This is a genomic window from Vibrio lentus, assembly GCF_030409755.1.
Lineage (GTDB): Bacteria > Pseudomonadota > Gammaproteobacteria > Enterobacterales > Vibrionaceae > Vibrio > Vibrio lentus.
Genome location: NZ_JAUFQE010000003.1, coordinates 57672 through 115342, shown reverse-complemented (window position 1 = coordinate 115342; position 57671 = coordinate 57672). Strand labels below are relative to the sequence as shown.

Below are 57671 nucleotides of genomic sequence, written 5' to 3'. Positions count from 1 at the left end.
TCTTGCGGTTAAACGAGTCTCTCAGAATAAAGGCAGTAAAACGTCTGGAATAGACGGTGTTATCTGGAACACAGATGCACGCCGTATGAAAGCAGTCAATCAACTGAGTCGCAAGGCTTACTCTGCAAAACCACTCAAACGTATCTACATTCCCAAAAAGAACGGTAAGCTCAGGCCATTAGGCATTCCATGCAATTGATAGAGCGCAACAAGCTCTATACCTTCTTGCATTAGAGCCTGTGTCCGAAACGTTTGCCGACCTCAATAGCTATGGGTTTAGGCCAAATCGCAGCACGGCTGACGCGGTCAGTCAGTGCTTCAAATGTTTGGCTCTAAAGCGATCAGCGAAATGGGTTCTTGAGGGAGATATTAAAGCTTGCTTCGACAAAATCGGGCATGAATGGCTTATGAACAATATCACGGTAGATAAACGTATGTTAGAGCAATGGTTAAAGTCTGGCTATGTGGATAAGGGACTGTTCTACGATACCGATGAGGGTACACCTCAAGGTGGAATAATCTCTCCAACTTTGATGCTAATAACTCTCGCGGGAATAGAGCAACAAATAAAATCTACAGCCCTGAAAAAGGGTGCTAGGGCCAACTTTATCGGTTACGCGGATGATTTCGTGGTCACCTGCTCTTCAAAGGAGGTGCTAGTGAATGATATCAAACCGTTGATTGCTGACTTTCTGGCAGAAAGAGGGTTAACCCTCTCCGAAGAGAAAACGAAGATCACTCATATTGATGATGGCTTTGACTTTCTGGGCTTCAATCATAGGAAGTACAAAGGGAAATTGCTCATTAAACCGAGTAAATCCAACACGTTGTTATTCTTGAGAAATCTAAGAGAACTCATTAAAAAGCACGCAACCATCCCTGTTAATGACCTTATCAAATTGATAAATCCGAAACTCAGAGGATGGGCGAGTTACTATCGCCACTGTGTTGCCAAACAAGTATTCGGGTATGTCGGCCACAAAGTATTCCAAGCGCTATGGCACTGGGCAGTTAGACGTCATCCAACTAAGTCCAAAGACTGGATTGTTCACAAGTATTTTCTTAATCGTAAAGGCCAGTGGCAATTTCACGGTTGGCAGAAAATCATGAACATGGACTGTCACTTCAATCTGTTCCAAATAGCGAAAGTGCCCATCGAGCGACACGTAAAAATCAGGAGTGCAGCGACCCCTTTTGATCCTCAATACCAAGAATACTTGGCGAAGAGAAAACCCAAAAGGCTAGCCCGCAACTCTTGGAAAGAACCTGTCCCGACTGCGTTATAAGTTGCTGGGTATCAATGATGCCTTAGTGGAGGCTTGAGCCGTATGCAGTGAAAGTTGCACGTACGGTTCTTAGAGGGGCGGCACTTGGTAACAAGTGTCGTCTACTCGACAAAAACCTCTCAGGTTGAATTTTTACCCGTGGCATTTTCTAACTAGAAAGTGCCCCGTTATTAGTTTCGGCAACATGCTAGCGTTTTTAGACAACTTGAATTTCCCAAAATACAATTCATGTGATGTCTAAAAACTATAAAGTGTTAATTATGGGTAGTATTATGTGCAAGGGCAAAGTTGTAACGTCCAGTCAGACTAGTGCAATTCCGTACGCTCTTCACCAATCAGACTGACACTTCACTAAGCTTCATTTTACTTGGATAAACCTATATATAGGTGCTTAATCTATCACGGCCGCCTTAGAGGTTCATGAGGCTTTCAATGGACTCCTCAATCGAATCAAAATGATAGGAGTGAACCTCATAACCATCACTAGCTTCGATTCTAACTTTTGAAATACCATTGTTAATTTCAGCCTCAAGAAGGCTGAGAGAATGCTCGACTGACTGACAAATAAAGATATTTTGATTGGTGAAAGTGATGCGGCATGATTGTAAAACCATAGTGTTTCCTTTTCTAGCCTAGGCGACAGAATCTCTGTGTTCTGATTGCCAATTGATGACGTTATTAGAAGAATCCCTTCTATTTTTAACAGTAGACTAGATTGTAAAAAAATATAGTTTATTGGCTCCTCAAAACCACCGCCTAGGGCGGTGGTGATTGTTCCTCTAGGCTATAGCCTGAAGAAGTGCCCATGTTAGAAGTAACCTCTTATTCACCACAAGTAAGAGGAAACAACCACATGGGCGATTACAGAAGTTCATCACATGTCTATTGGCGTTGCAAATACCATATAGTTTGGACTCCAAAGTATAGATATAAGATTTTGAAAGATAAGGTTGGAAAGGAGCTTTATCGTTCAATTTATATTTTGTGCAATATGAAAGACTGCGAGGTTTTAGAGTTAAATGTTCAACCAGATCATGTTCATCTTGTTGTCATTATTCCTCCCAAGTTGTCGATCTCGAGTTTGTTAGGAGTTTTAAAGGGCCGGACAGCAATTAGACTTTTCAATAAATTTCCACATATACGTAAGAAACTATGGGGAAATCACTTTTGGGCTAGAGGGTATTTTGTAGATACGGTCGGTGTGAATGAAGAAGTCATTCGACGATATGTCCGACACCAAGATAAACAGGACATAGAGTATGAACAACAACTGCAGTTATTGAAGAACTGATAGCGTGGACGCCCCCTTCTAGGGGGTTATAAAGCAAAACCGCCTTCTAAGAAGGCGGATATTTTTTTTTCTAGTGGACATCGAAAGTGTGACTTTGAAAAGGTAAGACTCTGTTATCACGAGATTTAACACTCTGTTAAGCGAAGCATTATTCTATACCTTGGCGTTAAGCTAGGAGGTGCTCTAAGGTTCAAGGAATACTCATTAGGCTTTTCTAGGACTCTGAAAAGTCAGTGCCCAAAGATTGATAGACCAGTGACTACTACTTCTTAGTTTTAAACACTTGCAGTGAGAGTGAGGTACGGAACCGTGATGGCAGAAAGAACGCGTTGAGTGATAATAGTCCTATGCTCCTTTTGTAACTGAGATAAGTAACATCTTCACTTAACTTGCACTAGCCTTATTGTTGCTTCAGCAGCTTAAGGTGTAGCCTTACATGAGAAGTAGTTCAGCTTTTTAGTTGAGTTTTTACAACGAGTTGCGACACTTCAAAGGTTATTTGGTCTACGACCTCTTTTACAAACATGGTTCTGTCATTCCCTGATAATTCTAGGGCGGCTCCAAGGTTGGGGATATTCCAGCGAAGCTTGTTGGGTATGTGTGAATAAACCACGTTTACGCATTCAACAAACAAATTACACTGCTCAATACTTATTTGGTCACATAGCGTAATCACGTAATCGAAGTTTTCTTTTGTCTTTTTGTATTCAAAAACAGTTTTGCTTTCGGTCTGTATAGGTACACAAAGTAAGTTAGACAATTCGTCTAAGATAGCTTGGGGTGTTCCTCCAGTCTCAAACCCTGAGCAAGTTGCTTGTACCATCCCATTAGATTGCTGCTCTACAATTGCTTTAGCGATAGCCGCTCTTACGCCTTTTTTAACGCAAACAAACAGAATGTTGATAGGAGTTGTACTCATACTAAAAATAATCCTTACAAATTAATATCGTCTATTAAACATAGATATTTTGAGGAGCTTTTCAACATGGTGATGACTTTAGACACAAAAGAAGCTAAGAGCTTAGCTCATAACTGAAGTGGTACGGTGAATTGGGCCTGTGATTTAGAGATTGCTCAGACCTCAGATAATGCGCCAATCGCTAAATTAGAAACCACGATCACTCATTCCTATACGAGTCTATGAAAAAGCACAAGTGATCTGCTCCATCAATACAGAACACTAAATTGAGTGATTTCCCATATCTGTAGTTATCCATGAATTGCTAATTTAGAAAAGTCACTGACACGGAATTGTCCGTGCGACCTGAAGTCGTATGAAGTGCTGTTCACCGCAACAAGTGTGAACCATCTGTATCACCAGATGACCCTAGGGTTCTGAATAAAGCAGCGAACCCGACAATGTAACGAAGTTCAGCCTTTGCTGAGCGGGAATGAATTCGTGAGAGGACGTTCCTCCTGATAACCACAATCGGGTGAGTGCTAGGGTGTTGGTATGATGAACGTAAGTGAATCCATTTAAGATGCGTTATACGTGGATCAGCGGAAGTGGTTAATACGCTGTGGCCAAAAGGCATGAGAGTAGGAAAGAGATTGGACAGTGCTCTTTCGTGATCAAGACGCTCTCCGCATTATAGTGGGCATCTAACCCGACGTTGCGCGACATACGGAACAGGGTAAGCCTGTACTTCTCCCTTTGGGAAAGCGGTCTGCAAAGACAGCCGATAGTGGTGCAGGTAAAGGAGGCTAGAAAAAGCGAAAGCCGTGTTGTAATGATGCGGATACAGGTTGTTATCTGGCGCGAAAGCGAGCTGACTTCTAGCTGGTCTCCCGTTGCAAGATAATTTGAAGAACTTTATTCAAGGAGAAATGCAAATGGTAGCTTCAAAAGAAGTTAGTGCCTCTCCTAACGGCACTCGATGGCAATCCATTAACTGGAAAGCCGTCGAACAACACGTATTAAAGCTTCAAATACGCATTGCAAAAGCAACTCGAGAAGGTAAACGCAGTAAGGCGAAAGCATTGCAGTGGATACTAACTCACTCGAAAGCGGCAAAACTTCTTGCGGTTAAACGAGTGTCACAAAATAAAGGCAGCAAAACGCCAGGAATCGATGCATCATCTGGAATACGGATGCTCGTCGTGTGGCAGCGGTTAATCAATTGAGTCGGAAAGGCTACAAAGCTAAACCACTCAGACGTATCTATATCCCCAAGAAAAACGGCAAACTCAGACCTTTAGGTATTCCGTGCATGATAGATCGAGCGCAACAAGCGCTTTATCTACTTGCCTTGGAGCCTATCTCTGAGACCATTGCTGACCTAAATAGCTATGGTTTTCGACCTAATAGAAGCACAGCCGATGCAATCGAACAATGCTTCAAATGCTTGGGTCTTAAACGTTCAGCACAATGGGTTCTTGAGGGGGACATTAAGGCTTGTTTCGATAAAATTGGTCATCAGTGGCTAATCGATAACATTCAAACGGATAAACGAATGTTGAAGCAATGGCTTGAGTGCGGTTTTATCGATAAAGGACTGTTTTACAAGACAGCAGAGGGGACGCCTCAAGGCGGTATAATTTCCCCAACGCTTATGCTGTTGACGTTAGCAGGTTTAGAAAATCTGGTTAAGTCGGTAGCACGTAAAACTGGCGATAGAGTCAACTTCATTGGATACGCTGATGATTTTGTAATAACTGGGACTTCAAAGGAAGTTTTGGTGAACAACATCAAACCGCAGCTAATTAGCTTTCTAGAAGAAAGAGGTTTAACACTTTCTGAAGAGAAAACACACGTAACTCATATAAATGATGGTTTTGATTTTTTGGGATTTAATCTCAGAAAGTACAAAGGCAAACTGCTTATTAAACCAAGTAAGAGCAACGTACTGTCATTTTTGGGTAACTTACGTGAACTCATCAAAAAGCACGCAACAATTCCAGTGAACGATCTGATTAAAATACTGAATCCAAAACTGAGAGGTTGGGCGAATTATTATCGTCATTGCGTGGCAAAGCGAACTTTCGACTATGTAAGTCATCAACTTTTCTGGTTGTTATGGCGTTGGGCGGTAAGGCGTCATCCAACGAAAAACAAAGATTGGGTGCGTAGAAAATATTACTTGAACCGACGAGGTGAATGGCAATTCCATGGTTGGCAAAAGATCGCGAATATGGATTGTCATTTTAATCTAGTTCAGATAGCCAAAACGCCAATTAAAAGGCATGTAAAAATTATGAGCAAGGCAACGCCTTATGATCCTTTTTACGAACCTTTCCTTAAAGAACGAAAGGCAAAGAAATTGGGACGAAACTCATGGTTCGAACCTGCTTTAGCTGCATTGTGATTGCTGGGTAACGTAATACGCCTTAGCGGAGGCTTGAGCTGTATGCAGTGAAAGTTGCACGTACAGTTCTTAGAGGGGCGGCACTTGGTAACAAGTGTCGTCTACTCGACAGAAACTTCACAGGCTGAATTTTCACCCGTTGTGACTGATGTATCGAGACTGATGTATCGTTATACTTTTCTATGAGGTGTTGAATTGCTTGTATTTGGTAAGCCCTGCTAACAAGCCTCTCAGCCGGGATCGTCAGCACCTTACTGCGTGCTTCGATTCACTTGTTTGTTAAGTTGATACTTCAAATATTCAGGTAGAGAGTAAACGCTCCCGAAGGAGCGATTGTAATCATACTAGGTTGAGTCTGTGGTTGGACTCTATTTCATCAAGGAACGATGGTTCGACACCTACGTCTCTTGCTATTTCTCGCCATGTTGTCACGGTGGCATGAACCTCACTTAAAATAGCTTCTGCCTCACCTTGTAGTGATGGAGGTACGACTCCTAGTAAGTCTTGTTTGGTAAAATTGTCTCGCTTACCGTTGATCGACATTTGATGGCTCTCTACCCAAGGCGAGCCGGGTTTGTAGCTATATGCTAGATCGAATGCTGGCGCGAGTTCCCACTTGTTCGTACTATTGATAACGAATCCCCAGTTTTTTGTGTGGTCATCGTGGTTGCGGGCAATCACGTTAAAGGCCATGCGTCTAAACACTTCAAGTGCTGATAGTCGATCAAGTCTCAGTGAGCGCAATAGGGTGAAGAGTTCTTCATAACTGTAACCGCCAGGTTGTTTGAAATCTGCGTGATCCATAGCGCATAAAGATTGATAATGCACTTTTTCGTTTCCAACGCGGTCAAATCGTTTTGTCATGAAGTGAGCACGCCCGTTTTCTTTTAATAATTCACAATGTGAGATATCGATTCCGGCTTTTTTGGCCATTAAGTAATAGGCATATTCCATTAAGCCGAAGCCCTTAGGATCACCAAATACCTCACTAGTGGATGAGCGTTCGACAACGCCATCAAACTTTAATAGGAAGTGTTCGAAGCCTTTGGGAGCATTTACCTGACCTGAGCGTATTTGCGTGCGATCTGAGTTGACTGCGATAACAGCTTTAGCTCTAGCACCGCCAGCTGAGGTGCCGACTTGAAGGATGCCAGTTAAGGCTTGCTCCGCTTCCTGCTCATTGATGATGGTTTCATCTAGGTTGTTTCTTTCGTCAAGGACGAGTTGCGCCATTGCCACAAGTGAGTCGAGTTTAATTGATTCATCTTGTTTTTTATTCGTGTCAGCTAATGCGGGTGTGTACTCAAGAGCTCCCATACCTCGTGAACCGGTATAGAGCAGTCTTTCCAATGCACTGAAAGATTGTGGGTCTCGGCCCTGGCGTGCAAGCCAGGCATTGATTACGGCATTACCAAAGTCATCGGGTAGAGTATCTGCGAAGGCTGCAGGTAGGCCTTTATAGGTTGGATAATTCAGAGTGGGAAAACTAAACGTGCCAGCCTCAAGAGGGAGTCTTTGTGAAATGGCAAACCCAGTTTTTAGCCACTCATCGAAGTATTCAAAGCTAACGATTCCGGTCGTAGTATCTTCAGCTAGAGCGCCGACATCTTTACCGAATATACTGACTTTTGCTGTGTCGTATTTCTTGCCTACCAATCTAAGTCCTCCTCTTTAGGTTGTTGTGGCGTTGAGGCCAGCTTTACCCTTTGGCGTACTTTCCCTTTCATTTTGAGAAGTTGTACTGGGCTAATTCCAGGGTCTGGTAGGAAAGATTCAATGCCTTCCAATGAATCTAACACTCTGAGTACCTTGATGACGTTTATTAGGGTTGATCTACCCTCTATCATATTTTGGTATGTTGACCGGCTGATTCCGGCCTTTTTAGCTAACTGTGCTTGAGTAAGTGACGAACGGTGATCGAGCCTTCGTCTTTCGATTCGACGGCCAAGTTCACTGATCAGTGCTTCATCTGACATTGCGTATATATTCGACTTCATCATAATGACCTAAAATTCAATCGTTAAGTAAGTTTAATATATATTATGACTTAAAAAGCAATCATTACAAAGCAATGATAACAAAAAATATCAGAGCATGTAATGCCTTTAAAAACGGTCATAGTGAACATTTATAACACGTAGTGACCGTAAAAAAAGGCATTAAGAGTGCGCTTTGTGTTTATTATGCAAGAAAAAGCCCCGCATGCGAGGCTATTAATCTTAATCCATTAGGGTGCCGTTTGGTGATTCGTCGTAATAGAGAACTCTGAGTAGCTTGTGCTTCTATCTGACTTAACTTGTTTTCCCGCCCGATAGTTGTGTCCCAACCTTCACATAAGTCGCTTTGTAACGCAGTTATGTCCAGAGGCTTCATCGATCTGAAGTTTTACTCGTGGCACTTTTCTCAAAAAGTGCCAGCTAGCTCAGATCTGCCCCAAACTGCGTTGGAGTAGAAGCTCTACTATTATTGATAACCTGTCTTTTCTCATATCTAATCTAATGCCATCACAGCTAGTTGATCGACCTGAATGTAAAGCAAGGTATGCTCTTGTGAAACAGCTAATGGGTGCATAAAGCCTTGTTTTTTAATCTGCTATAATGGTAGCAAATAATGCCAAAAAAACCTTAATTTGTCACTATAGTAGCAATGGAGACCCGTCACAGTGATGGAATTTTTTTGTCATTCGTGTTAATGAAGTAATGATTGTCATTACTCTATATTTGCTACAATAATAGCAATTAGACTATGATTGGCGTTATAATTGATACCATAATAGCAACTTACGAGGCATGTATGTTATCTCTTTATACCGCTTATGATTTGCAGATGGAACTCAAAGAGTTTATCAAGTCTGCTCGGAAAAAAGATAAACTCAGTGTTCAGAAGATGGCCGATCTCTCTGGCGTACCTTACGCGACGATCCGAAAGTTTGAGTCATCTGGCAACATCTCATTGCGTCAGTTCCTCATGCTTTATGAGACAGTCGGTGACTTGAAAAAAGTGAAAGAGCTAACAAAGTCGTCTGAGCCTGAATTTAAATCAATAGAGGATGTGCTTCGATATGCTTAAATCAGCCCTAACCGTAAAACGAACGCTTAGCACAGGTGAAAAGGTATTTGTCGGCAAGCTAGTTGAAAATAGTAAGCAAAGCTTCTTTCAATTTGATGAGGCTTATTTAGGCGCTCACTCAACCTCTCTGGCTCCGTTCAATTTAAAGGCTGATACAAGCCTACAAGTTGCGCCTAGAGGGCCGCATTACGGCATTCATGGGGTATTTGGAGATAGTCTCCCTGATGGTTGGGGCCTTTATCTCATGGATCGTGTATTTAGACAGAACGATCATAACCCAAAGGAAGTTACCGCCCTAGAGCGTTTGGCTTATCTGGGTGACAGATGCATGGGGGCGTTGAGCTATGAGCCTGAATTAGATTTACTTGATGAGTCCAAGGAGTCGATTGATATCATTACCCTTGGCCGAGCTGCGATTGAAGAGTTTGAAGGCACCGAGTCTGCTTTGCTTGAGCACTTGATGAATACTGGTGGTTCGGGTGGTGCTAGGCCAAAAATGAACGTGACACGTTTATTGAATGGGCAATATTCAACATTAGATGACGCACTAGGAACAAAGCTTATCGTAAAACTGACATCTGAAAAGTTTGACTTGAAGCACTCTGAATCATTAGTCGAATATTGCTACATGCAGATGGCCCGTAATGTCGGCATTGAGGTTCCTGACTTTGATTTAATTGATGCAGGTAATGGACGATTTTGGCTAGAGCAGGAACGATTTGATTGCACCGAGCAAGGCGGTCGAATCCATATGATTTCTGCGTGTGGGTTGTTAGATGCACCGTTTCGAGAGCCTTCTTTGGACTATGTGGATTTAGTTAAAGCTACGCGCATCATGTGTAGTGTCACTGAGTCTCAGAAGCTCATTAAGCGCTGCATGTTTAATTACCTAACTGTTAACCAAGATGATCACAGTAAGAACTTCAGTTTCCTTGCCAGTGACGCCGATAACTGGACGCTATCGCCTTTCTACGACATTGTTTACAACCCTAACCCTTACAAAGAGCATATGACGGCATTTGGTGGTAATGGCCGAACGCCAAAGAACGCACTAGACCAGTTAGCTGCTCAGTCGGGGTTGTCATCAAAGAAAGCGATTATGGTTATGGCTGAGGAAATATTTGAAACAACACGCTCGTTTAGTCTTGAGGCCAAACACCTGGGCTTGTCCCCTAATCTAATCAAGGAGATTGATAAGGATATGGTAGAAAAATTTAAGGCGCTGTAAGTGTAGGATGAATCAAATTCGCCATGACTTTGTAGATGATTTGATGGTTTTACAGTGGCTGAGGTTATTCGAGTTAATCTGTAATATAAAGTTCGTAACAAGGTTTTGTCCAGAGACGTATATGGAATCCACGTATTTACAAAGTGATTTAACAGTAAAAGTTAAGATGCGTACGTATATTCGGCTTTTTATTGAAGGAGCTACCTTCTAGCCTTTGATGTTTGCGCACCTACAGTCCTCATCGTGTTATCAGCTTCTAAAGCGTCACGCCTCTGTCAGGTTTTCAGTAGGTTGGTCTTACCCTTTATGCATCATCATTTTGTAAAATATTAAAATACATTCATGGTTAATTGTTAAGCAAAACAGGTTTATATTCAGTTCCATATCGAAGCATTGCCCATGCAATCCTAACTACCTTGTTAGCCAACGCAATACAGGCTTTCTTGAAGCCAATACGATCAATGATGCTCCTCAACCAAGCATCCTTCTGAGTTTTTGGTTGCTCAGGCAGTCGCCCAACATAAGACATTGCGCCAAGATAAAGAAGGGAACGCAGCTCTTTGACACCACCGCACTTATCGATCCCAATCATGAAGACTTTCCCCCCAGAGCTATGCTGTTTGGGTGTAAGACCAACAAACGCAGAAGCTTGTCTTCCGTTCTTAAACTGCTTATCATCGCCAATAGTTGTATAGAGCATTGCGGCAGTCGTTTCACCAACGCCTTCAATTGCCATTAATCGCTGGCATGGTTCTATCTGACGGGTTAAGGCATTCTTCTCTTTTTCGAACGCTATTAGTTTTGCTTTGAACTGTTTATATTGTTCCCACAGCATAGATAGAACAGAAACAACATTTGCAGGTATCGATGTTTCTCCATCCAGTACAGTTTGAACAGAGACCTTTAATCCTTTTTCACCTATAGGAGTTGCTACTCCGTAGCCTAATATAGTGCCCCGAATGTGTTGAGCTAGAGAAACCAGACTACGAGATAGAAAGCGGCGACTACTCTCTAAAGATTGCATAGATTGTTGCTCTAGTGACTTTGGACGGCTGTATTTAATCCCGATTTGGATTGCAGCATTTGCGATGGCAAGAGCGTCATTATGATCAGTTTTATGACCCTCTAGGTATCCTTTTACTTTTTTGGGGTTAATGATCCGTGCTTCATGTCCAAACTTTTCAGCTAATTGCCCTCAGTAATGGCAACCGCAACAACCTTCCATAGCGACAATAGAAGGCTTGGCTTTGGCAAGGAACTCTTTCATTTTCTGTCGACTTAAAGGTTTGTTGGAAAGCAACTCTCCATGAACACTGATATGACCGGCTTGAAGAACATTTTTAGCTAAGTCGATAGCGATAACATTATTGGTCAACATATTAGAATCCTCGTTTTTGTCTCACTCTGCTAAGTTTAGATTGGCAAAGGAGGGAGTGGATTCCATACATCATGTTACGCCGCCATGCTTTGGGACAAGAACGCCTTAGTGCTATGACTCTAAAACGCGTGTGCCTCAAAATCCGTCAGAGTTAAACCCATACATATCCTGTTCCAGTTTTTCACCAGATTATTTAGTCGTGAAGATCTCGATACGATTGAAATTAATGTGAGGCGGATGATATAAATGTAATCTTTAAATGCAGGAATTAATAAATTTAGATATGGTACAAATGGATAACTTTCCCACCGTAGGACTTAAAACCTCGTTACCCATAAGCATATTGGCACTTGCCTTATATTACCTATGGGGCGACATGAGTTTTAATGATCTTCGAGGCCTTTTTTGGGTGGTGGCGTTTGTGATGATGCTTACTTTAAAGAAGAGTGAAAATAGCCTCTTTTCAGTAACTCCACAAGTTTCCTCTTTTACTCATCATGTCTTCCCAATTACTGTGCTAGCGATTGGCGTGGCTTGTATCACGTTATTCTATATGGAATTTATCCGGCAATATGTCACGGGACAAGAAGTCGACTATATCGTAGGATTTCTCGTTAGTGGTGAACTGGAAGTAAGCGAGAAACTAAATTATCTTTTCGAAACCGTTATATTAGCTCCGTTATCAGAGGAGTTTTTCTTCAGGTTTATCTTGCTAAGTAGCATATGCTTATTTTTGAGAAACAAGTTTGTAGGCGTAATTTTATCGTCACTCTTATTCGCCTACGGCCATGAAGACCCTGTCGTTGCTTTTTCTCTAGGTATCACTGCATCAATAGTTCTACTGAAATACATGAGTATATATAGCGCTATAATTCTTCATACGATTTATAATTTGTGGATATATACAGTGGAAGTTTTTATCATACCCGCATTTTTCTTTAATGATTGGGATTTTGCACCAAGTGGGAACATCGGAACAATCGTTTCTATAATGGCATTAGCTGTATCTTTTTTGGTACTATTGATTATTAAACGCAAGGAAAAATCAATACAATAAGGTTTTAGCAACCGCTTCATCACTATAAGGACTGAGGCAATAATCAATGAAATCACCACACTTATCGACACCTCGATAGTAAAGTTGCTGACACACTTTTGTCTACTTTTGAGTTGGCCACGATGGCTAACTCAAAATTGCTCCCAAAACGTGCTAGAGCAATAAATCAGCACAAATCATGGCGCTGAGTTTTGACGTACATTTCCTCATGACTGACGGTTAAAGGACGGCGCACGAAAACTCCCTGAACTGAGCGTTGCGCAACGAACCCTGTTGTTTCTCACAATTGAATATCTATTCCACACAGAAATTAAAGACAGTTACCATGTATCTACCGATGTTTGCAAAAGATAGGTTCTCAATTAATTCACTTGACGAATATCCGAAGGCTTAAATATTATGGTGCTGAGTTAACACGCTGATATATATCAAATTGTCAATAAAAGATTGTTCGTAAACATCGGAGGTTCTATGCCTAGATACCAGTTCTTTACTTATCCACATAATCAAATAACAGACTTTACGTATTTAGAGGTGGATTCAAAAGATTACACCATTGATAAGCAAGCGTTGGTCGATCAGCAGTTTGAACTAGATGGAGCCCCAGTTGTTGCTGATAGTGCACAAGAGGCTGTAGAAAAGTATAACCGTAATTTTTCCCAAGTTAGTCAGGAACAAGCTAAAGCAAGTGTTTCTTACATTCTTATCAAGGGGCTGGTAGCTCTGTGGAAGTGGATTCGTCAAAGGAAATCATAGAGGTTATTTCTAATAACCGTGAACGCGTTCTAACTGTTGCCTTCATATGCAGTTAGGTCGTTACAGCATGGTCATTGTCCAGTCCCGCGCAAATCGACCACCGCTGATAACGGTGGTGCTCTTTGAGGTTTTGGGATACGAAAAGTTATTCCAGGATAGCTAAAATAGAAAACTCACTGACTCATTTTTGTCCGTGCGACCTGAAGTCGTATGAAGCGTTGTTCACCGCTTAACGAGTGAACCGTCTGTATCACCAGATGAACCTACGAGCCTGAATAAAGCAGCGGCTCGGACAATGTAACGAAACTTGGCCGTTGGGCTGAGTGGGAAAAGAATCGTGAGAGGACGTTCCTCCTGAAAACCACAATTCAGGTAAGTGCTAGGGAGTCAGTATGATGAACGTATGTGAATCCATTCAAGGTGCGTTATATGATGAAGCAGCGGAAGTGGTTAATACGCTGTGGCCAAAAGGCAATGAGAGTTGGAAAGAGGTTGGACAGTACTTTTTCGTGGTCGCCGCACTCTCCGCACTATAGTGGGCATCTAACCTGACATTGCGCGACATACGGAACAGGGTAAGCCTGTATCACTCCCTTTGGGAAAGCCTTTGTGGCCGATAGTGATGCAGGTATAGGAGGTCGGAAAAAGCGAAAGCTACATTGTAATGATGCAGATACAGACTTATGTCTGATCACGAAAGTGAGCCCACTTCCGACTGGTCTCCCATTGCGAGAGAATTTGAAGAACTTTATTCAAGGAGAAAAGCAAATGATGGTCTCGAAAGAGATTAGTGCATCTTCTGACGGCGCTCAATGGCAGTCCATCGACTGGAAATCCGTTGAAGCGCACGTATTAAAGCTTCAAATGCGTATCGCAAAAGCAACTAGAGAAAAGAAATACGGTAAGGTGAAGTCTTTACAGTGGCTCTTGACTCATTCTCGTTCAGCCAAGCTTCTTGCGGTTAAACGAGTCTCTCAGAATAAAGGCAGTAAAACGTCTGGAATAGACGGTGTTATCTGGAACACAGATGCACGCCGTATGAAAGCAGTCAATCAACTGAGTCGCAAGGCTTACTCTGCAAAACCACTCAAACGTATCTACATTCCCAAAAAGAACGGTAAGCTCAGGCCATTAGGCATTCCATGCATGATTGATAGAGCGCAACAAGCTCTATACCTTCTTGCATTAGAGCCTGTGTCCGAAACGTTTGCCGACCTCAATAGCTATGGGTTTAGGCCAAATCGCAGCACGGCTGACGCGGTCAGTCAGTGCTTCAAATGTTTGGCTCTAAAGCGATCAGCGAAATGGGTTCTTGAGGGAGATATTAAAGCTTGCTTCGACAAAATCGGGCATGAATGGCTTATGAACAATATCACGGTAGATAAACGTATGTTAGAGCAATGGTTAAAGTCTGGCTATGTGGATAAGGGACTGTTCTACGATACCGATGAGGGTACACCTCAAGGTGGAATAATCTCTCCAACTTTGATGCTAATAACTCTCGCGGGAATAGAGCAACAAATAAAATCTACAGCCCTGAAAAAGGGTGCTAGGGCCAACTTTATCGGTTACGCGGATGATTTCGTGGTCACCTGCTCTTCAAAGGAGGTGCTAGTGAATGATATCAAACCGTTGATTGCTGACTTTCTGGCAGAAAGAGGGTTAACCCTCTCCGAAGAGAAAACGAAGATCACTCATATTGATGATGGCTTTGACTTTCTGGGCTTCAATCATAGGAAGTACAAAGGGAAATTGCTCATTAAACCGAGTAAATCCAACACGTTGTTATTCTTGAGAAATCTAAGAGAACTCATTAAAAAGCACGCAACCATCCCTGTTAATGACCTTATCAAATTGATAAATCCGAAACTCAGAGGATGGGCGAGTTACTATCGCCACTGTGTTGCCAAACAAGTATTCGGGTATGTCGGCCACAAAGTATTCCAAGCGCTATGGCACTGGGCAGTTAGACGTCATCCAACTAAGTCCAAAGACTGGATTGTTCACAAGTATTTTCTTAATCGTAAAGGCCAGTGGCAATTTCACGGTTGGCAGAAAATCATGAACATGGACTGTCACTTCAATCTGTTCCAAATAGCGAAAGTGCCCATCGAGCGACACGTAAAAATCAGGAGTGCAGCGACCCCTTTTGATCCTCAATACCAAGAATACTTGGCGAAGAGAAAACCCAAAAGGCTAGCCCGCAACTCTTGGAAAGAACCTGTCCCGACTGCGTTATAAGTTGCTGGGTATCAATGATGCCTTAGTGGAGGCTTGAGCCGTATGCAGTGAAAGTTGCACGTACGGTTCTTAGAGGGGCGGCACTTGGTAACAAGTGTCGTCTACTCGACAAAAACCTCTCAGGTTGAATTTTTACCCGTGGCATTTTCTAACTAGAAAGTGCCCCAAAGTTTGCCAGATTGATTTGGTACCGATAAATTCTGCCCCTGACTTATCAGCACTACCTTTACGAATGGAAGACAAAACACGGTGGAAGCTTTCTCCCAAAATTGTTCAGAGTCAACCCCTCTTCCTGGTTAGTGGTTTATGCATTTTTATACAAATATCAAAATCCTAGCTTAGTTAGACTACTATTAAATTGGGTTGCGGCCAGTGATAGCTAGTAAAACCGCTGCACCTAAAAGGGCTATGCCCCCAAGCCTATTCATACATGATGGGCGGCCCTGTATAAAATAGAGAAACTTCTTAGCAGTAACTGCATACAGCATAACCCATGAAAAATCTAATACAGCCATTGTAGGACACATTACCATCATCTGTGGTAACAAAGGTTTAGTAGTATCAATAAACTGAGGAAAAAATGCGGTAAAGAACACTATGGCTTTGGGATTGCCTGCGGCAACGAAGAAACCACTCAAATAAAGTTTATGAGCAGCAATAGACTCTGGTGAGGAGTTTGGGGCTGATAACTCTAGCTTAATGCTATCAAAGAACATTTTTACTCCCATATACAATAATGTTACTACTCCAAACCACTTGATAGTGTTGAAAGCTGCTTCAGAGCTAGAAACTGCAACACCCAAGCCAATCGCAACAACAATCATCTGTATGAAGTTGGCAGATATGTCACCAAGCGCAGTGAAAATCGTTTTCCTTGCACCATATTTAATCGAGTGAAGTACACCCAACAAAATACTAGGCCCCGGTGTCATTGTTAAAGTGAGTGAAGCCGCAATGAAAACTAGCCATGTTTCAATGGTCATTTGATTTCTCCTTATGACATGTTAACTAAGTTGTTGAGTAATCCCCTTAACCTAAGTTTCCTTAGGAGGAGACAGTCTGATAGCATACTAAGGAATATCAAAATAACCTGAGGTTATGTTAACGTGATTGATAAATTGGATAGCATTCCAACCTTGGTACCCAAGCTTCTCTTGCAACTGCTGGAAATGGGTAGTATCACCGATGCAGCTTCGATATTAGGAGTCAGTCAACCTGCTGCAAGCAAAGCTCTTCGACGTGCAGAGCAACAAATTGGTATTGAATTGCTTAGAAGAGACAGTCGCCCTCTTCTTTTGACAACGGAAGGGAAGCTAATTGCAGAGTATGCTAGGCATCAACAACAGCAGGAAGAAATGTTATTACAGCACCTTAGACTAAAAAAATATCCGCCTTCTTAGAAGGCGGTTTTGCTTTATAACCCCCTAGAAGGGGGCGTCCACGCTATCAGTTCTTCAATAACTGCAGTTGTTGTTCATACTCTATGTCCTGTTTATCTTGGTGTCGGACATATCGTCGAATGACTTCTTCATTCACACCGACCGTATCTACAAAATACCCTCTAGCCCAAAAGTGATTTCCCCATAGTTTCTTACGTATATGTGGAAATTTATTGAAAAGTCTAATTGCTGTCCGGCCCTTTAAAACTCCTAACAAACTCGAGATCGACAACTTGGGAGGAATAATGACAACAAGATGAACATGATCTGGTTGAACATTTAACTCTAAAACCTCGCAGTCTTTCATATTGCACAAAATATAAATTGAACGATAAAGCTCCTTTCCAACCTTATCTTTCAAAATCTTATATCTATACTTTGGAGTCCAAACTATATGGTATTTGCAACGCCAATAGACATGTGATGAACTTCTGTAATCGCCCATGTGGTTGTTTCCTCTTACTTGTGGTGAATAAGAGGTTACTTCTAACATGGGCACTTCTTCAGGCTATAGCCTAGAGGAACAATCACCACCGCCCTAGGCGGTGGTTTTGAGGAGCCAATAAAAAAGGATGGTGCTGGCCTTATAAGAATTGCATCATTTGGAGCTTCTGCATCTACACATATTTTGCCCAAATTCATACATACAATTGGCCAGAAACAGCCTCTAATCAGAGTTGAGGTTTATGAATACACTGACGACGAAGCCTTATCAGCCTTAAGAGAGGGGCGAGTAGACTTTGCTGTTATTGTGGACAAAGAACATCCAGACCTAGACATTATTCCGGTGACTACTGACCGCTTGGTAGCTTTGGTTCATGAAGATGATCCTCTGTCTAAAAAGTCAGCACTATCAGTCGAGTGTATTCTGAACAGGGATTTTATCTTAACAAAAGGGGGGAGCGAAGCATTGATAAAAGAGTGGTTTTCCAGTTCAAATGTCCACTTAAAGGTAAAACACACAGCGGTTCAATTGACCTCAATACTCGCCTTAGTTCGAGCAGGCTTGGGGGTCTCTATTGTTGCTGAGTTAGCCGTTCCAGAATCTCACCCTAATGTCAGTGCAATACCGCTCATGCCAGAACATCCTCGTCGAATTTGTATAGCTAAAAGAAGCGGTAGCTTCTCTTCGAATGCTGCAAGATGTGCGTGGAAGCATTTTAGTTCATCACACATATAGGTTTTACTAACAAATGTATTTACATGCATAATTCGATTCATATAAATGCATTACGTTGGATAAATAGTTTTCAGAAAAACAAATTGAACATGGAAGAAATTGTCCATTTTCGTGCATGAGCGGCATCATCTGGAGTGGTGCCGCTCTGCTGTTTGGGAGACGGAAAGCTCTCTGATGGGTAGATTTCGTCCGAAGCGGCTAAGAAGGTTCTGTCCAAAGATTAGTTTCAGTTATATCTGTCATGTTAATGCATACGGCAATCGTTTACGCCTCGTTATTCATTCGTAACTTGCCATCTTTCTTGTTGTGCCTGTGAAGTTGTCTGATACTTCGATACGTTTCATTGCGATATTCATGGTGGGTTCGATTTTTTTAAGACGTGCTATATCACTGGCTATTCGTTTGCAGCCTAAAAACAAGATGCCATCGAGTGGTGTTATGACATCTCCAGCCTTGAGGCAACCAACGAGGGAGGTGGCAGAGAGTGGTGTTTTTGTCCCAGCAACGTAGCGGGTTGCCACAAACTCATTCGTATAGTGGATTTCTCTTGGTAACATTTGTTCGCTTTTAGCGTAAATCATTCCGCTTTGTTTACCATTAATAACTCGATGCTCTTTATACACTCGTGTTTCCTCGCCTATGGTGGCCATAGCTTGTGGTGCGCGGGTGATGAATAAGCGAAAAGGTAGATCTTCACTTGTGATGTAATCGACAAGGTTAAACGCTAATCTTGTTCTCGCGATCTCTCCGAGTGGTTTGTCACGACAGATTTGTAGAACCTGATCCCATTGGCTGGTCAGTCGAGTGCTTTCTTTATCGCTTCTAACTTTAACCTTTTGAATATCGTAGTGAATTATCTTTTCCATGGTTGATTTGGCCTTCCGTTTTGCTTGCTTCGTTAAATTCCAACCTAACATTATGTTTTTATAACAAATTATAAGCAGTTATCCACAAAGTTTGGACGTGACCTGTCTAAAACCTTCGTAGGTTGAGTTTATGCTCCTGGTACTAAATAGCTTGAAATCACCTAAAAATGCCGATAATTGTTTTCAAATTGAAGTAAAAAGCGCCAGTTATAAAACTTATCGCGACACTAATAGGCGGGTATATTCGTTGACTTCTAAAAGAGCCCAATGATGGTTACTTTGCAATTGGAGTATATTACCGCCATTGATTTCTTGAGAGGTAATGGGGGTTGGTTAATCTCTGCACCCTCGTCAGGGTACCAATAGGCTGATACATACTTATAAGCTCTCATCCGATCCAAATTCACGAGTTGTGATCTGAGCTAACTTTTTGGTGAAATTACCTCTGTTAATCCCTAAAACCCTAGCAGCCTTAGACTGATTACCGCGCGTATGAGTTATCAACTCAGTAAACAATATTTCAAACACAGCAGGAGTCACCCAAGACATATCAGGGCTAACTGATTGTTTATCAAACCATGTCGGTTCCAGTTCTGCTCGGATAAGTTTTTTTAAATGGTCTTTGTTGATTGGAGTTAGTTGGTCATTCATAAAAGTTGAAGGTCATAAGGAACTTTATCATTCTAACAAATTTACCATGAAATCGCCTTGAAATCGCCTTGAAATCAGCCGGCGAGGGAAATTACGAATACGATGGATCACTGCCCAGCGCAATAAGCAACGAGGACATTTTTAATCATAGGCTCAAAGCCATTCGTTTCCAAAAACACTCGACCAATCACTGTCCGGTGATGCCCATCCTCAACATAAAGCTCACCATCTCTATTACACAGAGAGCAATTTCGCTTTTCTTCTGAAAAATAGTAATCAGGATTGCTTTGAAGGTTTCGAGCACAACACTGACCACGTTCGAGACCGTGACGATTATCAGCGCAAGGAAATAAAACCACCCAAGTTTTGCCAACATCTCGGGGCTCTAGACTCCCCACCCCGTCGGAGAGGTGAACATCCGTGACATGCGTAAATTTTTTCATATCAGAGCCCTACACAGCAATACCATTAGCCAACAACCGTTCAATTGTTGGCCAGCTTATCTGCATACGCAGGTAATTATCTAAAAAGTACTCCATTTCACTCTCAAGGAACCACGATGCCTAGACCTAAACGCGCGTCCGGCAACCACTTTACCCGTGGCGGACAAATTACTTTTCACTCCATTCGGATGTTCTTTCAAGTCAACAATACCTTAGTCTACGCCGCCATTTGGTCGGTGATAGCGCTCACTGGCGTTCTTACCTGGCTACGCGCGCCCGATAACGCCTTTTGGTCTGTGTTCTACTATTGGCGCAATCATATCTATGCCAGCCTTGGACACGATCTTAACAGCGAAGTCACGACTTTCTGGAGCGGGAAACGCTACATTGGCACGCTCGCTTCCCAACTGGACAACACCCAACTCATCAATCTCTACGATAACGTGATACGCCAAATACAAATCAACTTTTTGATTGGCATCGGTATTGCTTTCACCATCTTAATGCTCGCCATGACTTTCTTTAAACGACAAGGCGAAAAACAAAGTGAAGATTTTCACGTCCGAGGCTTTCAATACGCAGAGCCCAAAGTGCTCACTAACGATTTAAAAAAACGGGCAAAGAAACTCAAAAAACAGGGCGTAGGAAACGGACGGATTTCTGATTTCAAAGTGGATGGGCAGGCCTTATTTAAACATGAGTTTGAAGTTCAACATATGCTCATCGACGGCACCACAGGGGCAGGTAAATCCGTCATACTTCGTAAACTATTACGCTGGATACGTAAACGTGGAGATAAAGCCATTATTTATGATAAAGGCTGCACCTTTACCAGTAAGTTCTTTGACCCTACCCAAGACACCTTACTCAATCCCTTCGATGAACGCTGCGCCAATTGGGATGTGTGGTGTGATGCGAAAGAAGCCCCTGACTTTGAAAATATAGCCAGCGCACTTATCCCGCAACATGGCGAAGGCGATCCGTTCTGGGTGGATTCCGCTCGGACTATTTTTTCGAGTGCGGCGTATCGCATGAGCCAAGATGACAAGCCCTGCTCGACCGCAAGGCTGCTCAGTCTGATACTCACGTCTGAACTTGAAACCCTGGGTAATTTCCTGCAAGGCACAGAGTCTGCATCCCTGGTCTCGAAAGACATCAAAAAGACGGCCATCTCCATTAAGTCGGTGCTCGCCACCTACATCAAGAGCCTACGATTTTTGGATGGATTGGATGACAAAGACGCGAAAGGAAAGCCCAAACGCAACCCGTTTTCTATCACCGATTGGGTACAAGACGATAAACAAAAAGGCTTTTTGTTCTTATCCAGTAACGCGCAGCAACACGCCTCTCTGCGTCCTTTGATTTCGACTTGGCTTGCCATTGCTTCTAACGCTATCTTGGGACTCAAAGACGATGAAGATCGCCGTATCTGGGTGATTATGGATGAAATGCCAAGTCTGCATAAACTGCCTGAGCTTGACACCATCATTGCCGAAGTGCGTAAGTTTGGAGGCTGTTATGTGATTGGTCTCCAGTCTTATGCTCAGCTCGTGAAAACCTACGGCAAAAACACCGCGGACGTCATTTTTGACTTACTCAACTCCCGTTTTTACTTTCGTGCCCCCTCCGCGCAAATGGCGCAAATCTCGTCAAAAGATTTAGGTGAGCAAGAGGTGGACGTGTCAAGAGAGCACATTTCTTACGGTGCAAATGCGTTGCGTGACGGGGTATCGATTGGTCACCAAACCGTCACCCGCCCTGTTGTCTCTAGCAGTGAAATACAAGCCATGGATGATTTGCAATGTTACCTTCGCGTACCAGGAAGCAGCTTTATCACTCAACTGGATTTGCACTTTGATAAGATGCGAGATGTGACACCGGCCTTTATTAAGCGTGATTACACCCCATCGCCCGCCATGACCAAGGCGTATCAAAAAGCGATTTACTTTGAGTGTGTCGCCCCAGGTATGCTCCTCAACGAAGAAGAGCGTAACGCACTCACAGAAATCCAAGCCAAGCAATTTGAAACGCCGGAAGAGATGACGCTGGAAACCGACCAAATCCAACAAGCACAACGAAGTGAGACAGTCAAAGCGTTAGCCAGCAAGGAGTCGGAAAAGCTCAAATCAGACAATGACCATCAAGAGCGCGCGCAACAAGAGCTTGAAGAGTCGGCGATATCTCAAGATATCGAGATGGACTCTGGAGAAATGGTAGAATAAATAGCCATTGCGCTTTAAGGAACTTAAATCCCCTCTTAAATGGTCAACTTATCAAAAACTAGGTGTCGAGGGCATTTAAACAAAGATGTTAATCACCTCAACAATGGAAAGTAATTATGAACCCTAAAACCCAATACGGACTGCAAATGAAATACCCTTACAACCAACCTATCCCTAAAGCACATCAACTGCCTGTATGGAGTTTGTATTAATGCGTTATCTTTTCCTACACAAAGAAAATGAATATCTTTTATTGAGTAATGAAAATGGCACATTAAAAGAGGAGGCAAGTCAACTGACGCAGCAAGGATTTACTTGTTTCCTGCACTCCCCCATCGAGGCAGAAGAGAAAGAAACCGCGAAAACGTTATACCTTAAAGAGTTATTATTTTGCGCAACCAATGGTCACATTATCGCCATTCACCAATTAACAGGACAAGAAGTGTGGAGAAATCGGCCACAAGGAAAAGAGTACCAGGCATTAGGAACCACTACGCTCTTGCTAGAAAAAGGTATGTTGATTTGCGGCTCTAACGGATGCGTATTTGCGCTATGCCCCTTTTCAGGCTCTCTTTTATGGGATAATAGTTTACCAAATCTTGGTTTTGGCACAGTGACGCTGGCAACGACACAACAAAACACAACAATTGAAACCATCGTGATTACTCAAACAAACACGACACATGGTCATCATACTAGCCACTCAATTTCTCCCTCCATCATCGAAGACAATAACCTATGATGAAAAAATACGATGCGGCCCTGACATGTTAAAACAACCTGAACCACTCTTTGTTCTCGATATGCTCGACGAACGACTGGCGACATTTCGTGCTTACTTATAGAGACGCTAAAAGGTTGATGCCCTCTACATTGCGTATGCGCTAGAGTTAGATATTCCTGTGGTGACAGATGATCAAGACATGGCTGAGTTAGCTGAAGCGTTTGAAGTGAAGTCTATTCCGACTTTAGAGTTAATGAAAATTATGCATGACAACGGTCATGCAGATATCGGCAAAATCAAAGGTATTGTTGACTATTGGATCGCAATTGGAAATTGCCCAGCTAATCTCCATCGTGAGCTTAAGAAATTTTTTCCTGAGTTATAAAAACGATCAAACTCTATTGTTCTCCGATATTTAAAGACGGTCATATCGAAGCGAAAATACATCCCCTGCACGTTCCCTCTTATGGGTAAGAGCCCTGAATAAGCAGAACATTCAATGGCTTCACTTTCCAAATACGGGGCGACTGTACCCACCCCATTTTAACCTTTCTGGATAAATATTGGTTTGCTCTACCTGCTATATGCTTGCATGTAGAGGTTGAGTGAGCCCGACAAACGCAGTGCGTCAGCGGTTGTTTAATCTGCGCTCTTATCTTGATGAAATATCACGATTCAAGAGTAATGGCGAACTTGATGAGAAATTTAAGGAGGCCTTATGCCTAAGTATGACCACAATTATTTAGAGGAGGATAATGAATTCTATCCGGCTCCCTCTTTTCCAATGACCCTTAAGATGAAAGACGAATTCAAAGCATTTCTTTTTGACTGTTCTAAAGAGGAACTTGTCGAACATGTTCATCAGTTTTTGAGCATAGAAAATGACATCGTTAAACAATTACAAGACTGGTCGACTCTAAGTGATTGTCGGAACTTAGCTAACCGCATGAAAATTGACCACAACTTTAACTCGCCGAACCTTCAAGAGTGGGTGAAGTTTCTCATTCAGATAGCAACAAAGGCAGAGAGGATGCTCTCGATTGATAAGAAAGCAATGAGTAGCCTTGCCAGCAATGACCCAGGTGCATACGCACAAGCTCTTCTGTTTAGAAGAGCGTTTTGCTTTGATAGATACTCTGTCGGAGATTTTACGAAAAATCACCTTCGTGATGAGTTATCTTTTAGTGCCTCAGATCATGCTCTTTGGCTGTTGTATGTTGAGCGGTTCCCTGACAACCCATTACCTCAAAAGATAGAGCGAGTGACAGCAGCACCACCCACGCATCCATTGGAATAAATCTCATTCATTTAGTAGATAATGAGCTAAGTTATCACTGCTACTGTTGGACTGGAAAAACCAGTGTAAAACTTGTTTAGCACGAGTAATTGCAACATATGCAAGTCGATGACCCTCATCTACTTGCATCTCATAGTAAGTAGATGAGATATCAGGGGATTGATAATACAGTCCTTCACGGATAGGGTTTGTTTTGGAGGGGGGAATGTTGCCTAACACGATGACACAGTCCCCCTCAAGCCCCTTACTAGCATGAATAGTTAGAGACTTGATTACCTTAATTTTGTCAGCATTTTTCTTAATTAAGTCGTTCCATTTCAAAGATTTTTTTGAATATTTGTTATTGAAAGATCTATATAAAATGTAAATCGGCTTATCTTTCGTAGGTTTTCTTTTCTCCAACTCTTTTTCAAGAGTGATAGCAGCAAGCTCGTAGTCGATGTATGAGTATAGATCCGAATAAAATCTTTCTTCGTAGGCTGGATAAATATGACATCCAGGGTCTACATGTCTTTCTTCATTTGCACAAACTTTATAACTTTTTGAGGACTTATTTCTGACTTTATCAGCGCAAGTTTGTCCTTTGGTCAGTATTGTTGAGTGGCTTCGATGGTTTGCCTCTAGTGATATGCTTTCATGAGTATGGTCTGTTGTGAAATAGCGCTCAAAATGCGTAATGTACAGCGCAGAGCTCCCTCTCCAACCATAAATTGATTGAAGGTCATCCCCAATACAAATGAGCGAACCGCCCGGTCTTGTTTGATTAGAATAAAGGTGTCTCTTTATTTGCCTAAAAAATCCAATAATATTGGGTGATATGTCTTGAAACTCATCTATTAGTAAATGGTTATATTTCAGTAGCCGTTGAGTGTCACGGCTATTGTATGCAGGATGATCAGGGTCAGAGAAGTCATAAAAAACATCATTAAAAGTTGTGTACCCACTCATGTTCAATTTCTTTTTCCAGTTTCTATGAAATGACCAAGCTAGCCATAGAAACTGAGAGTCGATAGCGTTGCAGTTTGATTGTCCACATAAGTTATCAATGCCCTCTTTTGTAAAAGTATAGAGGGGCACCCCAATGGAGTAAGAAAAGTCGATAATACTTTCAAACTGCTTATGTATCAGATTGCTCCCACTTCGAGTCGTTGAAAGGAAATCGCCCTGACAACAAAAATTAAAACTAGGAATAGAGTTATATAAGGGTATTTGTTCAGTGCGCTTGCTTTCGTTAAGAGCAATAAGGGTGTTTAATTCAAATAGTGTATCTACAGTGCAATAGCTGGTTGATACTTGACGTGCTATCAGCGCGTTCCGTTCTTTTATGATGTTTTTAATTTTTTTCTTGTCACCAGGGGAAATGGTTTCTTCCTTACATTGTTCGGGCGTAAGGCTTAAGAAAACTTTAAGTTTGATGTTGGGCAAATAGAGGTGGTAGTTCAGCTGTGTGTTTCGTTCGACTTTAATGGAGCCACTTTTTGAAAATTTATCCAAAATATTTTTAATTTCATAAGGGTAATTTTTAAACCATGTATTGAGGCAATGTTGGGTGAGTTGTGACTCAAATTTGTTGGAAAAATAATGCTTTTTAGTTGTTTTTCTATTAAGCCTTAATGAGTATACGTAAAGGTTGTTGAACTTTTCTCGGAATTCTTCTGACGTTGTATAGAGCTCTTTAGCTAGCTCTGTTTGCATCAACTCAGTCTTGCTAGGGTGATTAGTTTCTTTTTTAGCCAACTCCATAGCGTTGGAGATGCGGTACATATCTAAATCGTCAGTATCGTACCGCTCTTCGTCGTCTTCAGCTTTATCGAACAGAATTTCTTGTTCAAAAGGGTTTAAGTATTTATTCGTTTCATAAGCTAAAGAGTGAAACGTTCTTACAATTGACTCTGCGTTTATTTCATTAAAATTTCGGATGCCCCACTGCTCACACCGAGAAAGTAATTTTTTGATAAAGTCTTTCCTAGACTCTCTAGTAAAAGTACATACCGTGATTTCACCAAAGGGAATATCTAAGTAATAATGCAAAAAAATCACTCTTAGCACTAGCGTTGTCGATTTACCAGAGCCAGCGCCAGCAACCACGCATGCTGAACGGTTGTTACAGAACACCATGACTTCTTGTTCTTTACTCATGTAAATCATTTCTTGCTCTTCAGGATCTTTGAGTTTCTCTTTTTCGTTGATGTTATCTTTGTCTCTTTTGAACGCTGCAATCTTTTCTTCCAAGAAGTCAATTTTTTCCAATGGTTGAGGAGGGACGACAGGAATACCTTTGTATCTACTGGAGACCAACTTTTGGTTTAAGTCTTTTAGGTCAAGGCCGTATTTTTTACCAAGCTCAATGTATGTTTTAAGTTGAGAGTCTATAGATTCTATTGTCTTGGATTGAGACTCTAGTTGATACTTCTTTTTAGTGAGAGCTACAGTGTACTTGGATGCCAGCGCCTCCATTTTAGTTTTATGACTTACTTTGGAGATGGACGTGTTTTTGAGTGTTGTTAGTGCTTCTTGAACTTTAAGGTAATCACCTTTGAGCACCTCATGGTGCTCAAGTGGAACAGCTTTAACAAGGCGATAAAAAAACGGGATTCTTTTGTTTCTACTATTGGTCAAATGAGACTCCTAGTGTTAACTCGATTTTTTAAATACGGGTTTCGGGTGTTAATAGAAATGAACAAGGAATAAATTCAGAAGGTTCACTTTCCGAATACGAGCCGACTCTATCCTCCCAACGAACGTATGGTATTGGACATGCTGGAAGGCAATGACTGGCGTTACATTCGCACAACTTACGTTCAGGCGAACGTCTCATCCGTAGATGATGAACTTAAATGCGATGCAAGAGTAAGTGAATCACTTCACGCTCATCCACATACTCGTTTTCTACGCGATAGACACCTTTGGCTTGCACGGCCTCAATCAGCGCTTTGAGGCGCGTCGTTTTGACTGTCATGACCAAGGGTTTGATTTGGTTATTGTCTTTATCAAACCCCTCTTCAATTTCTGACTGGGTCATATACAAGGTCTCCTCCTCTCTCGCTTTGTCGGGATGGTCGAGCTCGGAAGGAAATTGGTACTGTTCATTGAGGTCTGTCAGCATGAGATAGAGTTCATCCGCCTGTGACAATCGAGCCTGATACTCAAGGTTCAGTTGATTGACCGTCCACAACTTTTGCTCAAGATTACCTCTGGTTTGGCGACCAATAGTGAGCATGGTTTTTAGGTCGTTTTTGCACACAGAGAATTGAGCCTGCTTTACTTTCGGTTTGAGGTATTTCACCAAGAAGGCATTGCGTTTCTTTACCGTCCAAAACCCACCTTGATGACTCATAGTGCAATAGAGCGTCAGCAGTGAATGGGTAACCAGCTCATTCAGAGCTAGGTAGTGTTTTAAATTTTGACTCATCAAAGCGCTCTGTTTATCCAATCAGTAGCACAGTGTATCAAATCCCTAATGAAAATCATGGCGTAAGCGCGCCTTTCCTTTGAATAGCAGTGAATAGTTCATTTCATCACTTTACCTTCAACGCCAACTCTTAAATAAGGAGCGACGATGCGTCCCCGTAAGAAAAGCAATCATTTTACCCGAGGTGGCCAAGTCATCTTCCATTCCATTCGAATGTTCTTCCAAGTCAACAACACCCTCATCAAGTTCATTGGTTTTGGGATGTTATTGGCCACTCTCGCGTCACGCCTTTTGGGGGAGTTCTATTACTGGCGGAATATTTATACGCTATTAGACAACTTGGTGACCACAGTGTGGGACGGTGAGCGCTACCTCAGCTTGAAAATGTCGTGCTTCTCGATATTCACGCCGAGGAGTGGCGAAACTTCCAAGTCTATTACCTCGTCTCGATGCTGGTCGGATTCTTCATTTTTTATCTGCTGCAGCGTTTTTTCAAAGAGCAAGGCGAGAAACAGAGTGAAGACTTTCATGTGCGTGGTTTTCGCCTAGTTGAACCACAAGTCTTAACTAAGATGCAAATCAGCGCGCTAGATTGATGGCCACGCGCTGCTCAAACAATCGTTTGAGGTGCAACATCTGCTCATTGATGGCACCACGGGCGCGAGTAAATCAGTGATGATCCGCAAACTGGTGCGATGGATACGAGAGCGTGGCGACAAGGCCATTATTTACGACAAAGGTTGTGTATTCACCAGTAATTTAAATCGCCCTGAGACCGACGTTATATTAAACCCGTTGATGCTCGATGCGCGAATTGGGACGTGTGGTGCGACGCGAAAGACGCCCCCGACTTTGAGAACCTGGCCGCGGCCCTCATCCCACAACACAGTGATGGCGTTCCGTTTTGGGTTGACTCAGCGCGCACCATTTTTTCATCCACCGCCTTTCGCATGAGCCAGGACAATAAACCCGCGACGACCGCACGCCTATTGAGTTTAATTTTGACCAGTGAGCTTGAAGCGTTAGGTAATTTTCTGGAAGGCACCGAGGCGCCGCCCGGCATCGAAGGACATCAAGAAAACCGCGATTCCCATCAAATCGGTCTTGGCCACCTACATGAAAAGCATGCGTTTTTTAGACGGCCTTGATGATGAGCATCGAGACGAAGCGCTGCAGCATGCGTCACTGCGACCGCTCATCTCCATGTGGTTGGCTATCGTGTCCAACGCCATTTTAGGGCTAGAAGCCGATGAAGACCGCCGCCGATGAGATGTTTGATTTGTTGAACACGCGCTTTTTCTTTCGTGCGCCATCAGCACAAATGGCGCAAATCTCTTCCAAAGACTTGGGGGAGCAAGAAGTCGATATTTCTAAAGAAAACGTGTCGTACGGCGCGAACACGCTGCGTGACGGTGTGTCATTGGGCCATCAAACGGTCACAAGGCCGGTGGTCTCGCCGAGTGAGATCCAAGCTTTGGATGATTTGCTGTGTTACTTACGCACGCCAGGTGTCGATCTCATCACTAAGCTGGATTTGGAGTTCGATGTCATGAAAGACATCTGGCCTTCTTTCAATAAACGTAGCGTGACATTGTCACAGCCTATGCAGGAGGCCTATGCCCAAGCACCTACTACGAAAGCGTCGCACCGAGCCTTCACCTATCTAAAGAAGAGCAATGACCTCACCGGAAATAGGTCATTGCAAACCAAATGTATTAGGTATTTTTATGTTACCGAGTTTGTCTAGATTAATCTTTGAGACCTTGGTCGTCTCACTCTTATTTTCTGCACTTTGTCTTATGAAGATCACCGAGAGTCAATTTCAGTGGACGCAACTTTTCATCGCGTCCACTGGCTTTTTATCACTGTATAGTTTGAAGCGCATCGTGTTTTTTTGTTAAAAAACGCCCCAACACTCCTCACTACATCGTACTCACCTCTGCAGGATTCGCTTTACTCCTGAGCATCAGCATGGAGTACTCGTTATTTGGTTTATTGAATTCGATAGGCCTGACTTTCATGTACTTAGCCCCCATCGTGTTAAAAAGTGCACTGACTCAATCTTAGTCATGATTAGATATTTAGTTATAGTGCGCCATAAGCGCACGTAAGCCCTATCATTGATGAGATTCCTCAAAGGAAAATCGATGAAAAGCGTAACGCCCCATAGAGCCTCATCATCTCGAATAATCACTCACCCACTATTCCAAGCCTTGCCATTGCAAGGCTTTTTTACGTTCATTCATCAAGGATTAACCATGCCAAATAAGACCCTCTTTAATTCTGACCATCTACCGATATTAAAGAAACAATTACACACTATATTCGATCAACTTACCTTCGCTGAAATCATTCAGGGCAACGCCCCCGAAAAAAACACATGGTTATCGATTTGCGCTCAAGCGGTAGGTTATGGTGACTGGGACGACTTAAAAGCGCAAGCAGTCACGCACCACGAGCCAACCCACAACATTCTATTTAACCAAGCATCCATCATTCCTTTCATCCAAAGTGTCAGAGTCAGCTTGGGGGAGCACATCGACAATATTGAAGGCTTTACCCATGTCATACTAAGAAACTTAACTACCGAAGAGTTAAACGCCATGAATGGCAATAAAGAAGAGCTTCCACCACTACCCAAAGCGCCAACGTCCTATACGTTAGAATTAGGACCGAATACGGCCTATGCCCGCGACCTTTTAGATTGGCTGTGGCCAAGAACAAAAAATTACCAAGTAGACCCTATCAACACTCAGTATCTAGCGCACATGAAAGAAAAGCGAATGAGCTTGAGCAAGTCTCAAGCAAAAGAGCGCGCTTTGGATGTCTACCCACACTCTGGCATGCTAATCAGAGACATATTAGAGCAACTGATTTCAGAAAATTACCTAGAACTCAACGATGATCAAAGGTGCGTAACTTTTACTCGCAAAGGTCTTAATTATCTCAACGGAAAAATGACCAACGAATATGACGACCAATGGAAAGAATGGTTTAAGGCATTTGCAGCGCATCTCAAAAAAATCCCATACCGATACATCAAGATAGATTGGACACCCTATATCGATTTATATGCCCGGGGCATGTCACCCATTGAGGCGGCAAAAAGTCTTGAATGGTCAGAATGCTACACTCAAGCACACTCAGAGATCCAATCGGCCATTAAACACCAACTCGACACCCATTTGCCTCAATACCCCAAGGAGCGATACCTTCAATTTACGCCTAGAATATTTCTGACACCTGAGCTGACCAGCAACAAGGTAACAGACATTCATTTTGAGTTTATAGGCCCCGACTGGGCGAAACCAAACGGCAATCTAAAAACAAAGCGCTTTTGGCCAAACAAACGCTACGTGTCTGTGCATTTAGAGACCTCGCCGAAAAGTCGAGGTTGGTATGCCGTCATTCCCGATGAGGTTGATTGTTTTCAAGTAAGCTACAAATGGACAAGCCAGTCCCATTCTTTTGCAAGCGTCACCCACCATATGACTTACCAGTTAGAGCCAAATATAGAGTGTGCTCAAGATTGGCTATATGGCAATGAGTGCATGAAGCATTCTGATTCTTCGAAACTAGCGATGGCCGCCGATGAATATAGCTTTAACCGCCTGGAATGCCTAACTCATGGCAAGCATTTAACCAATGAAGAAATTGTAGCGTTAGACCGATTTAAAGCGGGCATTACATCCATTCACATTGATGAAAATGGCGTCATCATTCACGAAGAACGAACGTTAACCGCTAGCAATTCCTTTGCTTGTGTTGGGATCATTTTGTAACCACACCTCTTTTAATTCCACTTCCCCCTTAACCTCCACTCACCGCTCAGTTTTGCTGCTAGCGGCAATTTGCGTTGCATAAGGAAAATACTCATGCTTTCTATTAGCCCACTGAAATCCGCTTCTGGCGCTGCCAAATATTACCTAAGCGAAGAAAACCCCAAAGACCTACCTGACGTCTCTTTAGAAAAAGACGCGGGCGATAACTATTACCTCAAAGAGCAAGACCAGGTAGAAAACACCTTCTGGCATGGCAAGCTGGCCATCGAAGCGGGACTGGCAGATAAACCCGTAGATCAAGCCACCCTAGAATCGGTGCTTTCTGGCAATCTTGGCGGTGAAACCATTAAAGGGAAGCGAGAAAAACACAAATCTGGCTTCGACCTGACCTTTTCTGCGCCCAAATCCCTCAGCGTTCTTGCACTTATTGGCGGAGATAACCGCCTCATTGAAGCGCACAATAACGCCGTGAAGTTCGCCTTAACAGAGCTTGAGAAAGACGTAGCACAAGTCAAAGTCACCCATGAGAAAGGCGTTCAAGAATACGAAAATACGGATTCGATGCTATTTGCAGTCGTACGCCATAAGACCAGCCGTGAAAATGACATGCAAGTGCATTCGCACGCGCTAGCCGCTAACATGACGCGCGATAAAGAAGGAGATTTACGCGCTTTATCAACCAGCCTAAAACAAAAAGGGGGCGTGATTAACGGGACTGGCGAGCGCATTTACAACTTCCAAAAATACTACGGTATCTTGTACCAGAGCCAATTAGCTAAAGATGCAGAAACACTCGGTTATTCCACGCGAGGCGTCGGCAACGGTCAGTTCGAAATCAGCGGTGTCCCTCAGCCTATTCTTGATGCGTCATCCACTCGCAAACAGCAAATTGACCAACGCACACTCGATTTAGGCTTTGACTCTCGCGCGGCGAAAGACGTAGCAAACCTCGATACTCGTAAAAGCAAAACCTACCAGAGCAGTGACAGCCTCAACAAACAGTGGCAAAGCACCGTAAAAGAGCAAGGGTATGAGCCCGCCCAGCTTGTCACCAGGGCGCAACAAGTGAAAGAAGCGCAAAACACCCCACCATTTGGTGAAACCAAAGCCGCCATCAGCAGAGCCATTGACCATCTAGGGCAATACAGCACCGCGTTACACCTAGAAAAAATCATTGAACTCACCGCCTCAGAGTTCACCAAAGGCGGCGTACAACTCAACGCTATTGATATCAAAAAAGTCGCGGATGAAATGATTAAACAGGGCGACTTGATAGGACTCAATCAAAAAGGGCAATACACTACCAAAGGCTTAATTGATAACGAACAAGCGCTTATCGACAGCACCCAAGGCCGTGCACATCACATGCGCACCCACGTTGAATCGAACACGCTCAACAAGCTCGCTATCCCTGAAAAGCAGCAGCGCATCTTGACTGACCTTTACCACTCCACCAAACAGTTCCATGTGGTCAATGTACACGGCTCATCACAAGATATTGCGCAGCAGCTACTCAACGTAGGCAATCACAGTGGTAAACGCGTCCAATTAGTCTCCCAAAGCGTGAAAGCCAAGACAGAGGGCATGGAGAGCGTACAGCGCAAGAGTCAAACACTCAGCGCCTGGGTCGGTCAGCTCTTTTCACCAGAGCAGCGCCACACCACCCACAGCTTATTGCAAAGCGATACGCCGCTGACCAATAAAGACGTCTTGCTCATCGATGACGCCAATAAGATGAGCGCCAATGAGCTGTTAGCCCTCACCGATAAAGCCAAACAATCGAGCAGTAAAGTGGTGATGCTTAACCGCGTATCAAGCCGTCAGGGATTTAAAGCCAATAACGCTATCTCGCTGTATCAAAAAGGCAATGTGGAGAGTCATTCTTGGGTCGGCAAGCGAGCCAGCCATACCAACGTGAAACTGCATGACAATGACACCGATAGGATAGCGCGGGTGTACGCCGACCTCCCCGATAAAGCCAACACGCAAGTGATTGCCACCTCCAGCGTCGAGCAGCGGCGGTTAACCGAAGCGATACGGGGCCAACTGAAAAATACCGGCGCCCTCGCCAGACACGAAACCACCCTCTTCACTCAAACCCCTCACCACCTCTCCAAAGCGCAACAACCCCTCGTTCAACACTACAAACCAGGCATGACACTCACCCATTGGGAGAAAAACAAACCTCAAAGCTTTGTCATTGCCAGCATCGATAAAGAGACCAACACCATGACCGCACTCAGTAAACACGATGGACAGTCACACACCTTTGACCCGTCCAGTCGCACCTTTAAGCGCATGAAGATGCAAATCAGCAAACCGCAAAGCCTCAACATCGCCCAAGGCGAACGTCTTCGTACGTTAGGCAAACACTTCCCTGCCGGTTTGGACGCCAATCGAAGTTACCTTGTCACGCATACTGACAAAGAGAGCCTCACGCTTGAGAGCCAAGGTCAAACGCAGCGCGTCAACTTAGAGAGCTTAAAAGACGCGCCGCTGCAATACGACTATGTTCACGGCGCCCACCATATTGAGCAAAAAGCCCATACCTTGCTGTCAGGTAAAGCATTTACTTTATCTAAGCCCCTGATAAACGACCTGACCGAAAAAACAGAGCGCCTTGATATCTTCACCGACAAACCGGACAAAGCCCAAAGCGTACTTGAGAAAGAGCAAGTCTCCCCGTCAGCCATTGAGCGCGTATTACAGACGCAAAACGTCAACGACCGCTACCTAAATGACGCCACCCAAGATTGGCTAAAGCACGATGTCAGTCAGGCACTGTCAGCACTAGCCAAAGCGCAAAACGCCCCACTCATCGAAAAAGCGGTCAGCTTTGCCCTGAACCACCTCTCAGAGCGAGAAGCGGCGTTTAGCCAAAAAGCGTTAGTGGTGGAAGCGGTGCGTTACGCCTTTGAAGAAGCCGGTGGCTCTATTACCAAAGAGCAGGTTGAAACAGAGCTGACTAAACGCAGCGACACCCTCTCTGCAGAGTACAGTGACGGCACACGCTGGACGACGCACGCCGCGCTGGAGACTGAAAAGCGCCTCTTGCAAAACATCGATGAGGGTAAAGACCAACATCAGCCTTTTGCCACACCTAAACAGGTGCAAGACTTTCTCAATACCAAGCCTCGCCTAACCCAAGGGCAAAAGGACGCCATCACCCTCATATCAACCACCAAGGACAGCTTTGTGGCCATCCAAGGGTTAGCCGGCACAGGTAAGTCCACCATGCTTGAATCCAATACTGAACTTATCCAGTTAGTGAAAGAAGCCAGCCAGCAACCAGAGCAAAGCGTCATCGGTCTTGCGCCCACTCACGCCGCGGTTGCAGAGCTAGAAAGCAAAGGCGTGAAAGCGCAAACGCTAGACAGTTTGCTTTCTGACATCAGGCAAGGCAATCGAGAAGCCAGTGACTATCAACACACCTTGTTCTTTCTCGATGAAAGCTCCATGGTCAGCAACAAGCAAGCCGATGAGTTCACAAAGCTCGTCAATGACAGTCAGTCCAAAACAGTCAAATTGGGCGATAAAGAGCAGCTTTTATCACTCAGTGCCGGTAAACCCTTTGAGCTAGCCATAAGCCAAGGCCGCATAGATACCGCTTACATGACCGACATCATCCGTCAGCAAAACGACACCTTACTTAATGCGGCGCAAAACATCATTGATAAGCAGCCACAGAGCGCCCTGGATAAGCTCCAGCAGCAAGCCCCTGATACTCAAGGCAACCGCCAGCATGTCATTTCCACGCTGGATGAACATCGTAAAGACCGACACAAAGCGCAGTTAGAAGCCACAGAAAAACTGCCCTATATGATCGCCAAGGACTATCTAGAGCGCACACCAGAGACGCGAGAAAACACACTTCTCATTCTTTACACCAACAAGGAGCGAGACCAAACTACCGAATACATCCGAGTCGGATTGATGAAAAAGAGTGAGTTAGGCAAAGAGAACGTCATCGCAACCCGGCTACGCTCAATCGGTGCGACGGGTGAAGAGCTCACCACCATGATGCCGTATCAAAAAGGCTTAATACTGAGCACCAGACCCGGTGAGTACGCGACAATCACTCACGTAGATTCAGAGCATGGCGTAGTAACACTTCAAGACGCGAGTACAGGTAAGACAAGGCCGTTCTTACCCCGCAATCGAGACCATACCTTCACGACACTGTTTAGCGTGTCAGAAAAACCCCTCTCAACGGGCGATAAAATCATCACCCGTTTTACCGATAAAGAGCGCGGCATTAAAGCCAACGTGGAGTACCGCATCACGCAAGCGACTACAGACAGTATTGTCGCTCAATCTAAGACAGGACAAACACTCAACCTTCACCCTAATGCGCTTAAAGACGGGCACTGGGACTACGCGTACAGTCGAACCGCAGACATGGCGCAAGGATCCACCTATCAACACGTCATTAGCGCGATACAAAGCAAAGGCGCACTGACCAACTTAAGACGCGCCGGTATCGATGTGACTCGTGCCAGTCAGCACATTCGGCTCTATACCGACAACACAAAACAACTGGTCAAAAGCTGGCTTTCTAAAGAGAGCCATAAAGCCAGTGCGATAGAAACCCTCAACCAAATCCCACCCAAAGACACCACTTACTTTAACCGTAATGCCCTCCCTCATGAGGACGTCCGGTTCCAAAATAAAAGCGGTGACTTTGACTACAACAAATTTAGGGAGCACATCAATACGCAACTACCAAAATACACAGAAAGCCTCGCCGTTCAGTTATTAGGCCAGCCGAATCAATCCAAATCAGACCGGGATTACTTAACCTTTGGCATTGGTAAATCAGCCATTAAAGTGACCCTAACAGGAGAGCATCGAGGGTATTTTAAAGACTACACCACGGGCGAAAAAGGCGCATTGATTAACCTAATCATGAGTCATAAGGAAATGAATTATAAAGCCGCGATGAATGAAGCGCACAAGATGCTCAATGAGCCGGACAAATATCAATTGGAGGAAAACAGTAAACACGAAAAATTACTGAGCACCACCCCAAGGCATATTGCGCAGTTTGAAGAAAGGGCTAAGGATTATATCAATCAAAGCTTACCGATGGATAACACACTGGCCCAAACGTACTTAAACAAGCTCGGTGTCAATAACATTGAAAACAACCATGTAAAATTCCACCCGGCGGTCTATTCATCCGAAGATAGATCCCTTCACCCTGCGATGCTAACCAACATCCACAATAAACAAGGTGAAACCAAAGCCATAGAAGTGACCTATTTAGACACTCAAGGAAATAAAGACACCTCCCTAGATATTAATCCAAGAACCCTAGGAACAAAATCCAAACAATTAACACAATTCCATCAGGGGGAGGATTTAAACACCACCATCATCAGCACATCGATAGAAAACTCGTTTTTAATTCGAGACCAAACTCAAGGGCAGATTGACATTATCAACGTCAATCATAAGAACGACATTCAAAACATCTCTACCGATGAACTGAGACAGAACATCATTATTGTATTAAATCACGGAAATCACGATTTAAACCCGAATAACATTGAGAAAATCGTCGAGAACTTTAATGGTCGTGACATTCAATTCATGTCAGACGATAACCTTAAAGAGGACATCAAATCATGCCTTGATAAACTAGAGCAAGATAACAGCGCACATAACATTGAATTAAGTGAGCCACACATTTCTCATCAAGAGAGCGAATTAGACACCCTCAACTATAATGAGAAAAAAGAAACCGACAGCCAATCACTCGATCACTTTGAGCCAAAAGAATATTCCCCTCAAAAAGAGATGGAATTTAATCAATCAGAGAAAGAGAGCCATTGGGAAGACAGAGAAATCGACAGAGAGTTAGAGCGATAATAAAAGGGTAGCCAATGGCTACCCTTTTTTTTCGCCTTCAAGATATTCATCGACGCTTTTATCAACCAAAGCGGTATTGGATTTTCTTTGCTCAATCGAATCCGCTTTATTCTTATAATACCCCTCCCCATCAAAGCTATGCGCCAAATTTAAATTTAGCACGCCTTGTACTTGCCTAACTCTACGATACGTTTCTTCCATCAACTCACGGTTCGACGGCCGTTCATCGTCACTGTCATTCAGTTTGATACGCAACGCCAAGGTGAAAAGCTGACGAGTTGCCTCGGCATCACTTAACTTTTCTCTATCTCTGAACTTCTTAAAATCTTGCTCTAGCTTCCCTCGAAGGGAGCTTTGTAAAGGGTAAGAACGCGACATAATTTAGCCTTTTCTCCTCAATGAATGTCAATGAAGTCCACTTTTAAACCCCAATGAAATCCAATAAACTCTCAATGTAAACCCATTGTACTTAGTTTTAAAAAAACCGCCACAGCCTTACCTATAAAGGGATAAATAATAATTCAATTAAATCCCATTGGATTTAGATTGAAATAACCGCAATCCCTTATACAGAAAGGCGTCAATGATAATTCAATGTGATTACATATTTTCACACTAGGATTTCAGCGGCTAATTAGTTGAGATTTTGAAAATTTTTTCACGCTCTAATTCGCCTCCACCAATAAACATAAGTCATTGTTTTTATGTATTTTACATTCATCACAGACAACCATTTAAATCGTTTACGATTTAGCGTGGTGTGTGGTGAAGAATTGAAAATACAGGGGCATCTTGGGAACGCTTGCCAATTAGTCTTTGTTTTCGCTAAGAGACTAAATTATCGATGAAAAACGCCCCTATTGGAAGGGGTTGGGGTGTAGATTTGACCACACTGTTTTTACATTAACGCCTAGTTACTCTTATACAGGGGCACTTTAACCCCCAAAATACAGACCAAAAATGACACTGAAATTAGCGCTAGAACGCCTCTGGACAATAAGCGAGTTAATCATTTTTAAAATCAATACAAAAAAGAGGTCACATTGACCTCTTTCGTAGATTCATTTTCTTGAGAGTAAACTACATCTATCATTATTTTGACCTACTGGTGTTTAATTACTCTTAATTTTTCTGCTCATATTCTTAGCTATCATGCGCTAATTTAGAAAGCGTTAAAGTTCCAGATCAATGCTCTAAAGATCGTAAAGCCTCACCTAGCAGGTCTTCTGGCGAAAGGTTAGTGTGGGTGTTCATTATACTTTCGATTCTCCTTGTAGGAAAAGATTTACAAGTCTTCCCTTTACCATCAAAGTCCTCTTGTCTTCTGCCGTATGCAATGTACACATTAATGAGAGTACACTCCCTCTCTCTCACTGAGCAGGTAATTTTCCTGAGTTTTTTTTGAAGACCTTCAAACATTCTATCGAGGCTTTGGTCACTATTTGCCTTAGTAAAGTGACCATAGACTTCAGAGATAGTGCTATTTATTGATAGCTCAAACCTATGTACTTCTTGTTTCATTTAAAATAACTCAAGTATTATTGGGATTTATATTACACATACTATAACCAAAAACATTGAAAGTTATTGGTTAATCAATTTAGTCAGCTTTGGCTCTCTTTGTTATCAGCTTTTGTTGACAAAGCTAACTGCTTCTAGTTACAAAATACATCATTGGCACTCGCCATGAGTCGCGACGACATACTGACTCAGAGTTGGACAATTCCGTATTAGTGAACCTGCTAAATTAGCAAAGCATGGATTATTGTAAAACTCGCTTAGCCTAATATTCAGTTTGGATGGCATAGATCACTTTGTTAGCTTACTGTACTCTGACCTTGTTTATGTTTAACAAATCCAAGAAACATTAGGTCTGCCACTTCTTTGATTTCAAATATGTTCTCGAAAGGAACAAACAAATTTTCACTGCTATTACTCAGAACACCTAACCTATTTCTCTGCTGCAATGGTAAGGACTTGTAAAAAATTTCAATGAAGAAACCCTCAAATAGCAAACAAACAGATACATTACTTGGATTAGAGTAATCCCTTGAAAATGGCGAAACAATTAGGTCTTTTATAGATTCTCGGCTGAATGATGGGGTTGAACTTAAATCCATGACACGAGAGACTCTAATTGAAAATTTATTGTTTGGAATTTTAGTGTCATCCAATAAAGCAAACCTTATATACTCACTATCACTCGGTAACATTGCGATATGATCATAGGCTGGGTGGCTAGAATGATATGCTCTCCATATAATCGAGAGAAAATACTTGGCTAGCCGACCTTGGTCGATTGAGTTAAAGCTAACACCACTTTCTGAAATTTTTGGTTTGGTTTTTCCACGCAGAACTTTTAAACCATAACCCTCATAACGATTGTTCATTAGTTTTTCACATGATCTACATAGTTGATGCTCTGCCCACGAATCTTGAGTGTAATGAACTGGTTCAGATGCATCTGAAGTAAAAGTAATACCTTTACCACTGCTTTTTCTCGTGATTTTCTTAAAAATTGAGTCCCCAATGGCATGAGAATTTTCAAGTAATCCAAAGCAACGACACAATTTACAATAACCTTTCGTACTCAATACCTTCTCCTGTAAGCTAACGTAAAATTAAAGTGTGAACACGTAAACGCGAGACCATACGGCTGTTTAGCATACATTTCCCAACAATTTTGCTTCAATACTGTCAGATGATTTTCCGGCAACCATTAACTCGCTATACAGGTTATAGTCCCCAATAACTTCCTCGTGAGTTAAATAAAAGCGATAGTCATGGCAATAAGTTTCGTAATAATAGAGTTCTGTCATAGTGTCTAGCAACACAAATAATCTAATACAGTTCTCTTTCGTACCGAACTCTTCATCAAAAATCATGTGAGATGCAATATGTCGATTAAACCCTTTATGAGGAACTGATCCGCACCAGCAGTTTTGGACACTGAGTTAAGTGAGTACAATAACTAATGAGGTGAACCATGACAATTAAGAAGAAACGTATTATCCATTCTCCTGAATTTAAAGCAGAAACCCTGAAGCTGGCAGAGAAAGTGGGAGTCGCTGCAGCCGCAAGACAGCTCTCGTTACATGAATCTCAGATCTACGGTTGGCGAAAAGCCACAAAGAAGAATTCGAGTATTAGCCAACGAGAACAAGAATTGGCCGTTGAAGTCGCTAAGCTAAAGAGGCAGTTGGCAGAGCAAGCAGAAGAGCTAGAAATCGTAAAAAAGGCCGCCACCTACTTCGCGAAAAATCTAAAGTAAATTGCTATGAATTTATGCTCGAACACCTGCTGAGTTTCAGTATTTCCCGTATGGCTAAGGTGTTCAGAGTTTCTCGAAGTGGGTTTTATTATTGGGTTGAGAATCGCCACAAGGCGATTCAACGTGAGACAGAGCGCCAAAAGCTTGATACCAAAGTAAAAGAAGCTTTTGACGTTAGCAAAGAGCGAGATGGCTCAAGACGTATTCAGAAAGAGCTGGCAGAGAGCGGTGATAACCATAATGTTAAGACCATTGCCGCCAGTATGAAACGTCAGGATTTAGTAGCGAAAGCAGCACGCAAGTTTAAGTGTACAACAGACAGTAAGCATAAAATGCCCGTTGCTCCGAACTTGCTCGCTCAAGATTTTAACGCAACGGCTCCGAATCAAAAATGGGCAGGAGACATCACCTATGTTGCCACAAGCGAAGGCTGGCTGTACTTAGCTGTCATTATTGACCTTTATTCAAGGCAAGTTATTGGTTGGTCTATGGATACGAGAATGACGGCCTCACTGGTCTGTGATGCCTTATCAATGGCTTTATTCCGTCGAGGGTTTCCTGAGCAGGTTATAACTCATAGCGATCGAGGTAGTCAGTACTGTTCGAAAGACTATCGAGACCTCATAAGTACTTATAATTTAAAACAAAGTATGAGTAGAAAAGGGAACTGTTGGGACAACGCATGTGTTGAGAGCTTCTTCCACTCAATGAAAGTTGAAGCAATCCAATATGAGCCGATCATGACGAGAGAGCAGATGCGCCAAACGATCTTCGAGTACATAGAAGTTGATTATAATCGAACGAGAAGGCACAGTGCACTTGGGTATCTAAGCCCAATGAACTTTGAAAAGCAAAATGTCGCTTAGCTAAGTGTCCAGTCTGACTGGAGCAGATCAGAAGTAGTAATCACTGTTCTATCAATCTTTGGGCACTGACTTTTCAGAGTCCTACAAAAGCCTAATGAGTATTCCTTGAACCTTAGAGCACCTCCTAGCTTAACGCCAAGGTATAGAATAATGCTTCGCTTAACAGAGTGTTAAATCCCGTGATAACAGAGCCTTACCTTTTCAAAGTCACACTTTCGATGTCCACTAGAAAATAAGCTATATTTTTTTACAATCTAGTCTACTGTTAAAAATAGAAGGGATTCTTCTAATAACGTCATCAATTGGCAATCAGAACACAGAGATTCTGTCGCCTAGGCTAGAAAAGGAAACACTATGGTTTTACAATCATGCCGCATCACTTTCACCAATCAAAATATCTTTATTTGTCAGTCAGTCGAGCATTCTCTCAGCCTTCTTGAGGCTGAAATTAACAATGGTATTTCAAAAGTTAGAATCGAAGCTAGTGATGGTTATGAGGTTCACTCCTATCATTTTGATTCGATTGAGGAGTCCATTGAAAGCCTCATGAACCTCTAAGGCGGCCGTGATAAATTAAGCACCTATATCAAGCTATAGGTTTATCCAAGTAAAATGAAGCTTAGTGAAGTGTCAGTCTGATTGACGAAGAGCGTACGAAATTGCACTAGCCTGACTGGGCGTTACAACTTTGTCCTTGCACATAATGCTACCCATAATTGACACTTTATAGTTTTTAGACATCACATGAATTGTATTTTGGGAAATTCAAGTTGTCTAAAAACGCTAGCATGTTGCCGAAACTAATAACGGGGCAGATCCGAGCTAGACACGGTAGCTAGTTCTCTGTGATCACCAAGCGATTCTGTCGTATCATAACTCCCAAGCGGCTTTGCTCAATTAGTAAAATAATTAGAACCCAAAAGTATGGGGAATCGCAGGGCTTAGATACCCAAGAACAGGGACTTATCTTCCTTTAATCTAACCATTTTCCTAGTTAGACATAGACCTTCGGAGCTTGTCACTTTGGGCAAAAAGTAAAAATAGAATAAAGCAGATGATGGCAAGCCCTGAAGATATTCCCAGCATCAATAAACTTTCTTCATATATCAGAGGTATAGCTATTGATAAAAAAGCGAGTATGACGACAAATAATTCACACCCCGCCCCCAAAATAGGACGCTGATGACGAAATACTGCCCATTGATAAACCATTGTTGCTAACCTCCTTGTGGCTTAGCTTAATTACTCTCTTAAGTTAAAAATACGTTAAGGTAAACTGTGTTCCCATTTTAGACTAGGAAATCAGCTTAGGTAAGTAACGTCCGATATACTCCCCTATTACATTAAGTAACAACACCCTCTTACATGGAAGTTAATTTAATATTATTTATTCATAATTAAATTATTGATTATCACCTCCTCATAAGTAAGGAAATTATCAAATCAATATAAGATCGACCCATAACACAACCTAAGAAAATAATTAGCAATATTAATAATAAATATATTCCTATCCTTTCTACAATTCCATTGTTAGCTATCGCAATAAATAAACAATAAATAAAAGAGGAAATTTAAAATAGTTATGTAAAATTTGTTTGACTGTCAATAGCTCAATTCAATAAAGTCAAACAAGTTATTATTTTCAGGAGAAGAAATTATGGGTAACAAACGTTCAGAAATTAACGGTCCAACGGGTCCAAATCTTGAATTTTGCTTTTCAGAGCAGAGCACTAAAAAAAATAGCAGAGAGCGCGATTTCCTCGCCTTCTTAGCTTAAGTTCAAACTTTGAGGAGTGTCATATGTGTCTATATCCAATAGAACGAGAGTTCACTAGTCGGCAAGCTGTCGAGGCGATTAAACTATGGTTAAAGGAGCACAACCTTCACTCCTCACTTTACACTACGGAAGATAATCTGGTAGCAACTGTGGAGCTTTCATCTTCAACAGGCCGCCCCTTGTCAAGCGGTTCTGGAAAAGGGAGTTGGGCGGTAACAGGAGCTTATTTTGAAGCTTTTGAGCACATGATGTTGAAGCATCATTTTACTTCTTCTCATATTGAGGTAGTTCAATTAAAGGACTGGTTAAGATCAAAGAACTGCCACCCTCAATGTCTCTTTGGAAAGACTCTGACGGAGTACGACAATGATTTATTGAAATTCTCAAACTACCGCTCTATTTTATCCTTAGAAAAATACCTTATACCTGAAACTTTAGTTAATCCTTCTTACATTGAAACTCTTCAGCCAAATGAGGCGTATTGCTTTCTTAATAAATATACATCCAACAGTGGTTGGGCGTCAGGATCTTCATTTGAGGAAACAGTGCTTCATGGTGCTAACGAAGTTGTCGAGCGCCATTGTTTAAGCGAATTATATAAACAGTACATAGGTTTTTCTGAGTATACGGGTGAATTCTATCGAATCATCCCACCAAAAGAACTGTTGCAGAAATATCAGCCTTCTCTCCCCAATATTGATGAAGTTTCTTTTATCATGTCTACTACGCTATTCGATTCCTATTTTTGTGCGTGTGTAATGCCTTCTACTGCTAGCCCTATGGCATTTCGCTCGTCTGGAGTTTCATTTTCAGAATTTCATGCGATAGAAAGAGCACTTTCAGAACTCGTTCAAAATATAGAAAACTATGACGACGCTGAGCTTGATTGTGATCTTAAGGTAACCGAGTTTCTAAATAAATACGATAAGCTATGTCAAATTACAGATCTTTCAAAGTTAGACAGGTTACCTCTTATGGATTTCTCTAACCTGGAACAAGACTCAATGGATTTTAGGGACCATTACGGAAGTCTATTAAGTTCTGTTAAAGAGAAAGAGTATGACTTACTTGTCCATACCGCATTTAGTCAGGAAAAAATCTGGCTTACATCTACATATATACCCGGCTTAGAGCGTTTCAACATTATAGATAAAGGGAAACTAGTCGTCCCTCTGGGACGTAAGTAATGCCTATAATTACCTATCTAAAGTATTTTTCACTCTTTGCTGTTTTGCTTTTAATTAAAGCAAATTTGGCTTTGCCTTCTTATTTAATCGGACAGATAATTAATATTACCTCTCAATCCCCCACGTTGGAAGGCTTGGGGAATTTGTTAAATTATCTACTGTTATCTACATTAGTGACTATTATTATATCTCCTTTTTTTACATATTTTTTTGAACAGGAGATACAACTCAACGTCGAAACCAAATCACGCACATTATTTAGTCAGTTAATACGAAAACCCTTTAGTCATTTTAAACGCTTAGAGATTGGTTCATTAGCCAGTAAGTTTGAAAGAGGTCTAGGCTCTTATGAACAGTTCATAAACCTGAGCGTCTCTCGAGGTTTACCTTTAGCCATTGAGTTGTTTGCCTTAGGTTGCGCGATTATTTTATTTAGTGGATGGTTGACCTTTACTCTTGTAGTTTTTGTCCTAATGATAGCCACAATGATTAAAACTCTAATTATTAGGCTAAGACGCCCTCACATCAGTCGAGTTAATGAGGCAGAGGATGAAATACTCGAGCAAATTGTTGGTGTGTTTTCTGGTATACGTACGATCCAATCAAATCGTGTCGAAGGGTTCTTTGAAAAACGTTTAGCTCCATTCTTTGAAAATTATAGACAAGCAACTGTATCTCTTGCGGTCAGTAGGAGTGTATTTGATGGTGTCGCTATAGCGACACACAGCTTAATATCGCTTTCCATTATCACCTTGTTCATATTCTACTTGTTTCCAGAACAACACTCTGATGCTGGGCAGCTCGTCACTGCGCTGCTTTTATCTGCTAGTTTAACAAGGGCTTTTACTGGGTTATTAGATGTATATAGGTTACTTGACCAAAGTCGTGAGGATTTTTCAGCATTAAAAGGGATCTTAGAGCACGAAGAGAAGCTAACTGAAGTTAGCCAAATATTGAATCAGGTCCTAGAAGAGTTGGTGAAACCAAATATAAATACCGTTGCCGTTATAGGTAGAAGTGGACAAGGTAAAACAATCTTACTCGATACTCTTGCAGGTTTATTAACACCAACGCCCGTATCTCACCTCTCTTCTAACTACCTAGAGCAAAACAATTTTGTTTTCTCGGGAAGTGTTTATGAAAACCTTTCCCTTGGAAAAAAGATGGATAATGATTGGTTGACAAGTCAGCTAGACAAAGTAGGACTATCATCTAGGTTAACATTAGATTCTGAACTACAAGGTAACGGTCAGAACCTAAGTGGCGGTGAAAAGCGCAGGCTGTGTTTTCTTAGAGCCTATATTCATTCCCCTGAATTGTTACTACTGGATGAACCAACAACAGGCTTAGACAGTGAAACAGGCCAAGGTTTGTGGGAGATAATTTTTAGTCTCTTAGAACCACAAACTAAGTTGGTTGTTGTGACACACGACAGTTCTTACTTAGACCACTTCGATAAAGTCATCACTCTAGATTAATATCCGTAAATTGCTAAAGATAAGAGATTATACCTCTCAGGGTTTATGAGATTCTGTCATATAAAGGCTCTTCTCTACAAATTAGCTTGGTCATCACGCTTGTAGTTACAATTTATTGGATTAGAAAGAGTAGTTATGCCTTGTTACTCGCAATTAACGATAGCCCAAACCCTATAAATATCCCGCCTGTAGCTCTGTTAAACGCTTTACTTACTTTTTCTTTCATCAGTAGAACACTTAACTTGTTAGCCGCTATTGCATACATTGAAAGAGCTACAAATGAGAGAAATGCAAACGTCAAAGTCAAAAGAACAAACTGCTTTGCAAAAGAATGTTCAAAGGCAATAAATTGAGGGAATAGAGCCATATAGAAGATAACTGCCTTTGGATTTGTGACTCCAACAATATACGCTTCACCCAATAACTTATATCGACTTACCCCATCTAACGTATTAGGTTGCCTACATGCTACCTGAGTACTTGAGCGCCAAGTCTTGATACCAATATAGATGAGGTATAAGCCTCCAATAATCTTCACTGACTGGTATAACGACTCAGATGCTGAAATGACAACACCCAAACCGGCAGCAGATAAGCAAGCCATTGTAATCATAGCTGCAACATTTCCTCCAATACCCCACATCGCTTTTCTTAGCCCATGTACGGCTGAGTTTTTCACAGCTAAAAGTACTGCGGGACCGGGAGAAAAAGTAGCAACAATACAAATCAGTAGAAACAATAAATAGTCCATTATTTACCCTTAAGCTTTCTAATATCACCAAGAAGCATATCGCTCTGCTAAGCGGCAAATAATCCCACCACTTAACTTAAAATTCATACCTTAAACACCTCAGCCAACCATCCCGACAATGCTACGCGTTTATTTATCCGTTTGAGCAGTTTGTTAAGACTTGCTTCACAAACCGATTTCGCCTTGACACTGTAGCAAACGGCTAATGACAAAACTGAAATCACAGCTAAACGACAGACAATACCGCTTTCAAACGAAAAACACTCACTGTGCGAAAAAGCCTAACTCAACAAGTGCGATGAGAGTTTGTGAGAGCTACATAACCACTTCAATTTTAAAACGCGACAAGCTCATCGAGTCTGGTTACCAAACTATTTAGCCTAAAAATAACAGCGAGTCTCTACGCTTTTTAAACGGAGTTTTTCGGAATTTTTCCGAATCCCGTCCAGGTATTACGATTATATTGATTTGCTTAAAAATGAGGGGCTGAATGATGCGGCTTGAGAACTCTAAGAAGCTTTTGGGCACAAAAAGCTTAGGCACCTTACATTAAGCCATAAGGTTAGACGAAGTATCTTGAGACTCCCAAACGTTTGGTTGTCCTTTGTAGTTAGTACATATAACCAAGCCAGTCAATATGGCCATCTCCCCAATTCTTTGCTTTCATTGGCTTTATATAAAGCTCATCAACATGTTCAACAGCAACACCATAATTCGTGTGTTCATGAAGCCTTAACCATGAATTGGTTCCCTTAACTTGAATATACCCTCGTGCTGAATAGAAACTTTGCAGCTCTGAGACAAGAATAATGAAGTCTACCCCCTTACCTTCGCAAAACAAGGAAACCTCGGATAACATCAACGTACCAATACCTTGACCTCGATAATGTTCAGCAACACAAAAGTCGACTATCCCCAAAACCCTGTGTACTTCATTCCCAACTTTTATTACCCGATAATCTAATCCGAGATACCCGACAAGCACATCTCCTTCATACTGTAGCGCACGAAGGTGAGGGAGTTGTTTAAAGTAGGAACGCCCAACTTGATGCTTTGGAAATGATTGATTCCGCAACATCATTATTTCTTTATGCTGCTTTTCGGTCACATTGACTTCATACACAATTTCCATACCTATCCTTGTAGAACTTACGACCGCGACACCAGAAATTTTTATCCCTAGTTATTGCATGCCAATGGTTAGCGATCTGATTATGTCTTCAGTACCAAACTTCCAAATGAACACCAAACAGTAACCCTCTCCTAACTTTACGAAGAGTTTACCAAGGCCATCACACCTAACAGTATAAAAACACTACCAGACCACCTTGAGAAAAAATCAACCCAGTGACTTCTTGCTTGAAACCTTTCATGTAGATGACTCGCCATCAAAACACTAAAAAGATCAGCGCTGCTGAACATTAAATTCGTAAAAACGCCCAAAATGAGTAACTGCAGCCAAACAGCAACACTTCCTGATTCATTCACAAACTGTGGCAAAAAAGCAAGATAAAACATTGCAGCTTTAGGGTTCAGGACATCGACAATCACACTCTCAATGAACGTTCGTTTAGGGGAGGTAATATGACTTTCACAAGAAGTAACCCGTACCTTTTTAGTTAGATAAATCCGCTGAAATCCCAACCAAACAAGGTAAAGAGCGCCTAGCTTTTGAATGACGGAATAGAGAGTAGGATTAGTTAAAAGCACAGAGGACAAGCCTAATACAGCTAAAAGAACATGGACATACCCCCCTATATGAAGGCCAAAAGCGGCCATTATTCCTACTTTCTTCCCTCCTGACACCGCTTGAGCAATACTATAAAGCATCGCTGGACCAGGTATAAACGCATATAACAAGGTAAAAACTAGGTAGGTCAACCATTCCGTATTTGAGGTCACTGTCATTCAAACTCCCTTTTTACGGATCTGTTAGAAACTAGGTACATTATTGCAGCCATCATTATAATTGTGCCACCTATGATCGTGCGTAACCCCACCTCCTCAGCATAAAAAGCCCAAACTAAAAATGGTCCTAACGGTATCTCAGCTAATCCTATTAAAGCTGCCGACATAGCAGTTGTTCGAGAAACTCCTATTAAATAGACACCGAACCCTAAACCAACATTCGTCACTCCATACGCAATTAACCAATAATAGTCACTGGAAAAACCATTAATATGACTCGAAAACGGATATACAATCAGTGCGCATAAAAAGGCAGACAAGTATGTTGATTTGGCAACTTCAGCCGTTGGATAGTACTTTGCTATTATTGTCAACAACGCCATAAAAAACGTCATCCCAAATGCTAATAATAAGCCTAACTTGTCGTCGATATCCGTGGTTCCCCACATAATAAATACCACACCAAGCATAGATATGATGCAACAAAACAACGTGGTTTTATTGATTTTTTCATTAAGGAAAATAACAGAAAGAACAAAGGTCGATAATGGCATCAACCCATATACAAAAGAAACATTCGCCACTGTTGTATAAAAAAAAGAGGCTATAAAACAAAGCATACCTACGGTGACAATAATTCCAATAATTAGTTCACCTTTGGTAAATATCAACATACGGCGACGCTTGATTGGTGTGCTAATCAAATAGTAGATAAATAGCACACATATCCCGCCAAATAACGATCTCCAAAATAAAGTTGTCGGAAAATCGGTAGATATTATCCTGGTAAATAACCCTGCTGTACTCCATGCAAGGGCCGCAAAAAACACCATGACATTTCCCATTGACATATCCTAGTTTGATGAACCATTATTAGTAATAATAAATAGCGAAAGAAAACTTTAGTCTTGTTCTACATAAAATAAAGTAAAACAAGCTGAGGATAATAAAATAAAAATGCCAATTGTATTATTAATTAATTGATAATTAATATCAAATCTTTACATACAGTAGCATTGCAGGCTATTGAAACTATCAGACCTATACTAAGTATGAATAGTTATAATGACCCTTGAGATAAAATACGCTGGCATAATGAAGAACACTTATCCATTGACGAAGTTGAATTTCATTTGATTTCTTAGGGGAGTCCAAAAATGAAAACGACGGAAAATAATTTCGTTCTAGTTAAAGACCCTTCATTCGCCCAATCAATGGCACGAATCTGTACTCCTTTGAATCCAAAAAACATTATTGAGTTTGGGGTACATCACGGGGCGAGTCTCGTTTTACTCGATAAGATTTACACCCCTGACTCCATCATAGGCATAGACGAACGTCGAGAACATCCAGCAAAGGGGCCTTCAGCACACTCTGTAATAGAGCCTTATTGTGGAGTAAAGCAAAAGCATACCGACAAGATCATTCAAATATTAGAATCACACTTCCCCAAAAAAAATGTAAACCTGATTATTGATGATTGCAGTCATTTATATGAACCAACAAAAGCCGCTTTTTTGACATCATTCCCTTATCTAAAATCTGGTGGGATATACATCACAGAAGATTGGGGATGGGCACACTGGCCGGGCGAGTTTCAAAAGAAAGAGTTGTTTCCCGGAACGCCTTTAAGTAAATTGGTTTTCGAATTACTTCTGCTTCAAAGCGTCATTCCAAATGTCATAGCTAAAATTGAAACTGATTATAATCACGTTGCTATTACTAAAGGAGAAAAGAGCAACCACAATAACGAAAAGTTATTTGAACTTATAAAATGCAAGAGCTCAATTCACATTGAGAAACAATGATAAGTTCATACACTATCTTAGTTCTAGCTATGACTTTAAGTTCATTAGACAAATGGATTTCACGAGTCTTTCTTAAGAAAAACCCTTTATGTAATGAATATTTACTCGCCTATCAAATCACATGCAGTTTACTAGCTGCGCTGTTTGTTCTCTTCGAAATCGAACAAATCCCTACAAAATTCGACAATACAAGTGAACTTTGGGAGCTGTTGCTTTTAAGTATATTCAGTGTTTTCTCATGGCTTGGGTTTGCATACTCAACCTTTAGGGCTCGAACTTCAATTGAATTAGGCGCTGTCTCGATAATCTCTAAAACAAAGATCATTTGGAGTGCTCTGTTCGGAGTTAGCTTTTTAAATGAGACACTGACGTTCCTTCAAATGATGGGCACTATACTGATACTTGTCGCTTCACTGCTCATCAGCACAAGTAACAACATGAATCTTCTTTTTTCAAACAATCTGCACGCGTGGCTCGCCCCAATCTTTCTCACTCTAGCCATTGGTTTTGATAAAGTACTTACGTTGTACTTACCCTCTAGCGTTATCCTTTTCATCGGTTTTTCTGGAACCGCTCTTTTGACGCCTTTACTATTTAAAGTTCATTATGGGTTAATCAAAAAAGTTCTAGTTAACGCCGTAATAACAGCCACTTGCGGCACGGCAAGCTACTATTTTCTCTTAAAAGTGCTTAACACTAGCGCTTTTAGTTTAGTCATGGTTTTATTCCAGGGAGCCTTCATCTTCGATATTCTTTTTGGTTACTTCTTTTTAAAAGAGCACACGAACCTTAAAACGAAAATAGTCTCTTGCTTACTCGCTACCCTTGGCATTTTGACTTTGGCTTCATAATGTTCATTTTATTTACCCCTGTATTTAAATTGAATTTGCCTTGATATTTGATACAGCAAATATCAAGGCGCTTTACTTTTAGCGTTTAATAAACGTCTTCCGTTTTACGAATGTGATTAAATACCTCATACACTTCATCGTAAGAAATGCCATACCCTTCGAGCTTTTCGACACAATCACAAATGTCATTGGTATAGAAACACTCGTGATTGAATAGCTCACGGCGAATGATCGCTTTTTTACCATTCTCTTCGATGTCTTCGGCGATCCCTTCTTGAGCAATAGAATCTAAACGGGTCATTAATTGCTTCGTATTATCAACAGGGCAAATTAAACCCATACCTAACGACGCATATTTCACGCCCTCTTTTTTTGCTTCATCGAACTGCTTATTAGAAAAAGCAAAGAACGCCCCCGCCTCATTAAATGCTTGCGTTTGTTTGGCTTGAATATAGTGAGAGAGATATTTCATGACTTACTCCTGACGTTAATACAAAAACATCCCAGTAATTAAAACGGGCAACGGTGAAACGAAAAGAGGGATCTCGAAGGGGTTGATACATCCTTCACAATAAAATTGTCAGTTAAGTCCCCTATTTTAAAGTGGTGCAAGATACTTTTCTCAACCTCAGCCTCAGCCTGAGTGGATGGGTAGAACTTAGAATCACGCAAAGTAAATCCCGCGATTTTGAGTTCAGCTAAGGTAATGTCGCTACACAGCGTAAGAGAAAAGCCGTGATCTTCTCCCTCTGTACGCTGAGGAATAGGCAGTAAAGAGAGATCATTTTTTGGTGAGCTTTCGAGCCCAGCGCCGAAACGCTGGTCGCTGAGCGTCAATGTAGAGAGAGTTGGGGTTGAGTTTTGTTGTGCCATGACAAGTTTCCTTTCTGTTTGAGTATCACTTTTATGGAGCCGCTTGGCTGTCCAGATCTCAAACAGGGTTCTTCTCTGCAGGGGCGCGCAGCGTTTATTAACCCTTGCAGAGAAGGTTCTGATTGAGGATGGTGAACAGTCTGCGAGCACCATCCAGTGATGCGAGTCGAAAGGAAAATCGGCACATAAGAAAACAAGCCCTTACTAGAACTTAATTGAAATCAGTGAAAGGTAACGAGGAGGCACGACGAAGCGCAGCTACGCAGTAGCGGAGGCGTTGGTGATTGTTCGCAGGAACTTAATGTCACATTGAGCTTGCTCGATAACAGTGCCATAAGTTATCGCGAGAGGGGTGAAGCGACGGAATGAGCCAACCGAAGGGAGAACGCCCAATATTTAAGTTTAATACGTACTTTATAGGTTGATTGGCGTTAGAAAAAGAACCGTCCGTACTCAATCTTCAAAGGTAAGCGTTCGAAGGCGGTTCAAGTCAAATATAGCAATAAATCTTAAAGGGCTGTTCGCCGTCTAGCCATTAACTCAATTAGCCCCCACCTTTTTGGTCAGGGAGAGTGGAAAGTGAAAAAGCTTGATGCAAAGAAACGCAGAACATAGCAAAAGCTACACTTAGCTGTTCATGTCGATATACTCGAAACCATGAGTGTGGAAGTCAGTTTTGTTGCGCCATGAGGTTCTGAAAAAGAAAGGTTTTACCTCATTGAGAGCACCTCGAAAGAATGCAAGGCGTTGGGAAGAGAGTTACTCAATAAATGAAGCGGAAAAGCGCTAAAGCGAGTTTGAGATATTACAACGCTCAAATAGGTGAAATGATAGTAAATGTCAAAACTATGAACAAAATTATAGCTCTAGGTATGCCAGTTAGAAGCCCACGGTTAGTCATAAACGATGTAGCTTTGTCTCCAGGCAGATTTTATCAACACAACCCTTTATGCTTGAGCGGCTAATGAGAAAGTTGTGCTAGTTCGTCTGTATTCAATCCCGTGACATCCATAATGGTTTGTTGATCTAGACCATTAAGCAGCATCTTACGCGCCATCTCCTTGAGTGCTTCTTGGCGACCTTTTTCCTCACCTAATTGTATACCTTCTTGGCGCCCTTCTTGGCGGCCACGTTGCTCGCCTTGTTGGCGTAATTGTTCTGCAATAGTCATAAGTGTTTCCTCGTGTTTCGGTACTGATGAGACCAGTGACGTAATTAACGCTTCTAGGTTATTCGTTTCACCCACTTGGAGTAGGTAGCTCATCAATGACTGTACTTGCTTATCTGTAGTGTAATCGGTTAAGAGCAATGTGACCAGAGGCTCAAAGAAATCCATGATATCACGATGCCTTGCGTGCTTTTGTACAAGCTCAAGTAACGCGATGCGGCGATGCTGCATTATCTCATCATCGGAGATGACCGTAACATCGACCAATGGAAAATCTTGAGTATAGAGAGCCTTAGCCATCTTAGGGTTAGCAAACCCTTTTAACCAATTCATTTCATATGGGTAGGGCGAGATTTGACCATGGTAAAACTGCAAAGGTATCACCAGGGGTAAGTGCTCATGACCCGCTTCAATATGCTGTTGCATGGCAGCGATAGCATAACGTATCAGTCTGAATGCCATGTGTTTATCTGGCCGACTCTGGTGCTCAATTAACGCATAGACGTACCCTTCCCCCTGAGACGTTGTGAGAGAATAAAGGACATCCGAATAATAAGGCCGTAAGTTTTCTTCTATAAAGCTGCCTGATTCGAGCTTTAAGGTCGTCAAATCACAGATTTCACGCAGCTCAGCAGGTAGGTGGATATCCAATAAGTCCTTAGCGGTTTCAGGATGAGTGAGAAACTGCTTAAAGAGCGCATCATGTGGCGTTGGCGTGGTCTTTTTCATACCGTTACCTTAACACTAAAATAAGTCAAATCAGTACTAGGATAAAAATTCTGCACCACGTTGGTTTCTTTCTACACATCAATTTGTGTTCATTTACACAATTTAGTTCACACAATTTGGTGAATTTACTCTAAGTAATCTTTGCCCCAAAAACACTTAGATCAAATACTCTACACAATTAAGAGGGCGTGCGTTTATCCTACTAAAACTTATTCGATTGAGCTGATAACTCATCATTCCTGTTATTAGGCGACATCTTGTAATCTAACTTCCCTTTATGTGGCACAACGTATTGATTGTCAGTTGAGTTAATATAAAGATGAATGCATCACCAAAGGATAAAACACAACAATTTTTCGTCTAATAAGCGTTATATGCCAGTGCCTCAAAAAACGTGATATTATCTATCTCAATTAATGATTGATAGACATAAATGCATGAATAACCAAGCCATTGCTAATAAATATCAACAACTTAGACGTGCTGTGTTGGCTCAAGCTCAAAATGAGTTTGAGCAATTCGAGGCTGATTTTATTGGTCATATTGATTTAACTGAAATCACGGAAGATGCTATCCGTTCTCAAGACGAATGGGATATACCGGTAAATCGTCAGATAGGATGGGATTGGCGACAGGTACGAGACCAATATCGTAGAGATCATATGGCTAGGGTGGAGCTTGCTGTTTGGCACGGTGAAGAGCTCTGCGGTCTCATGATCGGAAAAGCCAGCGAAGGGAAATTGGTTGTTAAGATCAATTATATTCAGGGTGGTGAAGTTGAAAACCCTTTGAAAGGGTATATCGTTCCTATTGCTTCACGCTGTGCCGAGCTGTTTGCTGTTGCTATTGAGGCTGATTGGATTGGTATCCAAGATCCAATTGATGACGATGACTTATTAAACTACTATCGTGAGTTGGGTTTCGATGAAAGTGATCCATTTGACCCTAGGAATAATGCATTGTTTAAACGTGTTGTAGTAGATGAAGATTAAGCCGCTTTCCAACTTAGTGATGATCGGTTATAGTTAAGGAAACTAAGGGGGCTATTATGTTGACTGTAGCAGCAAACAAAACAAATGATGTGAACGTAGATAAAGCTATCAAGCGTATGCAAGCTCACGCTTCTAAAAGTAAATCATCGTTTGGTAAAGCTTTGAAGGTAAAGGCTCCTAAATCTGCTTATGGACGTCTCGCCGGACCTGCCAAAGCATAGATAAATTCAGATATTAAGCATCGCAATAGCGGTGCTTTTTTTATGCCTGAAAATGGCATACAAGCGTTTAAGACGGATTCCCAACGCTTGGCATTTTCGGTTTGATTCAGCTTTAGTGTTTACGGCACAATATTTTAGGTTAGGTGGTAGCGTTGCTCACCACTTAACGCGGCTACAATTCAGTAAGGTTCAATATGCAGAATGTGGATTATCATTTAAAGTTTTATAGGAAGTTCTTCTATTCAAAACGATTTTTGAGCTATATGACTTGGATTCATTCTGGGTGTTTTGCTGCTAGTTTTGCCTTTTTCTTGGCTCTTTTTAGTGTTGGGAAACCAGAAAATTTTTCGAGTTTTCTTGATGTATCAGGCTTTATGTTTGCCATCTCGTTAGTGGCGAATATGATTGCTACTTTAGTATGTATATGTGGTCAAAGAATACCTAGAGTAACAGCAAAACTGGTTAAATCTGGTTTGTTTCTAATGTTACCGTTACTTGGTGTTACTTCAATGACAGTTGGAGTATTGACCATGATCTGTCACTTTTCAGTCTCATATGCAGTTCTACCAAGTGTATTAATAATTCTCAGTGTAAAAGGCTTACTCAAATCTATCTCAGTGCTATCGTTAAACCAGAATGAGTTTGATGAAGTGTACAGTCGTCAAGAATAGTTATAACAAGAGACTATGGCGTCAAGATACTTTTTCTAATCTTAGTACATTACGTTAGAGTCTTTGTTCTAACGTGCTTTTGTCCAAAATCGCCACAGGTTGAATTCTTATCCGTGTGTAGTGGCTGAGTGAATTTGGCCACTTGATTGAAGGTTTGTAATACCTGAAATTATCCGTGAGATGCTAATTTAGGAAAGCCACTGGCAAGGAATTGTCCAAAAATGTGTTGAAGGGTAGTCTCCTACCCTATTTCAATCAGCGGCCATAAGCCGCTTTTTTAAATCCAGCCTCGCTCAGAAAAAGACACCACACACTCAAATGAAACCACAAAGTGGTCCAGTACTCGGATATCAACCAATGCCAACGCATCCGTCAGTTGACGGGTAATGCGTCGGTCGGCTTGACTTGGGGTGGCGTCGCGTAGAGTAGGGGCAAGTACGCCATACCAGCTTCACAGCTGGCGGTTTTACTCACTCCTCTCTCCGAACCGGACGTGCGAGTTTCCCCGCATCCGGCTCTCCATTTGACAATCATCAACTCGCAGTTTCTTGTGTTCCATCATGTGATGCTTTCGACATAATGTTACCAAGTCTTTTACCGCCCACGATTTAACGCCTCTACGGTGATGAACTTGGATGTCATTTTGTTCTTTGCATATCACACATGCAAAGCTATCTCGCTTTAGTACCTTTAGTCGTCTATAGTGCCAGTCCTTTGGATACTCTCTATTATCTTCACGGCTCATCCGTGCTGTTAGATATATCGAAGGCTCTGGACCTTTAAGTCCTAGTGGTGGTTGGATTTCGTTACTGGACGCGACTAGATAGGGATGTTCAAATCCATTTCTGCCACGATTCCAATAACGAGAACGATTGAGCTCTTTTGCTGATGGCAGCCATTGATGTACTTGAATACCGAATGTATTCGCTACCCATCGTTGACGTTTCATGATTGTGCATGTTTTGTCCTTGATGAGTTGCACCTTTCTACTTCCTTTGTATTTTGCCAGTAACCACTTGTGGTATCTGTGCCACGCATAGCGACTGATCGCTTCTAAATCACTGAGTAAAGATGTATGTTTATAATATTCACACCACCCTCTAACTACTTGATTTATTTGTTTCATCTTCGTAACTTCATCATATAAAGTTTGGTTTCGTGTAGTAAGACTTTTAAGCTTAGCTTTCACACGCTTCACACTTTTCATTGAGGGGCGCAAGTGTACCACCCATCGTCCTTCCGAGTAGTTCCGTTTAATATAGAACCCCAAAAAGTCGTATCCTTTGTTAACGTGTGTAATTAAAGTTTTCTCCTCAGAAAGAGTAAGTTTTAGCTCTTCCTCCAGAAATTCCTTAATTTCAGCTTTAGCTTGCCTTACTCCAGCTATCCCATCATTTGATACGACAACAAAATCATCGGCATAGCGAACCATGGTATAATTACCGCGACCCGCTTTCCTCGTATTTTGTCTTTCTGATTGAGATAGCTGCCATTTCTTCGCTGCCCATTGATCAAATTCGTTCAAGTATAGATTTGCTAGCAGTGGGGAAATGATCCCCCCTTGCGGTACCCCTTCACGAGTTTGAGCAAATAGCTGCTTTTCCATGACACCGGCACGA

43 protein-coding genes and 8 pseudogenes (2 of these 51 cut by a window edge) are annotated in these 57671 nt (G+C 42.0%); 28 read left to right on the top strand and 23 right to left on the bottom strand.

Features of this window, described 5'->3' with window-relative positions; genetic code table 11:
- Positions 1-1286, top strand: a pseudogene (gene ltrA / locus QWZ07_RS25835) (group II intron reverse transcriptase/maturase) (it extends 185 nt beyond the left edge of the window).
- Between the two features lie 410 nt (positions 1287-1696).
- Here the strand turns inward: ltrA (QWZ07_RS25835) and QWZ07_RS25830 are convergent.
- Positions 1697-1900 (bottom strand): hypothetical protein, encoded by a 204-nt coding sequence (locus QWZ07_RS25830; RefSeq protein WP_192854678.1) that lies wholly within the window; start codon positions 1898-1900, stop codon positions 1697-1699.
- Positions 1901-2139: 239 nt separating this feature from the next.
- Between QWZ07_RS25830 and tnpA (QWZ07_RS25825) the strand changes: the two genes are divergently transcribed.
- Positions 2140-2577: an IS200/IS605 family transposase gene (gene tnpA / locus QWZ07_RS25825; RefSeq protein ID WP_192854770.1), complete on the top strand. Its 438-nt coding sequence runs from the start codon at positions 2140-2142 to the stop codon at positions 2575-2577.
- A gap of 448 nt (positions 2578-3025) precedes the next feature.
- Here the strand turns inward: tnpA (QWZ07_RS25825) and QWZ07_RS25820 are convergent, their stop codons facing one another.
- Positions 3026-3496 (bottom strand): arsenate reductase/protein-tyrosine-phosphatase family protein, encoded by a 471-nt coding sequence (locus QWZ07_RS25820; protein WP_192854756.1) that lies wholly within the window; start codon positions 3494-3496, stop codon positions 3026-3028.
- Between the two features lie 914 nt (positions 3497-4410).
- Between QWZ07_RS25820 and ltrA (QWZ07_RS25815) the strand changes: the two are divergent.
- A pseudogene (gene ltrA / locus QWZ07_RS25815) lies at positions 4411-5882 on the top strand (group II intron reverse transcriptase/maturase).
- Positions 5883-6221: 339 nt separating this feature from the next.
- Here the strand turns inward: ltrA (QWZ07_RS25815) and QWZ07_RS25810 are convergent.
- Together QWZ07_RS25810 and QWZ07_RS25805 are read right to left on the bottom strand one after the other, a co-directional pair.
- Positions 6222-7538, bottom strand: coding sequence for a type II toxin-antitoxin system HipA family toxin (locus tag QWZ07_RS25810; RefSeq protein ID WP_290256789.1), 1317 nt, complete (start codon positions 7536-7538; stop codon positions 6222-6224).
- Complete coding sequence (locus QWZ07_RS25805; protein ID WP_225998621.1) at positions 7532-7879, bottom strand: helix-turn-helix transcriptional regulator; 348 nt, start codon at positions 7877-7879, stop codon at positions 7532-7534. The genes QWZ07_RS25810 and QWZ07_RS25805 overlap by 7 nt, the downstream gene beginning before the upstream one ends.
- Before the next feature lie 796 nt (positions 7880-8675).
- Between QWZ07_RS25805 and QWZ07_RS25800 the strand changes: the two genes are divergently transcribed.
- A complete protein-coding gene (locus tag QWZ07_RS25800) occupies positions 8676-8951 on the top strand; it encodes a helix-turn-helix domain-containing protein (RefSeq protein WP_171388226.1) in 276 nt (91 codons plus the stop codon).
- Entirely contained in the window at positions 8944-10179 is a 1236-nt protein-coding gene (locus QWZ07_RS25795; RefSeq protein WP_048657858.1) for a type II toxin-antitoxin system HipA family toxin, read from the top strand. Before QWZ07_RS25800 ends, QWZ07_RS25795 begins: the two co-directional genes overlap by 8 nt.
- A gap of 346 nt (positions 10180-10525) precedes the next feature.
- Here QWZ07_RS25795 and QWZ07_RS25790 read toward each other — a convergent pair.
- A pseudogene (locus QWZ07_RS25790) lies at positions 10526-11557 on the bottom strand (IS110 family RNA-guided transposase).
- A gap of 259 nt (positions 11558-11816) precedes the next feature.
- Between QWZ07_RS25790 and QWZ07_RS25785 the strand changes: the two are divergent.
- The 4 genes from QWZ07_RS25785 (at position 11817) to ltrA (QWZ07_RS25770) (ending at position 15611) form a co-directional block, all read left to right on the top strand.
- Positions 11817-12614 (top strand): CPBP family intramembrane glutamic endopeptidase, encoded by a 798-nt coding sequence (locus QWZ07_RS25785; protein WP_192854684.1) that lies wholly within the window; start codon positions 11817-11819, stop codon positions 12612-12614.
- 471 nt (positions 12615-13085) lie between these two features.
- Positions 13086-13370 (top strand): hypothetical protein, encoded by a 285-nt coding sequence (locus QWZ07_RS25780; protein ID WP_192854683.1) that lies wholly within the window; start codon positions 13086-13088, stop codon positions 13368-13370.
- 392 nt (positions 13371-13762) lie between these two features.
- A complete protein-coding gene (locus QWZ07_RS25775) occupies positions 13763-13906 on the top strand; it encodes a hypothetical protein (RefSeq protein WP_192854745.1) in 144 nt (47 codons plus the stop codon).
- A 232-nt stretch (positions 13907-14138) separates the two neighbouring features.
- Positions 14139-15611 (top strand): group II intron reverse transcriptase/maturase, encoded by a 1473-nt coding sequence (gene ltrA, locus QWZ07_RS25770; protein WP_192854744.1) that lies wholly within the window; start codon positions 14139-14141, stop codon positions 15609-15611.
- 353 nt (positions 15612-15964) lie between these two features.
- On the opposite strand, the gene QWZ07_RS25765 is transcribed toward ltrA (QWZ07_RS25770), so the two are convergent.
- The gene (locus QWZ07_RS25765) at positions 15965-16594 is read right to left on the bottom strand and encodes a LysE family translocator (protein ID WP_192854753.1); all 630 of its coding nucleotides are present in this window, start codon (positions 16592-16594) and stop codon (positions 15965-15967) included.
- Positions 16595-16717: 123 nt separating this feature from the next.
- Here QWZ07_RS25765 and QWZ07_RS25760 point away from each other — a divergent pair.
- Positions 16718-16990 (top strand): annotated as a pseudogene (locus QWZ07_RS25760) (LysR family transcriptional regulator); the annotation flags it as partial.
- A gap of 67 nt (positions 16991-17057) precedes the next feature.
- Here QWZ07_RS25760 and tnpA (QWZ07_RS25755) read toward each other — a convergent pair.
- A complete protein-coding gene (gene tnpA / locus QWZ07_RS25755) occupies positions 17058-17495 on the bottom strand; it encodes an IS200/IS605 family transposase (RefSeq protein WP_192854770.1) in 438 nt (145 codons plus the stop codon).
- A 117-nt stretch (positions 17496-17612) separates the two neighbouring features.
- Between tnpA (QWZ07_RS25755) and QWZ07_RS25750 the strand changes: the two are divergent.
- Positions 17613-18230 (top strand): annotated as a pseudogene (locus tag QWZ07_RS25750) (LysR family transcriptional regulator substrate-binding protein); the annotation flags it as partial.
- Between the two features lie 278 nt (positions 18231-18508).
- Here QWZ07_RS25750 and QWZ07_RS25745 read toward each other — a convergent pair.
- The 3 genes from QWZ07_RS25745 to QWZ07_RS25735 form a co-directional block, all read right to left on the bottom strand.
- The gene (locus QWZ07_RS25745) at positions 18509-19096 is read right to left on the bottom strand and encodes an ECs1377 family protein (RefSeq protein WP_225998594.1); all 588 of its coding nucleotides are present in this window, start codon (positions 19094-19096) and stop codon (positions 18509-18511) included.
- A gap of 378 nt (positions 19097-19474) precedes the next feature.
- Complete coding sequence (locus tag QWZ07_RS25740; protein WP_192854444.1) at positions 19475-19747, bottom strand: helix-turn-helix domain-containing protein; 273 nt, start codon at positions 19745-19747, stop codon at positions 19475-19477.
- Positions 19748-19854: 107 nt separating this feature from the next.
- On the bottom strand, positions 19855-20190 hold the full coding sequence (locus QWZ07_RS25735) for a hypothetical protein (protein ID WP_225998593.1): 336 nt from the start codon (positions 20188-20190) through the stop codon (positions 19855-19857).
- Between the two features lie 116 nt (positions 20191-20306).
- On the opposite strand from QWZ07_RS25735, the gene traD reads away from it, so the two are divergent.
- The 4 genes from traD (at position 20307) to QWZ07_RS25715 (ending at position 24433) form a co-directional block, all read left to right on the top strand.
- A complete protein-coding gene (gene traD, locus QWZ07_RS25730; RefSeq protein ID WP_192854442.1) occupies positions 20307-22412 on the top strand; it encodes a type IV conjugative transfer system coupling protein TraD in 2106 nt (701 codons plus the stop codon).
- A 211-nt stretch (positions 22413-22623) separates the two neighbouring features.
- Positions 22624-23154: a hypothetical protein gene (locus tag QWZ07_RS25725; RefSeq protein WP_192854440.1), complete on the top strand. Its 531-nt coding sequence runs from the start codon at positions 22624-22626 to the stop codon at positions 23152-23154.
- A gap of 181 nt (positions 23155-23335) precedes the next feature.
- On the top strand, positions 23336-23521 hold the full coding sequence (locus QWZ07_RS25720) for a hypothetical protein (RefSeq protein WP_192854438.1): 186 nt from the start codon (positions 23336-23338) through the stop codon (positions 23519-23521).
- Between the two features lie 333 nt (positions 23522-23854).
- A complete protein-coding gene (locus tag QWZ07_RS25715; protein WP_048660756.1) occupies positions 23855-24433 on the top strand; it encodes a hypothetical protein in 579 nt (192 codons plus the stop codon).
- A gap of 3 nt (positions 24434-24436) precedes the next feature.
- On the opposite strand, the gene QWZ07_RS25710 is transcribed toward QWZ07_RS25715, so the two are convergent.
- Entirely contained in the window at positions 24437-27052 is a 2616-nt protein-coding gene (locus QWZ07_RS25710; protein ID WP_192854436.1) for a UvrD-helicase domain-containing protein, read from the bottom strand.
- Between the two features lie 214 nt (positions 27053-27266).
- Complete coding sequence (locus QWZ07_RS25705; RefSeq protein ID WP_192854434.1) at positions 27267-27845, bottom strand: DUF2913 family protein; 579 nt, start codon at positions 27843-27845, stop codon at positions 27267-27269.
- 147 nt (positions 27846-27992) lie between these two features.
- Here QWZ07_RS25705 and QWZ07_RS25700 point away from each other — a divergent pair.
- The 3 genes and pseudogenes from QWZ07_RS25700 to traI form a co-directional block, all read left to right on the top strand.
- Positions 27993-29522, top strand: a pseudogene (locus QWZ07_RS25700) (type IV secretion system DNA-binding domain-containing protein); the annotation flags it as partial.
- Positions 29523-29992: 470 nt separating this feature from the next.
- Positions 29993-31627 (top strand): hypothetical protein, encoded by a 1635-nt coding sequence (locus QWZ07_RS25695; RefSeq protein ID WP_225998592.1) that lies wholly within the window; start codon positions 29993-29995, stop codon positions 31625-31627.
- A 93-nt stretch (positions 31628-31720) separates the two neighbouring features.
- Positions 31721-37498, top strand: a complete 5778-nt coding sequence (gene traI / locus QWZ07_RS25690) for a conjugative transfer relaxase/helicase TraI (protein ID WP_192854433.1) — start codon at positions 31721-31723, stop codon at positions 37496-37498.
- Positions 37499-37516: 18 nt separating this feature from the next.
- Here traI and QWZ07_RS25685 read toward each other — a convergent pair whose 3' ends face one another.
- Positions 37517-37876, bottom strand: coding sequence for a hypothetical protein (locus QWZ07_RS25685; protein WP_016790675.1), 360 nt, complete (start codon positions 37874-37876; stop codon positions 37517-37519).
- 1439 nt (positions 37877-39315) lie between these two features.
- Positions 39316-40092, bottom strand: a complete 777-nt coding sequence (locus QWZ07_RS25680) for a hypothetical protein (protein WP_192854432.1) — start codon at positions 40090-40092, stop codon at positions 39316-39318.
- A gap of 392 nt (positions 40093-40484) precedes the next feature.
- Between QWZ07_RS25680 and QWZ07_RS25675 the strand changes: the two genes are divergently transcribed.
- From QWZ07_RS25675 to QWZ07_RS25660, 4 genes are all read left to right on the top strand, one after another.
- A protein-coding gene (locus tag QWZ07_RS25675) for an IS3 family transposase (RefSeq protein WP_192854759.1) occupies positions 40485-41635 on the top strand; the annotation gives its coding sequence in 2 pieces (ribosomal slippage) (positions 40485-40728 and positions 40728-41635; 1152 coding nt in all).
- A gap of 354 nt (positions 41636-41989) precedes the next feature.
- Positions 41990-42193 (top strand): hypothetical protein, encoded by a 204-nt coding sequence (locus QWZ07_RS25670; protein ID WP_192854678.1) that lies wholly within the window; start codon positions 41990-41992, stop codon positions 42191-42193.
- A 1245-nt stretch (positions 42194-43438) separates the two neighbouring features.
- Entirely contained in the window at positions 43439-44602 is a 1164-nt protein-coding gene (locus QWZ07_RS25665; RefSeq protein ID WP_192854676.1) for a YcaO-like family protein, read from the top strand.
- A complete protein-coding gene (locus QWZ07_RS25660; protein ID WP_225998619.1) occupies positions 44602-46080 on the top strand; it encodes an ATP-binding cassette domain-containing protein in 1479 nt (492 codons plus the stop codon). Before QWZ07_RS25665 ends, QWZ07_RS25660 begins: the two co-directional genes overlap by 1 nt.
- 133 nt (positions 46081-46213) lie before the next feature.
- Here QWZ07_RS25660 and QWZ07_RS25655 read toward each other — a convergent pair whose 3' ends face one another.
- The 4 genes from QWZ07_RS25655 to QWZ07_RS25640 form a co-directional block, all read right to left on the bottom strand.
- Positions 46214-46831: a LysE family translocator gene (locus tag QWZ07_RS25655; RefSeq protein ID WP_192854673.1), complete on the bottom strand. Its 618-nt coding sequence runs from the start codon at positions 46829-46831 to the stop codon at positions 46214-46216.
- A 610-nt stretch (positions 46832-47441) separates the two neighbouring features.
- Complete coding sequence (locus QWZ07_RS25650) at positions 47442-47963, bottom strand: GNAT family N-acetyltransferase (protein WP_192854671.1); 522 nt, start codon at positions 47961-47963, stop codon at positions 47442-47444.
- Between the two features lie 137 nt (positions 47964-48100).
- Positions 48101-48739 carry a LysE family translocator gene (locus QWZ07_RS25645; protein ID WP_225998618.1) on the bottom strand — a complete coding sequence of 213 codons (639 nt, stop codon included), beginning with the start codon at positions 48737-48739 and terminating at the stop codon, positions 48101-48103.
- Positions 48736-49584 carry a DMT family transporter gene (locus QWZ07_RS25640; protein ID WP_192854669.1) on the bottom strand — a complete coding sequence of 283 codons (849 nt, stop codon included), beginning with the start codon at positions 49582-49584 and terminating at the stop codon, positions 48736-48738. The genes QWZ07_RS25645 and QWZ07_RS25640 overlap by 4 nt, the downstream gene beginning before the upstream one ends.
- Before the next feature lie 312 nt (positions 49585-49896).
- On the opposite strand from QWZ07_RS25640, the gene QWZ07_RS25635 reads away from it, so the two are divergent.
- Positions 49897-50547 carry a CmcI family methyltransferase gene (locus QWZ07_RS25635; RefSeq protein WP_192854667.1) on the top strand — a complete coding sequence of 217 codons (651 nt, stop codon included), beginning with the start codon at positions 49897-49899 and terminating at the stop codon, positions 50545-50547.
- A 29-nt stretch (positions 50548-50576) separates the two neighbouring features.
- Complete coding sequence (locus tag QWZ07_RS25630; RefSeq protein ID WP_261891719.1) at positions 50577-51398, top strand: EamA family transporter; 822 nt, start codon at positions 50577-50579, stop codon at positions 51396-51398.
- 85 nt (positions 51399-51483) lie between these two features.
- Here the strand turns inward: QWZ07_RS25630 and QWZ07_RS25625 are convergent, their stop codons facing one another.
- Positions 51484-51870 carry a DUF7659 family protein gene (locus QWZ07_RS25625; RefSeq protein WP_192854664.1) on the bottom strand — a complete coding sequence of 129 codons (387 nt, stop codon included), beginning with the start codon at positions 51868-51870 and terminating at the stop codon, positions 51484-51486.
- 38 nt (positions 51871-51908) lie between these two features.
- Positions 51909-52271: a hypothetical protein gene (locus QWZ07_RS25620; RefSeq protein ID WP_192854769.1), complete on the bottom strand. Its 363-nt coding sequence runs from the start codon at positions 52269-52271 to the stop codon at positions 51909-51911.
- A 468-nt stretch (positions 52272-52739) separates the two neighbouring features.
- On the opposite strand from QWZ07_RS25620, the pseudogene QWZ07_RS25615 reads away from it, so the two are divergent.
- Positions 52740-53155, top strand: a pseudogene (locus QWZ07_RS25615) (transposase); the annotation flags it as partial.
- Positions 53156-53232: 77 nt separating this feature from the next.
- Here QWZ07_RS25615 and QWZ07_RS25610 read toward each other — a convergent pair.
- Positions 53233-54168, bottom strand: a complete 936-nt coding sequence (locus tag QWZ07_RS25610; protein WP_261891722.1) for an Rpn family recombination-promoting nuclease/putative transposase — start codon at positions 54166-54168, stop codon at positions 53233-53235.
- Positions 54169-54605: 437 nt separating this feature from the next.
- Between QWZ07_RS25610 and QWZ07_RS25605 the strand changes: the two genes are divergently transcribed.
- From QWZ07_RS25605 to QWZ07_RS25595, 3 genes are all read left to right on the top strand, one after another.
- Positions 54606-55160 carry a hypothetical protein gene (locus QWZ07_RS25605; protein WP_048657861.1) on the top strand — a complete coding sequence of 185 codons (555 nt, stop codon included), beginning with the start codon at positions 54606-54608 and terminating at the stop codon, positions 55158-55160.
- Positions 55161-55216: 56 nt separating this feature from the next.
- Positions 55217-55381 (top strand): hypothetical protein, encoded by a 165-nt coding sequence (locus QWZ07_RS25600; protein WP_155407271.1) that lies wholly within the window; start codon positions 55217-55219, stop codon positions 55379-55381.
- A 263-nt stretch (positions 55382-55644) separates the two neighbouring features.
- Positions 55645-56052, top strand: a complete 408-nt coding sequence (locus QWZ07_RS25595) for a hypothetical protein (RefSeq protein WP_132785188.1) — start codon at positions 55645-55647, stop codon at positions 56050-56052.
- A gap of 277 nt (positions 56053-56329) precedes the next feature.
- Here QWZ07_RS25595 and QWZ07_RS25590 read toward each other — a convergent pair.
- Both QWZ07_RS25590 and ltrA (QWZ07_RS25585) read right to left on the bottom strand, forming a co-directional pair.
- Positions 56330-56467: pseudogene (locus QWZ07_RS25590) on the bottom strand (JAB domain-containing protein); the annotation flags it as partial.
- A gap of 51 nt (positions 56468-56518) precedes the next feature.
- Positions 56519-57671, bottom strand: partial view of a group II intron reverse transcriptase/maturase gene (gene ltrA, locus QWZ07_RS25585; protein ID WP_192854734.1) — the 3' portion only. Its footprint extends 602 nt past the window's final position; only the last 1153 of its 1755 coding nucleotides appear in the window; its start codon lies off the right edge, out of view; its stop codon occupies positions 56519-56521.

Bases quoted from the DNA above. Each gene is read 5' to 3' on its own strand.
- QWZ07_RS25705 (WP_192854434.1), bottom strand. From the start codon at position 27,845: ATGAGTCAAAATTTAAAACACTACCTAGCTCTGAATGAGCTGGTTACC.
- QWZ07_RS25655 (WP_192854673.1), bottom strand. From the start codon at position 46,831: ATGGACTATTTATTGTTTCTACTGATTTGTATTGTTGCTACTTTTTCT.
- QWZ07_RS25720 (WP_192854438.1), top strand. From the start codon at position 23,336: ATGGCTGAGTTAGCTGAAGCGTTTGAAGTGAAGTCTATTCCGACTTTA.
- QWZ07_RS25785 (WP_192854684.1), top strand. From the start codon at position 11,817: ATGCAGGAATTAATAAATTTAGATATGGTACAAATGGATAACTTTCCC.
- QWZ07_RS25635 (WP_192854667.1), top strand. From the start codon at position 49,897: ATGAAAACGACGGAAAATAATTTCGTTCTAGTTAAAGACCCTTCATTC.
- QWZ07_RS25650 (WP_192854671.1), bottom strand. From the start codon at position 47,963: ATGGAAATTGTGTATGAAGTCAATGTGACCGAAAAGCAGCATAAAGAA.
- traI (WP_192854433.1), top strand. From the start codon at position 31,721: ATGCTTTCTATTAGCCCACTGAAATCCGCTTCTGGCGCTGCCAAATAT.
- QWZ07_RS25775 (WP_192854745.1), top strand. From the start codon at position 13,763: ATGATGAACGTATGTGAATCCATTCAAGGTGCGTTATATGATGAAGCA.
- QWZ07_RS25695 (WP_225998592.1), top strand. From the start codon at position 29,993: ATGAAAAGCGTAACGCCCCATAGAGCCTCATCATCTCGAATAATCACT.
- QWZ07_RS25640 (WP_192854669.1), bottom strand. From the start codon at position 49,584: ATGGGAAATGTCATGGTGTTTTTTGCGGCCCTTGCATGGAGTACAGCA.
- QWZ07_RS25735 (WP_225998593.1), bottom strand. From the start codon at position 20,190: ATGAAAAAATTTACGCATGTCACGGATGTTCACCTCTCCGACGGGGTG.
- QWZ07_RS25620 (WP_192854769.1), bottom strand. From the start codon at position 52,271: ATGGCACAACAAAACTCAACCCCAACTCTCTCTACATTGACGCTCAGC.
- QWZ07_RS25660 (WP_225998619.1), top strand. From the start codon at position 44,602: ATGCCTATAATTACCTATCTAAAGTATTTTTCACTCTTTGCTGTTTTG.
- tnpA (WP_192854770.1), bottom strand. From the start codon at position 17,495: ATGGGCGATTACAGAAGTTCATCACATGTCTATTGGCGTTGCAAATAC.
- QWZ07_RS25725 (WP_192854440.1), top strand. From the start codon at position 22,624: ATGCGTTATCTTTTCCTACACAAAGAAAATGAATATCTTTTATTGAGT.
- QWZ07_RS25670 (WP_192854678.1), top strand. From the start codon at position 41,990: ATGGTTTTACAATCATGCCGCATCACTTTCACCAATCAAAATATCTTT.
- QWZ07_RS25610 (WP_261891722.1), bottom strand. From the start codon at position 54,168: ATGAAAAAGACCACGCCAACGCCACATGATGCGCTCTTTAAGCAGTTT.
- QWZ07_RS25715 (WP_048660756.1), top strand. From the start codon at position 23,855: ATGCCTAAGTATGACCACAATTATTTAGAGGAGGATAATGAATTCTAT.
- QWZ07_RS25795 (WP_048657858.1), top strand. From the start codon at position 8,944: ATGCTTAAATCAGCCCTAACCGTAAAACGAACGCTTAGCACAGGTGAA.
- QWZ07_RS25685 (WP_016790675.1), bottom strand. From the start codon at position 37,876: ATGTCGCGTTCTTACCCTTTACAAAGCTCCCTTCGAGGGAAGCTAGAG.
- QWZ07_RS25765 (WP_192854753.1), bottom strand. From the start codon at position 16,594: ATGACCATTGAAACATGGCTAGTTTTCATTGCGGCTTCACTCACTTTA.
- traD (WP_192854442.1), top strand. From the start codon at position 20,307: ATGCCTAGACCTAAACGCGCGTCCGGCAACCACTTTACCCGTGGCGGA.
- QWZ07_RS25600 (WP_155407271.1), top strand. From the start codon at position 55,217: ATGTTGACTGTAGCAGCAAACAAAACAAATGATGTGAACGTAGATAAA.
- tnpA (WP_192854770.1), top strand. From the start codon at position 2,140: ATGGGCGATTACAGAAGTTCATCACATGTCTATTGGCGTTGCAAATAC.
- QWZ07_RS25595 (WP_132785188.1), top strand. From the start codon at position 55,645: ATGACTTGGATTCATTCTGGGTGTTTTGCTGCTAGTTTTGCCTTTTTC.
- QWZ07_RS25665 (WP_192854676.1), top strand. From the start codon at position 43,439: ATGTGTCTATATCCAATAGAACGAGAGTTCACTAGTCGGCAAGCTGTC.
- QWZ07_RS25745 (WP_225998594.1), bottom strand. From the start codon at position 19,096: ATGGAAAAGATAATTCACTACGATATTCAAAAGGTTAAAGTTAGAAGC.
- QWZ07_RS25740 (WP_192854444.1), bottom strand. From the start codon at position 19,747: ATGAATGACCAACTAACTCCAATCAACAAAGACCATTTAAAAAAACTT.
- ltrA (WP_192854744.1), top strand. From the start codon at position 14,139: ATGATGGTCTCGAAAGAGATTAGTGCATCTTCTGACGGCGCTCAATGG.
- QWZ07_RS25830 (WP_192854678.1), bottom strand. From the start codon at position 1,900: ATGGTTTTACAATCATGCCGCATCACTTTCACCAATCAAAATATCTTT.
- QWZ07_RS25630 (WP_261891719.1), top strand. From the start codon at position 50,577: ATGACTTTAAGTTCATTAGACAAATGGATTTCACGAGTCTTTCTTAAG.
- QWZ07_RS25625 (WP_192854664.1), bottom strand. From the start codon at position 51,870: ATGAAATATCTCTCTCACTATATTCAAGCCAAACAAACGCAAGCATTT.
- QWZ07_RS25820 (WP_192854756.1), bottom strand. From the start codon at position 3,496: ATGAGTACAACTCCTATCAACATTCTGTTTGTTTGCGTTAAAAAAGGC.
- QWZ07_RS25605 (WP_048657861.1), top strand. From the start codon at position 54,606: ATGAATAACCAAGCCATTGCTAATAAATATCAACAACTTAGACGTGCT.
- QWZ07_RS25805 (WP_225998621.1), bottom strand. From the start codon at position 7,879: ATGAAGTCGAATATATACGCAATGTCAGATGAAGCACTGATCAGTGAA.
- QWZ07_RS25645 (WP_225998618.1), bottom strand. From the start codon at position 48,739: ATGACAGTGACCTCAAATACGGAATGGTTGACCTACCTAGTTTTTACC.
- QWZ07_RS25800 (WP_171388226.1), top strand. From the start codon at position 8,676: ATGTTATCTCTTTATACCGCTTATGATTTGCAGATGGAACTCAAAGAG.
- QWZ07_RS25780 (WP_192854683.1), top strand. From the start codon at position 13,086: ATGCCTAGATACCAGTTCTTTACTTATCCACATAATCAAATAACAGAC.